The sequence below is a fragment of the Endozoicomonas acroporae genome (assembly GCF_002864045.1).
Classification (GTDB): domain Bacteria; phylum Pseudomonadota; class Gammaproteobacteria; order Pseudomonadales; family Endozoicomonadaceae; genus Endozoicomonas; species Endozoicomonas acroporae.
Window position 1 is genome coordinate 1 of the sequence record NZ_PJPV01000045.1, and the last position, 53,823, is coordinate 53,823.

Consider the following 53,823-nt stretch of genomic DNA (forward strand, 5'->3'; position numbering starts at 1 on the left):
AGTTTCAGCCTGTTGCACTTATTGTATTACTCCAGCCAGACTCTGTCAACCTTGTTGGCTTTGGTACTTTTGAACAACGCAGCCGTGCAGCCCGTACCGGTAAAAATCCTCAAACCGGTGAAACCATCCAGATTAAGGCCAGTAAGACGGTTGCTTTCAAGCCAGGTAAAGCCCTGAAAGAAGCCGTAAACTGATTAGACAGATCTCTCAGTTGCAATTGATGGCGTTGGCCAGAAAATACGGATACTGGTATTACCCTCTTCATCAATACTATTTGCACAACCTTTCAGAAAGCATTTTTCCATTGCCAGCTTTTTCAAGTTGCTCCATGGGGAAGTGTTTTCTTTTTATGTGCCTCTATAGAGTTCGGGACTGAAGTAATGAAGTTCAAATTGTTGTTATGGGCACTAGGTTTCATGATGAAACGTGCCAGTCGAAAGAACCCCTCATTTCAAAAGACGCTGGAAGGCCAGGACCTGACCTTTCAGCTCAGCAGTAAGGATGGTGTAGCCCGTCATTATATTGTCAAAGACAAACAGGTTTACCCGGTTGCCGGAACAACGAATGAGCCAACATTTGAACTTTCTTTCTCCAGTGCCGCTAAAGGGTTTGAAATCCTGACGGCGAAAAATACCCGGGAAGCCTTTATGCTTGGTGTTCAGGAGCAGAATATCGTGGCAACCGGTGATCTCAGTAAAGTGATGTGGTTTCAAACCATGACCAGAGCCATGAAGGGGTAGTGAATACTATCCGCTTCACGCCTTTCTATCGGATGCCGGGTAAATAACTGATGGCAGGATACGTAGCAGACATAAACTTTGGTTAATCGTATTTTAAGTGGTTGACAGTCCACCCAGTGATCTCTAATATGCGCCGCATCGCTGAGATGTTGAACGGTGGTGGCAAGGCCCAGGTGGCGGAATTGGTAGACGCGCTAGCTTCAGGTGCTGGTGTGTGTTTGACGGTTCGTTGTTTTGTTTTCAGACTTTTGTCCTTGGAAAACAAAGGTTTGCAGGTTTGTTAAGGTAGATGACATATGTCGTTTCCTAAAATAAATCCTAAAACCTCTGGCTAAAAAATCGCCTTGTTTTTTGCGCCAAAGTGCAATAAAGTTCAGCAACATTTTTGACGATGCCCAGGTGGCGGAATTGGTAGACGCGCTGGCTTCAGGTGCCAGTGACTGCAAGGTCGTGGAAGTTCGAGTCTTCTCCTGGGCACCAAACATCGTTAAAAAGTAGTAAATTGTCGTATATGCCCAGGTGGCGGAATTGGTAGACGCGCCAGCTTCAGGTGCTGGTAACTGTATGGTTGTGGAAGTTCGAGTCTTCTCCTGGGCACCAATTCTCAAAGACATGTCGTGTAATTGACGGCAAAAAAAAACCGGACAGCTGCCCGGTGATATCTTCTCTCATCTCTCTTCCCTTTTGTTATCTCGTACCCTGTACTTCCTGGGTTTTTCGGATATAGATTTTCTTCGCTTCCAGTGTTTTATGGCCGGAGACCAGTCCTTCATGATCAGAGACGCCCTTTGCCTTGAGGTCGTGGAAGTGCCATTTCTCGTCAATGAGCCCTTCATCCACCGCACGGTTGATCAGTTTCTGCCACTGGCTGTCCAGCGTGTTTTTATGCATCTTTTGCCCCGGTGACATTTGAATGCCTTTTTTGGCAGGGACGTTGGGTGCTCCAAACACATACTCAAATTTTTCACCGTTGTTGTAATCATCAAGGGTTTTCAGGGCTTTTCTCAGTCGTGGTGTCCAGAGAGTGATTTCATCCAGTGAGCCTTTGACCTGTTTCAGCTGTATGCCTTTTTCCAGCAGCTGGTCCCGCTTCATATTGATCAGCTCGGAACGTCTTGCCCGGCAGATGTAGGCAAACTCCATCATGGCTTTCCAGAAGGGATTGGCCAGATAGTAAACGCAGGCGTAGTCTTCATCGCTGACGTACACATCTTGCCGGTTTGGTCTTGGCAGTGCTTCGCAATCCAGCGATGGGTTAGGTGGTACCCCTTCAAGATGGCTTCTTCCCCAGCTCCATGCACTGGAGATCAGTTTGCGGGCATTGGCGACGGCGCCCGGTTTGTCGGAAAATTTTTCATAGAACCGGTTCAATGATGGTGGTGTGATCAGCGCCAGCGGTACTTTACCGAAAGTGCCATACCCTTCCACGGGGAAGTTTTTCACCTTGGGGGTGTACAGCCTTTTGTTGTACTGCCAATCCTTGCTCTGGCTTTTGAGTTTTCGTGACTCCAGATATTCATCCAGCAGCCAGCCCAGCGTCTGGTCAGAGCTTTTTTCCAGGTTCTCAATGGCCATGTAGAGTTTGGACATGGCCATGGTTTCCGGGCCCAGAACGATTTCAGCACCGTATACATTCTTTTGGCCAACCCGGCCATGGTAAGGCTTATAAATGAAACGCCCTTTGCTTCGGTAAACGCCATCCGGCAATTGAGCATTCTCTTTATTGCGTGGTCTTCCCATCAATACATCTCCTACAGGAATTTGAGTGGTTGTTTTTTTGGTTGTTGTATCTCTGTGCCGATCAATGGCTGGTTAATGGCGGCATAGGTGGTGACCACTTCGCCATTACGTCCGTAGTAAAACGGTATCCGGTTTTGGACCATCCATTTGACCAGTGCCGCCTTTTGCTTAATGCCTGACCACGCCATCAGGTCAGGCTGGGAAATAAGCGCATCCATATCGCCGACCCGGTTTAAAAGAATTTCAAAATGTCGTAACCGAGAACCGGTTGGGCATTACTGGTGGTCAGTCGCTTACTGTTTCGGTTGTGGAACAAGGTTTCCGTCGGGTCGTACATCAGGCCGAACTGCCAGCCTTTATCGGTAAGCAGGTACTTGCCTCTTTTGCCCTGACCGATCCATTTGATAAGCCGGTGCTTTTCCAGTACCTCCACCACATGCTGACGGCTGCGACCAATAAACTCGCCCAGCTCTACCAGAGAGAAGTAATCATCCAGTTCGTAGCGGTTGCGTTTGCGCTTTTGTTTTCTTTGCGCAGGCTTGTCATCGCTGTCAGATCCAACCACCGCAGGATCAGCATAGCGGCAATCCTGATCGATCGATTCAGTTTTGGATTCATCGGGGAGAGCCGGTTGCAAGCGATCCAGTACGGTCTGATACCACTTCACCTGTTTTACTGGTGCACCGTTGTTATGGGCTTTGACGGTATCAAGGATTTCACAGAGTGGCTGACCCTGATCGGTGGGTACCCAAAGGCTATCGATTTTGATTTGAAGTCCTGCCGCTTCCAGTAACTTGTTCACCTGACGGGGATCATGTGGTGGTTCCATCATCTGCCCGAGCTGGGTTGGCGTAAACGTCATGGCTTGGACAGGTGCCACCAGTTGTTTCTGGCCCATGGCTTCCAGCGGTGAAAAGTTGATCTGGCTTTTCACCAGTCGGTCTGCTGCCAGCATGGCCTGATTGCCTTCAAGGCCGTATTCCTTAACAAAGGATATGGCTTTCAGGCTGGTGTCCATATTGATTTCCAGCAGTTGATGGCGATCAAGCTCTGGTGGTTCCTGGGCAAGCGGGGGGACAAGGGGGGTAGATTGCCCGGATTCCAGTTCATACCATCGATTGATAACCGCCGCCCGACGCTTAACATCGTATCCGGTGATCAGCACTTCGAACTCAAACCTGGGTAGCCGATATTCGGTGTATTCCTGCTTGTTCTGCGGGTTGACGTAGGTATGCTCAAATTTGAGCGTACCCACTCCAAGCTTGCTCAGCATGACTTCAATGTCTCTTTTGACATTTTTATGCTCCTTGTCCAGTGCCTTCGCAATTTCCCGGCTGGACATAACCATTTCTGTTCTGGTCACTGCACTGTCCGGAATAAATCCATACTGGCTGGAAGAGGGCTTGATGGGGGTATGGGTGGTGTTCATATTGATTCCTTTCATGCTCTTGCCATTTTGATGGAGAGTGGTTGCGGCCATTTTCAATTCCCTTTTCTGGTTATGGTCTTGTTATGGTGTTTCAGTGGATGGCACTGCTCTTTACGACAGGGTCCTGATTGATATCCCTTATTCGTTGCAGGATCAGCCCAGTGACCAGCATCGACTGATCCCGCGCCTGGGGGCTGTGAATACCTACGGTGATGGCCACAATCAGGGTGGTCATTTCAATCAGTACGGTTTCTGCATTCAGCTGCAGGCCTTCCATTTCGTCACCGATCCGGTCCGCCAGCATGACTTTTCTTGCCAGTTCCTTTTCCTCCTGTTCCGAGCTGAGACCAGCGGTCTGCTTCTGTTTTATCTCTATGGCCAGGGCCAGATCATCGGGTGTGAGTGGGCTCATTCCGGCTTTCATTAACACAAGCTCCTTTAAAATGGGATGGAGTCGTCGTAGGAGTCATATTGTTGTGTCTGCATGGGCTGGGGAGCATGAGCACCATCCCGGGCATTGGCGTACTGGTTCTGATGTGTGCCTGGTTGTGACTGATAGTTCTGAGGCTGTGCCTGCTGAGCATTGGGGTTCTTTTCCAGAAATAGCAGCTTGCCGTTGTACCCGCTGTACACGACTTCGGTCTGATAGCGATCCTGACCATTCTGGTCCTGCCATTTACGGGTCTGGAGTTGACCTTCGATCATGACTCTGTGGCCTTTGGCCAGATACTGAGCGGCCAGTTCAGCAGGTTTGCCGTACAGTACTACCCGGTGCCATTCGGTGCGGGTCTGTTTCTGGCCATCTTTTTTCCAGCTCTCTTCCGTGGCGATGGAGAGAATGGTGACGGCATTGCCATTGGCGGTGGCTTTGCAGTCCGGGTCTTTACCCAGCCTGCCAATAAGGGTGACGCGGTTCAGGGATGCGGCCATCAGGCGGTCTCCTTTTCTTCTGGTTTTAGAGAGAGTTGTTGAGCTGGGGTGATTAGTGCGGCACGACGGATGATCAGTTCGATGCGGTATTCGTTGCCGTGGTGGTCAAAGCGATAGCAGTCCAGTGAGCCTTTTCCAAGCCACTTTTCCATGGCGTAGATATCGTCGGTCAGGATCTCTTCGGTGACCTCTCCATCGGTGTAAAGCAGGTCCGGTTGGTCTTCGGCGTTTTCAGGTTCTGTTACCGGTTCGGGTTCTTTGTCAGCTACCTTCTGCCTGGCTTCCTGATTCAGCCGCAGTTCAATAATGGCCATCAGGTCGGACTGCTCTTTATGAAGAAGCACATCCAGATCCGGAAACAGGTAGTCCTTATCAGCTGCCATTTTTCGGTATATCGCCAGATTGTTTTTTACGTCCTGTGCCTGCTGCTTCTGTTCGATCCGAGCCTGTGCCAGCCGGTCATTTACCGCAGACTGCATGCTGGATACGTTCTTTTTACCCTTGATCACCTCCTGAAAATCAGCAGGTGTAACCACTGCAGCGATCCAGCCGGGAGTAAGTTCGGTATTAATCACCTGACGTTCTTTTTCCAGGGTGGTGACGGCTTTCAGTACGATGCTGTCTTTGATGTGCTGCTTCTGATGCTTGACCTGCTTATCCAGAGACTTGCGTTTAGTAGCCATGGCCTCGGTCAGGTGGTCGATGCGGGTGAAGAGACGGGCGATATCCGGTACCTGGGCAAGTGCAGTCTCTTTGCCGTCCTTCAGCTTTGTTTCCGTCTTTTTGAAAAACTTCACCGCCGATTCGGCATCAGCAAAATCCTGATCGGTAACCAGTGCCGATTTGACGGAATCAATGCGTTTGAAGATCTGTTCTTCCAAAAGGTGCAAGTTGGAGTCGATAACAGAACCATCCAGCTGTACCACCAGAGCGGTGGTGTCCTGAATGACTTCTCCTTCCAGTACCTGTGATGGTGTTTTCGGCTCGAAATTTTTCAGATCTTCCTGAAACTGCTTCCATCCAGCGATCAGAGCTTCACGACGATAGTCCTGGGATTCGTAGTAAACATGGTGCAGGTTGGCAGAGGTACCATCAGAGCAAACAAACAGAACCCGTTCGGCACCACTGACCAATAGTTGTTGTTCCAACTGCCAGTAATAGGCAGGTTCAATACCTTCTCCTTCGATCTGGGCAACCAGCTTTTCATTCCAGAGCTTGTGCTCAAAGACCAGGTCTTCCACCATGGTCAGCCCGTCGAAGCTGGCCAGCAGAGGTAAACCGTCAATGATGGTGACGCCGGTGGCTGGGAACAGATCCGCTCCGACTATTTTCTCTGCCAACGGTCGGGCTTCTGCTTCGGCACGATGCCCGGCATCGAATTTCTTCTGCTGAAATTCGTTTACCTCCGGTGTGCTGCCGGTTTTCTTCTGGTGTAGCAGCTGGTCACGGGACAGAAAGGGACTGTCGCCCATCATGGCCGGTGCCTCGCTGGCGGTGAAATAGTTCTGGCGCAGGGCGAGCCATTCAGGCGTCCCCTGTTGGATATCGAGAATTTCCATTTAGTGACCTCTGGGTTGGATGGCTTTCAGTTGTTGTACTTGTTGTGGGGTGGCTGGGGCTTTGGAATTGATTTTTCGGATAATCCGATCTGCACTCTGTTGGCCGGACTCAATGGATGCCCGCCATTCTGGTAACAGACGCTGGAAGTCTTCATCGGAGTAATGGTTGTGAACCGGTGACTGGGTCGAGTCATTCATATCGGGCACATAACCATCGGTATCATCATCGGTGCAGGCCACGCCAAGAATCCCGACCAGAGTCTGTCGCTTCAGATAAGTCACGGTAGAACCGATCTGTTGCAGAGGGCTTTTTTTACCGGTGTTATCCATAGGACCAGTGGCCGTGTTACAGATGGTGTGGCCGGATACATGGGTCAGATTGCAGGTGATGGTGATGTTTGGCCCATTCTGCTGTTGCTCAAACCAGTAGCTCAGTCCGTAGCGGTGAAGAACCGGCTGAACCGCAGCAACCACATCATCAATGGAGGCGTAGGAGTACTCCATGCGACCGCCATTATTGGTGTTAAAGGCAGCGGTCTTGTTCTTTTTAACCACTGGCATCTCTTGCTGAAAGCGGGAAAAGGCTTCATTGAATTGCTGTCGTGCAACAATGGTCTGGCTCTGTTCGTACAGGTTCATTACCCGTTCCAGCGTGTCGATGCTGGCATTCTGGTCAATGGCCGACTGCATGATCTGGCCCACTTCAGACAGGGCAGGTGTAGGCTTATCCACAGGCAACACGTCAGCAGATTCCATCAGTTCGGTCTTCTTTTTAGCTGGCATGGCGAAGGGCCTCGTCCCGGTGAATACGGTTTCTGACGGCCAGCACCTGGTCGGCAATTTCCATCCGGAAACTCTTTTCCAATGCACTGGATAATGTGCGGTGCAGTTCGCACCAGGCGCGGAAATCAACGATAACGGCATCTGCCGTTTTCGGGTCTTTACGCCATGCGGTAATTTCATCCCGGATGACCCGATAGATCTGGAGCACCGTCATATCCGGCGTGATATTGCTGGCGATCTGGTCCTTCAGGATGCAGACCTTGCCGTAGTCGTAGGTGTACTGGTTGATGTTCAGCCAGTCGCTGATACCCGTGACGACGGGTTCTTCCAGTCGGTTGATTTGGGTTTGATTAGCCACGGCAATAACCTCTTTTGCTGGCGTAGTTAATGACATCCCAGCCGGAGAGCCGGGAGTGTTCGTCGTTGCAGTCATGCACCAGCTGTTTCACGGCCAGCCAGCGGTAGCCCTGCATCGGGTGAAATTCTTCCAGGGTAAGAAAGGTCAGGAAGTTGCTTGGGGTCAGAACGCCAAAACCGGCAATGATGATGTGCTTGTGATCTTCGATCTGTGCCTGAATGTGGGTTTCAATCCGTTCCAGTTCGGACTCGATGGTCTCTTCGAGGGCTTCCCTGTCGTCAATGGCATTGAGGTGCCGGTTGAGATCGCGGGTAACTGCGTCCATTTTGGCTCCATTGTTGTTGTTAATACTTAAGTAACAAAAGTTATAATATAAAAATATTAAGACTAACAAATGTTAGTTGATTGTATTTTTATATAGAAAATATCAAGTCGATAAAATCTGATAATTGATTTTCTCGAAGAGGCTGTAGTGTTCAGGCTTAAAACCAGGGTTGGATGATATGGAATTTGTCGATAATTGGTTGGATACGCTTCCGGCATCTTTAACAAATGAGTTGAAACCATTCACAAAAATAGATGGTCAGTCAGTGCTGATTAACACCGTTCCTGCCGGCAAAGGTCGGCCACGGTTTACCCGTCGGGGACGGTGCTATACCCCAGAGGCAACAAAAAAGGCAGAGCAGCAGGCGCACTATTCAGGACAACAGCAGAGGCAGGGAGCGTTGATGAAAGGTCAGATCGGCGTGCTGGTGCTGGCTGTATTTCCGGTACCGGTGAGTTGGTCAAAGAAGAAGCGCTCTGCAGCCCTGGCCGGAGAGATCCGGCCTGCGGTAAAGCCCGACTTTGACAATGTGGCGAAGCTGTATTGCGATGCCTTGAATGGTATTGTCTGGGAGGATGACAAGCAGATTGTCGATGGCCGCTGCATTAAGGTTTATGGGCAGCAGCCAGGCGTTTTGGTGTTGAGCTGGCAGTTATAGCGGGCAACTGAATCCCACGGCAGTTCCCTTGTATATGTCCATAACATCACCGGTGTAGGATATTTTCAATTCAGAATAGTGTGGATTAATCATTTTAAAAATATGCTGGTTGGCGTTAATCCGTTGCCAGACTCTCAGCAGCATCTGACCGTCGATGTCTATCAGCAGTATTTTACCGGGTACCGGCTTGCACTCCTGGTCAATTTGAATGGTGCTGCCATTGGGAATCAGAGTTTTTTCCGCATTCCCCGGGTCTATCATTGAGTCATTGTCCAGCCGGATCAGGAAACTTTCGCTATCCGACTCAATAATCCGAATGCCTGAGTCTTTCTTGATGGCTTTCTGCTTATTTTCAATCTCCTGATAAAAGGCGTCTATATCATCAAGGCTGATAACGGGCAGGGCGTTGGGATTGGGTTCTTCTTCCCCGGTATCCAGCCAGTAAACACTGACACCCAGTGCCTTGGCGATGGCGATTTTGCTTTCCAGTTTGGGATTGCGTGTCTGGTTCATCCACATACTGTACAGCGCCGAGCTGCAGCCAATCTCCCGGGCAATTTTAGCGTCCGACAGATTCAGCTCCCTGGTTTTTTGCTTAACGCGCTCAGTCCAGTGCATTGACACGTTTTCCACCATTCTCGTTATTCCATGATTTGGTAGCAATGTATCACAGAAGCCGTCTTGCCAATCACTGCCGTTGTTAAAGCTGCTTATTTGATTGTTTACAAGGTTGAATAAAAATGGTTATTCTCATCCGCATAGCTAACATAAGTTAGTTTACGTATCCATAATAATCACAAAAGGATGTTTGATAATGAGCATGCCTAACAGCAATCCTCGGCCAAACTACGACCAGTCCCGCAAAGTATCCAGCCTTGACCAACCCCAAATGGATTTTCTCACTGTAATGGGAGGTGCGGCATGAACGAAGACCGCATGAGCCAGGACAGCCTGAGCCAGGACAGCATGGATGAAGAGAGCTTGCCGCTCCATTGGTATGAGATTCCCTGGCCAATCCGTGGTCATCACCCGCACTTTGAAATGCCTCATGATCTCTATGACGAACTGGTGCAAACCTACCCCTGCATCAATGTAGAGCAGGAGCTGATCAATGCTTATGCCTACATGAAGGACCGTTTCCCCGGGTGCAGTGAAGGGCGGTTTACTCGGTTCATCACCAACTGGATGGAGAAAAATGAACAGGTAAAGCGGAAGACCAATCGGTGGTTTGGCCGCAGAGCTGCTGATGGAGGTTGTGTATGAAGGACTTTGGCAAGGTCTCTGGGCAGTTCTGGATCAGTGATGATATTCAGTCATTGTCAGATAAAGCCAAACTGCTGGCGCTTTACCTGTTGACCACCGGTCACGGGAACCTGATTGGTATCTTCAGGATGCCAAAAGGCTATATCGCGGCAGACCTTAACTGGGAAGAGCCGAGCGTCGAGCGAGCGATTGCCGAGCTAACGGCGAGCGGTTTCCTGTTGGCCTCTGACCAGTGCCAGTACATTTGCATTCCGCAGTTCATGGAACACAATCCTGTGGACAATATCACCCAGATTGATGCCCGCCTGAAGCTGCTGGTCAAACTGCCACAGATACTGCTGGAAGAATTGCCCGGAGTGATACCCGTTATCGAAAGGGCGGTTGCCAAAGCCAGTGATTACAAGGGCTCGAAGCAAACCAAAGCGTTGTTGGAAAGTGCTCGGAAGATGCTCGGCAACTGCTCGGAAGAATCTCGCCTAGAGAATAAGAGAAATAGAGAAATAGAGAATAAGAGAAATCTTTACAAGACATATGTCCGATCTGACGATCGCACGACCCCCAGGATGGGGGAAGTGCCATCAAGTGCCGGGAGCACGACTGGTGCGACCTCCAGGATGGGGGAAGTGCCATCAAGTGCCGGGAGCACGACTGGTGCGACTGCGAAAAATGCCAAATCGGGCAAGGCTGATTTCTCTGAATCCTTCGAAGAGTGGTGGAGCCAGTATCCGAAACGGGAAGGTGACAAGGGCAATAAAACCAAAACCTTTGGCCACTACAAAACCCGGCTGCGGGAAGGACACTCCTGTGACGACCTGTTGGCCAACATCCTGAACTACGCCCGTTACTGTGACGAAACCGGAGCAACGGGTACCCAGTACGTGAAGACCACCACGACCTACCTGAACAACCCCGATAACGCCAGCAATCCATGGATGGTGAACTATGAAGCCCGGCAGCGAAATTCTGGAAAACTCAGCCTGGTTGAACAGGTCGAACAGGCCAACGCCCATATCCTCCAACCCGAAAGAACGGGCAACTTCAGCGGAGGGAATATCTACGACGTTGAGCCGGAAAGATCTGGTGACGCTGTTTTCGACCATGACGGCGCTGTTCGGCCAGAAGTGGACCAGTGCCTACGGTCTGGCTGACCGCAACGGCGAGTGGCAGAGAACGCTGGACGGGTTACACCCTGCCCAGCTGGAAATTGGTCTCAACCGTGTACGACTGGCCGGTGGCGAATGGCCACCGACAGCGCCGGAGTTTCGCAAGCTCTGCCTGCCACTGCCGGAAGAATTGGGCTTGCCAACGCTGGCGAAAGCCTGGCAGGAAGCCAATGAGTATTCTGGTCAACCCAGTCACCACGGCTGGAGCCATCGGGCGGTTTATCTTGCCGGACGTGAGGCGGGTTGGCATGAGCTGAGAACCGCCGGGAATGCCGAGGAGTGCCGTAACGTGAAGTGCAAGTTTGGGGCGGCCTATCAGGAGCTGGTTAACCGTGAATGCCAAGGGCTTCCGTTGGAAGATCAGCTTGCCATCGAACACCAGTTTGATCCGGCCATCCACTCGAATCAGCTGTTCAGGGGGAGCATGGCCGAACAGGGCATTGACCCGCTGGATGGGCAGGGTGCGCGGCAGAAACTGATGAGCATGTTCTCTTGAACGGGCTCAGGGATGGCGAATACCTGGCCTTTGCGGAGGCGGTCTGATGGCGGAGCTGGCATTGCAGAAAGTGGGAACGCAGGTGCTGGTGCCAGTATCCGACGATGACCAGCTATTCGTTCAGCAGCTGAAGACCGGGCAGGTGATTCGGGCAGAGTTTCGTAAAGCCCGTAACCCGCATTTTCACCGCAAGTTCTTTGCCCTGCTGAAGCTGGGTTTTGATTACTTTGAGCCTCAGCCATACCGGATGGAAGGGGCTGACCAGTGGTTTACTCCTGAGAAAAACTTTGATGAGTTCCGTCGCTGGGTGACCGTGAAGGCCGGATTTTATGACGTGATCGGGTACCCGGACGGTGGTGTCCGCGTTCGTGCCAGAAGCCTGAAATTCTCAAGTATGAGCCAGGAAAATTTTGAGCTGTTGTACTCCACAGCAGTGGATGTGTTGCTCCAGTACGTGCTTCATCCAGCGCGGGGTTGGAGTCGGCCCAAGGTGGAAGCACTGGTGGAAAGGTTTATCAACTTTGCGTAGGGAGGAAGGGAATCCATGAGATACCTGTCGTTATTTTCCGGGATTGAAGCAGCGACGGTCGCCTGGCATCCATTGGGGTGGACGCCGGTGGGTTTTGCCGAGATCGAATCGTTCCCCTGTGCCGTACTGGAACACCACTACCCCGATATACCCAACCTTGGCAGCGTGACCGAGATCACCGAAGCCATGATCAAGCAACTCGGCCCTATTGATCTGGTGGTGTTTGGCAGCCCTTGTCAGGATCTATCGGTGGCTGGCAAACGAAAAGGATTTGATGGTGAACGATCAGGACTCTTCTTCGCAGCAATACAGATTATTCGGTGGGCCAGAAAACACGGCAACTGCCGCTTCGCCCTGTGGGAAAACGTACCCGGCGCCTTCAGCAGTAACCAGGGCAAGGACTTTGCTGAAGTACTGCGATTACTTACTGGCACTGACCAGTCATGCCCCGAGCAGCCTGGCCCAAAAAAGTGGCGGTACGCTGGAGTTTCATTCGGTAAGGAAGGGCTTGTTGAATGGCGGGTGTGTGATGCTCAATTTTATGGAGTACCCCAACGTCGTCGAAGGGTCTTTGCTCTGGCAGATTTTGGAGACTGGACCCGTCGGGAACCGGTTCTATTTGAGTCCGAGAGCCTGCTCCGGGATTCTGAACCGGGCACAGAAGCGTGGGAAGAGCCTGCCTCCCCCGCTGGAAAAAGCATTAAGGCAAGTGGCCTCACGGGCAGCCTGAGTGCCTACGATATGACCGCCTTTGGTCAGTACGGCCCTGGTAAAACATCCTCGACGTTAAAGCAGAGAGATTACAAGGTTGCTACGGATCTGGTGGTGTTTGAGCCCGGTGCCATGTCACGGCTGGGTGGCCACTGGTCATCAGAATTATCACCCTGCCTTCGTGCCCATATGGGTGATAACCATCCGACCATCGCCTTCAATCCAAAAGATGATCCGGTTCACTCCAACACTGTCGCAATGACCTTACAGGCTCAGGGTAACGGATTGAGTGCCGCAGTGGCGATACCGATTCATGATCAGGCCACCCGCCATTCCGGTAAGCGCGGCGAACATCAGGACGGAAAAGGCAATGGTCTGGGTATCGGTCAGTCTGGCGATCCGATGAACACGCTAACAGCTGGAGATAAACACTCAGTTGCCAGTAGCTCCGGGGGCGAAGCCGAGTTAGCCATACGACGATTAACTCCGGTGGAGTGTGAACGATTACAGGGTTTTCCTGATGGGTATAGTGCCATCCCGTGGAAAAATAAACCGGCAGAAGAGTGCCCGGATGGCCCAAGGTACAAGGCTCTGGGTAACTCTATGGCGGTACCGGTTATGCGCTGGATCGGAAATCGTATCCAGACCGCCCTGCGTTAGGAGACCATCATGTACTTTGCCCTGGAGCCAGCCCTGATGCGGATCTTCGGAACACCGGAACTGATGATGAAAACCGCGAGCTGGCAGCAGGATATCAACGCCGGTTATCGAAAGACAGCGGTTGCTCCAAAGCATCGCAGCACCAGAGATGAACGACTGGGTGATGATGGTATCCGAAAGGGAGACCTGCGGGAAAGAATGCAGCCAGAACTCTTTGCCATTCTGACGATTCGCTATGACGATAATCAGGCGAACCGTTCCAGTGCATGGCTACGGGTAACTCACCTTTTCAGGAGTGATGAACGGTTACCCAAAGCGATCCGAAAGAATCCGGTGATGCTTTCTCTCTATCTGATGTGGCTATTGCAGCACCCTGATATGCAGCAGAAGAAAGGCAAAGTAGAGATTACCGCAAAAAGCCGTAAGACACTTTATCGCTGGCGTATTGCCTGTGAAGCCGTGTGCAACGAATGGATCAGGTTGGCAGAGGATCATGCAGAGGAGTTACTGGAAGAAGCAGGTGCTATCAAATATGAAAACTGAGGCCTTGACTAAAAATGACCCACAAAGTACGGTAAAAGCTCAGGCTGGGAAAGTTCCCGATCATTCACTTCCCCGTCGCTTGAATCCTTCAAAGAAACCCGGCCCTCATTGCCGGGTTTTCTTTTTTTTATCCCTCCAAACTGAACCACTATAAAAAAGGGGCTTCATGTTTCACTTTTCCGCTTCGTCCAGGCGACATTTGTCGACTTGTGATGAGCGGCTTCAGCGTGTCTTCAGGAAAGTAATTGAGCATTACGATTGCACGATTATTTGTGGTCACCGGGGCAAAGCTGCCCAGATGCTGGCGTTTGAAAATGGTCAGTCGCAGTTGCAATGGCCAGACAGTAACCACAATCAGCTGCCCAGCAAGGCGGTGGATGTAATGGCTTATCCCTTGGACTGGTTTGATTATCAGCGATCCGCGCACTTTGCCGGGTATGTGTTGGGGGTTGCTGAGGGTATGGGCATCAAGCTGCGCTGGGGTGGTGACTGGGATCGGGATGGTCAGTTAAAGGATCATCGGTTTAGGGATTACCCACACTTTGAGCTGGTGGACGATGATTAACCTGAATCCAATGGCAGGAATAGCCAAAGAGCTGATGGGTGGTCTGGATGGTTTGTTTACATCTGATGAAGAGCGAGCCAAAGCTGAACTGTCTTTGAATCGCCAGCTGCAACAGCCTCATATTCTCCAGGCATTGGCCAATATCGAAGAAGCCAAACATCCCTCCGTCTTTGTCTCCGGTTGGCGACCCGCTCTTGGTTGGCTCTGTGTGTTTATTCTTGCCTGGACCTGGATTGTTCGTGATGTGGTGATCATCGGACTGATGCTTGTTGATAAGTCTGAAGTGGTCCAACAGTTACCCATAGCAGACACCAGTACGGTGATTACTCTGTTGCTCTGTCTACTCGGATTGGGTGGTGCCCGAACCATTGAGAAACTCAAGGGTGTTGCAAGGAGATAGTCATGGGTGATGAAGACCGCTTCAATCGCATTGAGCAAAAGCTGGACGGCATCACCCAGATCCTGCAGACCCTGGCCAAACACGATGAGCGGATGGTCAACCTGGCGCTGCGGGAAAAGCGCAGTGAGGAACGGCTGGACACCATTGAGAAAGCCGTACTCAAAAACTCGACCATCAGCAGTGTGATTCAATGGATCGCTGCCACCACTACCGCAGGCATCATAGCCTTTGCTATCAAACAGTTATTCTAACCATGGCCAACCACAGCAAATACAAACCGGAAATGTGTGATCAGGTGAAGGAGCTGATGAGCACCGGTTTAAGTCGCAAGGCTACCGCTACGGAAATGGGGATCAGCTATAACACGTTTCTGTCATACATGGACAAGTATGAGGAATTTGCTGAGGCCGTGGCTCAGGCAGATGTTTTGGCAGAGGTATTCTGGGAAGAGAAATACATGCAGGGAGCATTGGGGCTTAACAAGGATGTTTCGCCAGCCATGTTGATTATGTATATGAAAAACCGTTACCACTGGCGGGATCGCCATGAGCAGACAGTGGTAGCGGAAAAGATACCGACGCTGGACGAATGGCTGGAAGAAAAGGACGGGTAAAGCCAGCCCGGGAGAGGCTGCTCACCGAGTTTACGTTCTATGCAAGCAAGTGCCTGAAGATTCGCACCAAGAATGCCAAGGTAATTCCCTTTCGGCTAAACAAGGCTCAGCTCTACCTGGACAGTCGGATTGAGGATCAGAGACAGCGTACCGGTAAGGTAAGAATCGTGGTACTCAAAGGCAGACAACAGGGCTGCTCTACCTATACTGAAGGCCGGTTTTACTGGCTGGTGAGCAATCGCAAGGGATTACGGGCTTATATCCTGACCCATGAAGCGGATGCCACCGCCAACCTGTTTGATATGGTGCAGCGGTATCACGAAAATCAGCCACCGTTTACCCAGAGGGAACTGAAAAACAAAAGCTCCAAGTTACTGGAATTTTTCCATGACTCCGGGTATCGGGTTGGTACCGCTGGCAATAAGGGAGCTGGACGTTCATCCACAGCACAACTGTTCCACGGATCAGAAGTCGCCTTCTGGCCCAATGCGGATGAACATCTGGCCGGTGTATTACAGGCAGTACCCAATGAACACAATACCGAAGTTATTCTGGAGAGCACTGCTAACGGCGTCGGTGGTGTGTTTTATGATTATGTTATGGACGCTGATGCTGGTCGCGGTGATTTTGAACTGGTGTTTATCCCCTGGTTCTGGCAGGACGAATACCGTGCCCAAGTCCCCGCCGAGTTCACGACAGATGCCGACGAACGATACCTGAAACAGACTTATGATCTGGATGATGGGCAGCTGCAGTGGCGTCGCCAGAAAATCTATGAGCTGAAGTCGGAAGACAAGTTCAAACAGGAATACCCCTGCAATATTCAGGAAGCTTTTCTGTTCTCTGGTCGGCCTGTCTTTGATCCCAAGCATACCGAAGCGGCTAAACAGGAATGCTATTCGCCCAAATGGCAGTGTGAACTGACACCTAATGGTTTAAACCGGAAGAAACCGGGATTACTGAACATCTGGTACCCAGTGGAGGGGAGTCAGCAGTATGTCATCGGTTGCGATGTTGCTGAAGGATTAGCTCCCATCAATGACAAACACAAGCACGGTGATTATTCATCCATCGACGTATTGGATCGTTCTGGCTATCAGGTGGCACACTGGTCTGGCCATGTGGCACCGGATGATCTGGGCAAGATGCTTAATCATTTGGGGCGTTATTACAACAATGCCTTGATCGGTGTGGAAAGAAATAACCACGGTCTGACTACGATCACCAAGCTGAAAGATCTGAAGTATCCCAACCTCTATATGGAAACCACCGTGGATCAGCGTACCCAGAAACGCACCAAGCGGATCGGCTGGCTGACCACGACCAAATCAAAACCGTTAATGATTGATCACCTGGCGGCATTGCTCAGGGATGGTGATGCGGGGATCTGCAGTGTAGATACGGTAAAGGAGTGCCAGACCTACGTCATTGAAGATAACGGTGCTACCAACGCCCAGGAAGGTTGTTTTGATGATCGGGTGGTCAGCTATGCCATCGCTCAACAAATGGTGCTGAAGTTGCCCCGCAGGAAAATCAATATCAATGAGCTGAAATATCGCTCTCCAGGGAAATCGGCTTACTGATGGAACGGACAATCATTCTTTTTACTCAGCAGGTGGTGGGTAGCTGGCCAGCCATTATGGCCGGTCATCGTTTTGAGTGGCAGCGACGCAGAGGCAAGAAGGTCAGGTAATGGAACACGGACTGGTGATGGTCGCTACCCCGGATGAGGTGACTCAGACGGAGCTGGACAACGAGCGTCGTGAACTAGCGGTTCGTGATGCTTTTGCATCGGATCTCTACAGTCGTTGGCAAGGCTATCGGGAAGCAAGGCGGGAAGTGGAAGATGAGTGGCTGGATGCGCTGCGGGCAGTAAAGGGTGAATACGGTCCCGAGCAAGAAAAGGTGATGGAACAGCAGCAGGCCTTGAGCCGGGTGTTTATCAAGATCACTGCTACCAAAGTCAATGCTGCCTACTCCCGACTTATTGATCTGCTGTTTCAGAATGTGGATTCCTTTTGGGATATTGTTCCCAGTCCACTGTCTGATATTCCTGCCTCCATTAAGCAGCAGATTCGGATGATGGCTATTCAGGAACTATTGCCATATCGACTTGATCCCCGAACCCGAAACCAACTTATCCAGGAACGTAACGATGAGATGGAACGGGAGCTGCTGGCAGAAGCATTGGAGAAGGCCAATACCGCAGCCATGAAAATGAAGCGGTTGATCAAGGATTATCTGATCAATGCCAATGCACTCACCGAAATCAAAAAGATGGTTCGTGAACAGGTGACCCTTGGAACTGGCTGTATCAAGGTAGCAACCCTGAATATCCGGAACCATGAGAAGTGGGAAAGTGAAGGTGATGAATGGAAACTCAATGAGCATCAGAGCATTGAGCCGGATATTGAATGGGCCAGTGTCTTTGATTTGTTCCCCGACCCCTACTCCCATGATCCCGGCAAGCCGAACGATCTGTTTCGCCGTCATGTGCTGACCAAACATGAGTTTCGGGAGTTGGCAGGTAGTCCCGGTTTTGAGACTGATACCATTCACGCCATTCTGATGGAGTCTCCCCAGGGTAATCATGTTCCTGAAGATTACGAACGGGAACTGCGTAATATCAACAATAACGATGAGCAATATGTTACGCCTCAGCGCTTTGATGTGCTGGAGTACTGGGGGCCGGTGGATGGCCATCAGCTGATGGAGTATGGCGTTACCGATATTGATGAACAGGCAGAGTACCAGGCCAATATCTGGATCTGCGATGGCCGGATGATTATGGCCAGACTGAACCCGCTGAAGCCGGAAGCGATCCCCTACAAGTTTGTTCCTTATGAAAGTGTGCTGCACCGATTCTGGGGCATCGGTATCCCCTACATGATGAACGACAGTCAGGATGTGATGAACTCCACCGGCAGAGCCCTGTTGGATAATGCAGCCCTGACCGCTGGCCCCATGTTCCAGATGGATGTAAGCAAATTTCCGGAAGGCATGAGCCTGGAGGATGCCAAGAAAATCTACCCCTACCGACTCTGGTTCTATGACGGTGAAGCCGGTGAAGGACCAATGATTCAGGCAATCAATATTCAAAGTAACCAGAAGGATCTGTCCGGCATCTTTGAAATGTTTCGAAGATTTGCGGATGAAGAAACATCGCTCCCCAGTTATACCCATGGTGAACAGACTCAGAGCCTGAACAAAACCGCCAGCGGTATGAGCATGCTGATGACTGCTGCCAATGTGGCCCTGAAAAGCGTGGTAAAAAATATAGACGACTACGCAACTGTTCCGCTGATTGACAGCTTGTTTAATTTCGCCATGCGCTGGAGTGACAGCGAAGATGCCAAGCGGGGCGATTTGGATGTGGTGGCCATGGGCAGTGCCGCGTTAGTGGCCAAAGAGCTGCAGTCAGAGCGGATGATGAGTGCCCTGAACGTCAGCATGAATCCGGTGCTGGGTCCCATGACCGATCACCGCTATCTGTATAACGAATACCTGAAATCTCTGGATATTGATCCGGACAAAGCCCTGAGACCCGAGGAAGAACTCTATGCCCAATCCCATGCACCTGAAGCCGCAGGAGGCGGAAGCCGTTCTGACGGTGAGCAATCGTCCGGAGTACGAAGTGGTGGAGGAGTATCTTCTGCGCCGACGCAAGTTGCTGCTGGAGAAACTGGCAACGTGCCAGGATTCAACCAACTTGCGCGTCCTGCAGGGTAGAGTGCAGGAGTTGGATGACATTATCGCCTTGCAGCTCAGGGCAGCGACGTATTTGAAACAGCAGTAAAAACTAATCCGCTTCGGCGGTTTTTTTATGCCCAGGGATGGGCGGTATGCTGGTAACGCATGGAGCGGTTACCGGTGAATGCCTGAAATATGTGGATAAGCCCAGGCCCCACAAGATCAGGTTAAACCAAATGTGGACAAGCCTCAGCGCCCCACAGGGAGAGTGAAGATGGCAATCGATGCCGAACAGTTGGATCAGGAAACTGACGCCGAACTTGCAGCCCTTATGGGTCTAAATACGGAAGCCCCTGCCGCTTTTGCACAACAAGAGAACGAGCAGGACAAGCAGACCGACCAGAACCCGCCCGCTGATAAGTTACCCCCGCCACCTGCACCGGAGCCGGAAGCGACTGACGAAGAGTCAGAGCCACCTGCCCCCACATCTCGTGAAGAGAGCGGTGAAGACTGGCAGGACAAGTACACCAAAGCGGAAGAGTCCCGCAAGAATGCCCATGCCCTGATGACCCGGGCGACGCAAAAAGCCGCTGATCTGGAGCGCAGCAATACGGAGCTTCAGCAACAGATGGCTTTGCTGCAAGCCAAAGTGGATCTGCTCAGTCAGCAGAGTCTGAGTCAGCCGAACCAACCCAATAGCGAACCAGAGTCGTCTGATCAGTTTCAGGAACTCCGTAAGGACTACCAGGAACTGGATCCGGTGTTTAACAAGCTGGATGAGTCGGAACAGCTCAACCGGAAACTGGAGCAGCGGCTGGCGGTTATTGAGAAGGCACGGCAGGAGCAGGAGGCCGATCAGGCTCGACAGGCATTCTGGAGCAAGTTGCGCAGTCTTCATCCCGATGTGGAACAAATCTCTGCCAGTGAGGACTTTAAAGGCTGGTTTGCACGACAAACGGCTGATGTACAGGAACTGAGTCGTGTCAGCCCATTGGGAGCGGCGCAGGTAATGAGTCTCTATAAAGAGGCTGCCGGTCTGAATAAGCCAGCGCCAAAACCAGCACCCGATCCAGCGCAAAAAATACAGCAGGCAAAACAGATGAGCGAGCCGCCAGTGCGGTCCCGTTCGAAACCGACCACTCAGGGTCGCCAACCCGCTATGACACTGGAACAGATAGCGGCTATGCCGCAGAAAGAGTTTGATGCCAACGAGGAAAAACTCGATGAGGTTCTGGCCCAGTGGATTAAGCAGGGAGGTCGGCTCTAACCGTTTCTCGAAAGAGATTCAAAGGATCTGAATCATGGCAACGACCACGTTTCCAACGGGGGCTATGGCAAATGCCCTGTCCGTTATTTATTCCAAAAAGCTCAACGCGAAGTTCTATAAACGAACCGTGTTGTCGGCTATCTGCAACACCAACTGGGAGGGTGAGATCCAGTCGGAAGGCTCCAAGGTAGTGATCCGTACCCGCCCCGATATTACGGTAGCGGATTATGACCGTGCCGTGGGGGTTGAGTATCAGGATCTGGAACCACCCAAGGTGGAAATGCCCATCGACAAGACCAAGTACTACGCCTTTATTGATGACTATATCCAGAGTGTCCAGTCCAATATCGAGCTGATCAACGAGTCTTCTGCTGATGCAGCAGAAAACGTGAAGATCGCGGTAGACGGCGATGTACTTGGGAATATCTATACCGATGTCCATCCAGATAACAAGATCGACGGCGGTGGTACCAGCGTGGTTGTGGATAAGTCCAATGTGCTGGATTACATCGTCGATATGGGCACCCTGCTGGACGAGAAGAACATTCCCGAGTCCGGCCGCTGGCTGGTACTGCCACCCTGGGTGTGCGGGATGATCAAGAAGTCTGAGCTGAAGGATGCGTCACTGGCCGGGGATGGTACCTCCATCATGCGTAACGGAAGGCTGGGCATCATTGACCGCTTCACGCTTTACTGCAGCAACAACCTGGCCACCGCTTCAGGCATTACCCAGTGCATGGCGGGTGTGAAGGACTTTGCCGGGTTTGCATCGCAGTTTATCAAGCATGAGAGCCTGACCCTGGAGAAGCACTTCGGCATGGGGCACCGTGGCCTGCAGGTGTATGGCTACAAGGTACTGAAGCCCGATGCTGGTGTGCTGCTGGCAGCCAAACGCTCTTAAATTCATGCTTTTATTTTTGCCACGGAGACACGGAGGCACAGAGGAAAAGCCTTTCTTTTCTCCGTGTCTCTGTGCCTCCGTGGCTAATAAACCAAAAGGATATTGAACTATGGCTTTTGATCTGCAAACCTGCCGCAGCAAGGACGAACTGGAGTCCTTTACCCGGCAGATGTTTAACGTGGAGCTGGACAAGCGCAAAAAGCTGGATGATTTAAAAGACGAAGTTCGCTTACTGATGAATGGTGGTGATCCGCTGGTAAAACCGGAAGAGCCAGAGGAAGCTACGTCTTCACCTATGGCGGGCAGGAAGCCTTTGCAATTTGTGCTGAACAAGAACACCAATAGCGTCTTTATCTACAACCCCAGGCTGAAGAAACGGATGGGCGTGGATCTGGAGTTCTGTGACCAGCAAGGTAACCGGCTGTAGGTTATGAAGGTTACCGACATTATCCAGCGGGTTCGCAACTTGCTTCAGGACAATACCACCGTTCCCAGGTGGAGCAATAACGACCTGCTGGATGCCTATAACGAAGCACTGCTGGCCGTGGTGCAGAACCGGCCTGACGTGAACTCGCAGTTACTGACTTTCACCTGTCAGGCACAGGCCGTGCAGTCGCTGCCGCCTGGCATCTACCGACTGCTGGATATTGTGGATAACCCGGACACTGGCAGAACGGTGATTGCGACCACCCGCAACAGTCTGGACAGCCTGCTACCCAACTGGACCACGGCCACCGGCATGGAAGTGGAGCAATTTGTCTACGACCAAAAAAGCCCCGCTGTCTTTTATATCTACCCGGTACCACCAGCGGATCATCAACTGAACCTGTTGGTTAGTCAGGCTCCTGCTCGAATAGTGATTACGGATTTTGACACCGATACCCAACTATTCAGCCTCGACGAGCTGTGGCTTAACCCGGTGATCAACTACATGTTGTTCAGGGCTTTCAGCATGGATATGGAAACGGAAGCCAATATGCAGCAGGCCCAGAGTTACCTGGCCATGTTTGCTAATGACCTGGGGCTGAAGTGGAACGTGGATCAAATGTTTCGGCAGATGCTTCAGGGCAAGGTGAAGGGATAAATGGAACTGGACGCCTATCTTTCCCGAATCAGGCCTTATGCCAAGGGCTGCCCGGACCAGGTCATCAAAAACTATCTGATCATCACCCTGCGGGATATTTGTCATCGGGCGAACCTGTGGCGCCACAGTGACAAGCTGTTTATGGTCAAGGGCATCAAACAATATTCCCTGACTGCACCCACGGGAACCGAGATTGCCACGGTGCAGAACATCCAGCGGGAGGACGGTACCCGACTGGAAAGCCGTGATCTGCTCCCCCCGCATATTTCCAACGGAACGCCTTACTACTACCGGCACTTTGAGACAACGACACTGACCGTTGCGCCAATCCCGGATAAGAATGAGATGCACGATATTGAACTGACCCTGATGCCTGCCTTTGATGCCGTGGAAGTACCTGACGATCTGGGCCAGTTGACATTGGAGTTTGCCTGCTGGGGCGTACTGGCTGATCTGCAAATGATGCCTGACGAGCCCTGGACCAATCCACAACTGTCAGAAGTGAACCGGCAAAAGTACGAACGGGAGCTGAATAAAAAGCGCATTCGTGGACTGGTGGGTGCCAGTGGTGGTGAACAGTCGGTGACCCGCAGGAGATTTGTCTGATGCCATTGCCCACATCCACAGATCTTCCACCTATCCTTCGGGGCGACAGCTTCACTATTCCGGTCGCGTTTACTGATGCTAACGACCAGCCAGCTGACCTGTCGGGCTGGACATTAATTTTCACCCTGAAGTTTCACCGGATGCAGCCTGACAGTGAAGCGGTATTGCAAAAACGACAGATCATTGCCGGTTCTGAGGCAATAGTTATTGTCACGCCGACGGATACCAATGAGCTGACACCCTATCGCTACGAATACGATATCCAGCTTTCCACTCCAGACGGTACCGGTGTCAGAACCTTTATGATGGGTACCATAACCCTCACCTCTGGAGTCACCCACGCCATTTCTTAAAGATTCACCACAATACCCACAGGGCACAAGAGGCACAAAGAACACAAAGAAAAGCTGTTTCTTGTCTTTTCCTTTGTGCCCTTTGCCGTGAAAAATATTTTGCTTAACCATTTTTCATCCCTGAGGGTGGCGCAAAATATTTTCACGCGCCATGGGCATTTGTGTCTTTGCCATGAAAGAAAATTGCCACGGAGGCACAGAGCACGGAGAACAGAAAAACGCTTTTCCTCCGTGTCTCCGTGACTCTGTGGCTAAAGCTTTCATGACAGAGGGTGACAAACCATCGTCATGAACATTTTTGGTTCAAACCAAACAGGACAAGGATATGTCAGACCCGAAACTGGCGGATATCAAGGTATCCCTGATCGGTGAGGCCGATCTGATTGTGGCTCAGCGTCAGGCCGTAGCCGAAGACAAGATAGCCATTGAGCAGATGAAGGCTGATATTGAAAACATGCAGTCTGATGTGGACAACGACCAGAGTGATGTAGCGACGCGCCATACAGATATCGTCGCCAAACATGGGGAGGTTGAAGCGGATCGGTTAGAGGTATCCACCAACCGACAAGATGTAGAAGACCGGCAGACCGATATCATCAATCGCCAGACCGATGTGATCAGTCGACAGTCAGATATCACCGCCAAACACAATACCGTGCTGAACACTGCCGGGGCGGTGGCAAAAGATAAAGTCCGGGTGGCCAGTGACAAGGTGGACGTTGGCAATACTGTCACTGCATTCAATACTACCGTCGCTAATGCCCTGCAATCACTCACTGATGAAGGCAACCAGCAAAACACCAGAGTTATCGCCACCGGAGAAAGCCAGGAACGGCGGGTGATTGATGCTGGCGATACCGAACGGGGTGACGTTGTCCAGGAAGGTATAAACCAGCGAAACCTGATTAGCACAGAGAGCACCAACCAGCAGACGCTTATCGCCAACAAAGGTACTGAACAATCTGACCGTGTAAAAGCTGAAGGCGATGGTCAGGTACTGCGGGTTCAAACGGAAGGAAATAACCAGATCAGTCGGGTCATTGTAGAAGGCAATAATCAAACCGCCCGAGCCACCACCGAGGCGGATCGTTCATCCAGTCAAGCCAACCTTGCCCAAACCCATCGGAATTACGTTGAAGATTTTGCCGGTCGTTTTGGTAATGTGGATCAGGCCATTACCGATGCCACCGCTCATGCAGCCCGTGCCAATACCGAAGCCAACCGCTCCAAGTCGGAAGCGAATCGTTCAACAGATAATAACGCACTGGCAGAAAGCCATGCTGACCGGGCGGATGCTGCCGCCAGTCGAGCGGATGAAATTGCAGGGTTGAAAACGGTAAGGGATGCCCTGGTTGCCTCTTCGCTTCCGGCACCGGATTTTCATCTACCACTGACTTCTGATTTACAGATCCGTGAAGGTTTCGGCCCCGCAGATCAGCTGGATATTTCTCCAGCCCGGGATGGCAGCCAGCTGATCAACCTGCCTACCCGCTCAGCGTCGTTCCATCGCAACGGCATTAAGTGGTATACCAATAAATCCGGTGTGCTTACCAAAGCCGAGATTAACGAACCTGCCTTTGAGCAGGAGGGTATTCTGATTGAAGGCAGTAGCACCAATATTGTCCCCCGCAGCAATCATTTCTCATCTCACTGGGTAAAGTATCCCGATGGTTCGACCACCGTGATTACCGACAACGCCGAAACTGGCCCCGATAATATTGAAAACTCAGCCGCACAGCTGGATTTTGTTGGTAACAGCGCCTGGCTGCTGACATACAACCTGAGCGGATTCGATCAGACAAAAGCCCATACCGCATCTATCTGGATGAAAGGCAGTGTCGGCGGCGAACAGATCAAGATCGATTTTAAAAATCAGGCGTCAGTAGGCCAGCAGGGAGCGACTTTTAATCTCACTACCCAGTGGCAGCGCTACCAGGTCAGTTCCGTTGATCCCGGTGATGGTAATCACAATATTCAGGGCTTTCAGGTCCGTAAAAACGACGGTGTCCCCGGCACCATTTTTATTTATGGCGTCCAGCTGGAAGCACTGCCATTCGCCACTTCCTATATTCCTACCGATGGCAGTGTTGCAAGCCGGGAACAGGATTATCTGAACATTCCCCGTGCAAACAATCTTGTGCACAGCTCCCGCACCCCCATGAGCTGGAGTATCGATTTCAACACTCTGGGGGAAATACCCGGTGCGACCAACTACCTGATTTTTTGCAATGGCTATAACCCAGATTACGATGTCTCTGGCTGGGCGCTGGTGGTGTGGCCCCGCTCCGGTTCTTATGATGGTCTGCGGGTACGTCAGGGCATTGATATAATTATGCCTGCGGTGACGGATACCCAAATGCATCGGCTGGTCAGTTCAGGAGAGGAACAAAAACTGATCGTCTATCTGGATGGACAGCAGATTGGCTCAGGGAATCAGGGGAATCTTACCCGTATCTATAACTCCAATGATGTAGCCTTGGGTCGTGCCGGAGAGCAGTGTCTCAATGGTCATATCCGGGATTTCAGAATCTGGCACCGGGCGTTAACCCCTGAGCAGGTCAGCGTGCTGGGGTAAGCCATGAAAATCGACATCACTTCTTTTACCGGAGAAGTCCCCTGGCTGGACAGCCACTTGCTGGAAGATACGCAGGCAGAGGCGGCGGTGGATTGTCGTTTAACCAATGGCAGTCTGAGAGCCTATCGTGCGCCGCTGGTTGAGCAGGTACTGAACGATACCCCGCAGTCTGTTTACCTGTATCGCAACGAAGGTAACCGCTATTGGTTTGACTGGACGGAAGATGTGGATGTGATCCGTTCCCCAGTGGCTGACGATCCCAACAATCGAGTGTATTTCACTGGCACCGTCAAGGGGCCAAGATACACCGATAACGGCCTGGCCCTGAGTGGTGGCAGTGACTATCCGGTCAATGACCATCAGCTTGGACTGCCAGAGCCGGACGTGGCCCCCGTGGTGACGCTCAGTGGTACACCGCTGGACGATGCTGAAGCAGTGGATGCCGAAACCCGTTTCTACACCTACACCTGGGTGGACGAAAACGGACGGGAAGGACCGCCATCGCTGCCCTCCGGTGAGATTGTGGTGAAACCCGGTGAAACGGTGGACATTACCGTGGGCTCAGGTCCCGGTGCCGTGGACCTGAACATTACCCATTACCGGATTTACACCAGTACCCAGATCGGCGTGTATCAGCTTTGCACCCAGATCAACAACGCCGGAACGGTGGCCACCGATACCCCCGTAGGTGTCACCACTGTGGTGGATCAAACGCCGTTGGACCAACGGGGAGGTATCCTGAAAACCATCGGCTGGATAGCACCACCCATCAACCTGCAAGGCATGGTGGTGCTGCCCGGTGGTGTGGCAGCGGGATTCTCCGGCAAGGAGCTGATGTTCAGTGAGCCTTACCATTTGTACGCCTGGCCAGCGGCCTACCGGCTGGCGGTGGAGTATGACATTCAGTCACTGGCGGTGGCCGCCAACAGTGTGCAATGTACAACAATATAATTGCACCTTCGTCGATGTTATTGCACGATTATAGGAGGCATTATGACGATAATAAAAACAATGGACTCAACGATTACACGGACGACCTACTGTTACTCATATCACCGCATCTCAACTCGTAACCAGTTAAAAGGTGGCGGTATTAAACGCCAGATAGAAGACAGTTCCAGATTCTGCGAAGCACAGAACTGGGTGATGGATACGACCTTCAAACTCACCGATATCGGCACCTCTGCCTACCATGGTAAAAACCTTGATGATCGTGCTGCACTTGGGAGCTTTCTCAAAGCGGCGGATGATGGCCTCGTTAAACGTCCTGCTGTCCTTCTGGTGGAAAGTCTGGATCGATTAAGCCGGGCAAATATCATGGATGCTCTGGAACTGTTTATTCGTATATTGAATGCCGGTATTTCTATCTGCACTTACCACGACCGGATGATATACAGCAAGGAAAGTATTCAGGCCAATTTCGGCCCACTACTTATTTCTATTACCATTATGTGCCGGGCTCATGAAGAAAGTGAGACAAAATCAAAACGAGTTAAAAGAAGCTGGATTCAGATGCGTGAGAAAATCCGGAATGGGGGCATTGGCAGCAAAAAAATATATCCAAAATGGATATCAACAGAGAGTGGGAGGCCAGAAATCATTGAAAGCGAAGCTAAAATAATTCGAGAAATTTTTGATCTTTGTGTCAATCACAATATGAGCTATACAGATATTATTGTCGAAATGAGAAAACGACACAATAACAATATTAATTTAAGGAGTTATCAGCTCAATCGCCTTTTTCGTCATAAAAATGTTCTTGGAATATACTGTACTACTGGCGCTCAAGCAGGAGAGGAAATTAAGGCATATCCTGCCATTATCAGCGAGGATATGTACTATAAAGCCAAAGCTCTAATTAAAGAGCGGATTTCAGTCCGGGTTGGTCAACCAACGAAGTATGAAATTAATTTTTTTAAAACCAAACTATCCTGTGGAGATTGCGGTTACGCAATTACATCCAATAGGGCAAACAGGTCGACCTCTTACCTTTGCAGAGAAAAACTTAAAACAAAGACTGCCTGCAAACAAAGTTCAAAGATAACGGCTAAAAAATTTCAACCCGTCCTTTTGTACGCCATCTCACTGATCGACAAAGACGATATGCTGGAAAGTGCTGCTAACAGTAAGAAGGCCAAGCTCTCCAAGGCAATCAATACTAAACAGGCTGAGCTAGAAGATAAGCAAACTCGTATGGATAACCTTGCTGATCTGGTTGCAGCCGGGTCCAAAAAAGGAGTTCAGATGGTGGTTCAGCTTGAGGGCGAAGTTGATACTATCCTGCAAGATATAGCAACAATGCAAGACCAGCTGGATATGCTTAATTCGCCCACTATGGCCGCAAGCATTGATCACGCAAACGAGTTTGGCAGGAAATTTATTCTTGGGCAGGCCACCAAGGAAGATCAGGAGCCATTCGTTCAAGCACTTGGAAATATAGTGGAAAAGATAGTAATTCATTCTCCTGAGAAAGAAGGCCAGAGAACCATTGCCATTATTAAACTGCTTTCAGGTATAGATATAAGGGTTGTAGTAGAAAAGGATTATTCCGCAGATATTTTCAAGGGGAAAAAACGTATCGGCCGCTTTACACCGAAGGGGTAGTCACCCCTTCCGGTTAGCCTTAATCCATTGATCAACAAGGGAGTTAAGTACACTCCCTTCTTTTTTCCCCTTTTCCTTCACCAGTTGGATAAATTCATCAACCTTCTGGTTCGAAATCACAAAACCATAAGCGATAGAGTCATCACGAATACATTGTTGAATAAGGTCCATATCCTTATCATTCTGTTCATCATTTGTCATATCCCTATTCCCTAAAAATCAATATCCGTATCAAAGACATCAAAATGATCAGCGTTGAATCCCTCTGGTTTTGGGCGACCTGCCGGGTTGTCATTCCATTCGCTTGGTGTGCCTGCTTTTACCGTAAAGTCATAAGCCCTTACCCGCTGCCAGCGCCCGTCTTGAATAACTTCTATACGACAAGGTTCTTTCATATCCCGAACCACATTAATCCGGTTCAGTGCATCGTCGGTGAATTCTGGGCAGGGTTCATGGTTAAAGCGTTTCACCCACCAGATCACGGCTTTCTGTCGTGCATAACCGCCATATTCAAAGCAGACCCATTCACGGATTGTTTCCAGGCCGCAGCGATAAGAGACCTGCATCGAGGGTGGTTTGCCTGTTTTCTCATGAAGGGTGTAAATGATTTCATCCACATCAAACCATTCCGGTTCAATCTGGTTCGCCAACAGTGCGGCGCTGGATGCTTCTGCTTCATGCTTTTCCCGTTCCGGGAATTCATAGTGGCAGGCAGGGCAGATTTGCAGGCCTGCAAGAATCAGTTCAAAGCATTCCGGGCATTCCTTAACCGGCGGTTCTCCGGAGCCTTTACCTGCTTTTATATGGTCAACAGTGATGCGGTCAATCGGTCCATGGCGTTCAACGTTGCCGCCATAATCCAGTACCAGGCAATCCGTCTTTCCAGTCTCAGGGCTGATGCGAAGGCCTCGTCCTAAAATCTGAACATACAGTCCGGGAGATTTAGTGGCTCGAAGCAGAGCAATCATATCGGTCAGAGGGGCATCAAAACCGGTGGTCAGGACGCCTTGGCTGGTAAGCGCTTTTATCTTTCCTGCTTTATAGTTTGCCAGAATCCGAGTCCGGTCATCTTTTGGGGTTTCTCCGGTGAGGCATTCGGCCTCAACACCCTCAGCTACCAGTAATTCTTTGACCTGTTCAGCATGTGCCACACTGACGCAGAAGATCAGCCATGCTTTCCGCTCCTGACCGTACTGAATGATTTCTGTCACCGCTTTTTCGGTGACATCGTTTTTGTTGACTGCGGCTTCCATATCACTGGTGCGATAATCGCCCTGCCGGGTTCTGACGCCAGTAAGATCAATTTTCTTTTTTCCAGCTTTGGAACGCAGAGGCGATAGAAAACCATCGTCAATTAATCGCTGAATGTCGGTCTCGTAGACAATCTCATCAAACAGGGGCTGCTTTCCTTCCGTCAGTAAACCCTGTTTCATGCGGTAGGGAGTGGCCGTAAAACCAATAATTTTCAGTGCAGGATTCATGTCCCGAAGACCAGCAATCAGTCGAGAGTACATCGTTTCTGAGCTTTCACTATTGAGCAGATGGCATTCATCAATAACGAGTAAATCACAATGACCTAATTCCTCAGCCCGTTTATGAACACTCTGGATGCTGGCAAACAGTATCTGAGCATCAGTATTGCGGGAATTCATAGAGGCCGAGTAAATACCCGTCGGAGCCTCCGGCCACTGGGCAACAATCTTTTCATGGTTCTGTTCAATGATCTCTTTCACATGGGAAAGAACCAGGAACCGCTGATCTGGCCATTTATTCAGAACCCCGTGGATAAAGTCAGCAATAATCACAGACTTGCCACCACCGGTACTGACGCAAACCAGCGGGTTGCCATTGGCGGCGCTGAAATACTGATAGATGGCATCAATAGCCTCCCGCTGATACCAGCGGAGCTCAAAAGCCACGATCAAAACCCTTCATCTGGTTAATGATCTGATTGGCTACGCGCTCAGTCGCTTTGCGGTCAGTGGTTGTTGGTATCCCGTCGCTTGTCTTCCTCACCTGAAGCATTTTATCCGCAATGCTGTAGGCAAAATTTACGGCTGGCTCAATGGCCGTGCCCCGGTTGCAGGTAAACTCCCCCATCAGCGCAGCAATGGCAAACAGATCCCTGAGTTGGATAGATTGGCTTTTAAACTGTTCTAACTGGTTTTCCAGGTTGTTGATGGTTTCATCGCAAGCCGCTTGAGCGTATTGATCAAAAGAAGCGGTATCTTCGATCAGATAATGAGAGACCTGCGGGTAGAAATTGCCTTGCTGGTAGTCTGTTATGCACAGCCCACTGTCCCCATTGAGACCAACCAGGTCAATCTGGTCTTCTGCAGGTGGATTGCTTACAGGTATGAAGCGATAGCGTTTGGAATGATCCATTGCTCATTTTCCTTCTCATTGATTATTTTCAATCGTTCCATCGAACTGGGTTTTCAGCCCTGCCAGCTTTTCATCCGTCAGCAGGCGTTTGTCTTCTACTGCCTGAATTTCCCGGGAGGAAAACTGCCCTTTATCCGTACCGGTAACAAACTCTTCGCCGGTAGACTTCAGGCGATAGCGTATCCAGTACTCACCGCTATCAGTGGGCTCGGCAAATTGCTCTAACAGGTAGGGGTTATAGAGGTGGAGTTCACAGCCGGACTTCTGAACAGATTCCGGAATATCCATATCATGACGGGCGCAGTGCCACTCACCTTCCTCAATTGGAGTGCTGTGCATACAGGTACGACAATTAACCGCAGGGGCTTCCTGACCATGGCAGATGGCCTGGTGGTCACAGAATTTGCAAAGGTACCAGCTGGGGTCTTCGGTGATTTTGCACAGCGGACGGTCACTGGCAATAATGCCCTCGGCCTTTTGTAACGTTGCCTTACCAATTACCGGGTCAAGACGAACCCGTTCACCATACAGCTCATCCGTATTCTTATTCACAGCTATATAGAAGGCTCTGGTCAGTTGGGGATTGGCCAGATACATATAGACCTGCATCTGAATAAAGTGCTCTGGCTTGGCTTCCTGCACTCCCTTCTTAACCAGGTTATTGAAGGATTTTTCATTGTGGGTTTTCATCTCGATCAGGTGCCAGGTTTTGGGGGCTTCGATAAAGCCCAGACCCACACCATCAAATGAACCACCAAAATGGCCGTTGCAGGCTGAGACTCTGAACTGTTTGCCGGTGGCAGGATCGGTTTCAAATACCTTTATTCCGATACTGCGCAGATCAGATACGAATCGTTCCTCTGCCAGATGACCAGTTTGAAAGAGTCGCAGCAGTTGGCCACCATGCTTTACATCAGAACACCAGCGAAAGGTATACCAGAGTGCCCGGTCACAGGGGCGACCAATAATTGAACCGCCCAGATGCGCCCGCATTACACCACCCTGGTTGTCCTCATAATGCCGGATAATCGCTTTGATGGTCGTTTTGTTGGATTCGGGGATTTTCACAATGATTCGCCTTCCCTGGCTCTGAGCCTATTTCTGCTTTCTGTTTAACCGTCTGGCAATTCGCTGGGCTTTGCGCTTTCGCTTTCTCTCTGTTTTGGAGGGTCGTCGTTTGGTGAATCGGGCTTTATCCAGCTTTCGGGCGGAGGTGCCCGTTGAATTGAAAAACATAACTTTCTTTCCTGGATGAAGGGGGCAAGCCCCCTTGATGAATGGCTATTTTTGTCCCCACGGTGGCGCAGCGTACTGAGTGGCTGGATGGGCTGCTTGTTGGGCTGGCGCAGGGTTGTGGGCTGGTGTCTGCTGCTGAGGTGCAGGGGCATTCTGCATGGGCTGACCACCCACATTGATCCATTTTTTTACTTCATTTTTAGGGCCATAACCCGGATCATTCTTGACCACCACCCGAATCCGAACCACCTGATTCAATAGTTGATCCGTGTCGCTGATCATTGGCTGACCAATGGCGTGAGCAATTCGGCTGAGTTCTTTCCTGCCGATTTCCTCTGCCCTGGGGCTCCGGTTTTCAATGTTGTGTTGTGACCAGAGTTTCCGGCTCTCATGCGGTCCTTCCATAATGGTGTAGGTCAGTTTCACCATACGACCGCCAGTTTTAGTGTTTTCCAGCGATGATTCGGTGATCATGGTCAGGTACTCACCAGCCGGTAGCGGCTCAAATTCATCGGTGGGATCGTAGTCACCGGCGTTAAAACCTAACTGTGCCATGGGCAATCTCCTTATTTATTGGCTTGGGTTATTGGTCAGTGCGTCACTAAAGGCCTGCCAGTTCAACGGCAGCTCTGGCGGCAGCCCGTAACGGTTTTTAGCAACAAAGCTCGGACGAGCTTCGGTATAGAGATAACGTTGGCCGGTGCTGATGCCACGGGCTTTCACCTTATTGAAACCGGCTTCTTCTTTCTCAATGACGGTTTTGTAATCCGCAAACAACACGCAATCCACCGACTCCATGATCAGCTCACTGGCGCGTTTGTGAAGCTTGATCTGGTAGCGGTCATAACTGTCGGTCATTGGACTTTCAAACCGCTTGATTTCGGAATGGGCGATCAGGATAAAAGCCATGCCTTTGTCATTGCGCAGGGCAAACAGCGCATTCAACAGCTGTCGCCATAAATCCAGGGCGAACATAAAGCCTTTGCCGTAACCAAAATCTTCAACCGATTCGTAACGCTCACCTTTCGGACCAACATAGTGTTGGCAAAGGTGAATCCATAACAAGTTCTCAAGGTGATCCAGGCTATCGAGAACCACGGTTTGGTATTTATGATCACTGCTATACAAAGCGTGAAGGGCATCCAGAACATCCTGGAAGCTTTTCATCAACGGGAACGCATCCACTTCCAGCTTGCCAAGCCCATCCTCGGTGCAAATAAAAATAGGGTTGGGCGCCCCGGCTGCCAGAGAGGTTTTCCCCACGCCAGATGAACCATGGATGACCAGTGCTGGGGCTTTAAAACCCAGTGAGCGGCTGATGGAGTTGAGTGTAATCGCCATTACTTGTCCTCCAGCCGTTCATACTTCACGGCCACTTTTTTGGGTTTGGTGGTGATGGCTTCTGCGACAATGGTGTAGTGAGCCGGATCAAGCAGCTGCAAGCTCTTCAACTGTTTGATGTTCAGTTCTACTTTGGTGCGAACAAGCCCTGCTGACAGTGATTGCGGGATACGCTTTTTGACGTCTTCCCACTTTTTCTGATCAAGGGTTCTGGTGAACCCTGCAGACGTTGTTACCTTGTAGTAGTCACCTTTGATGGACTGGCTTCCCTCATCTTTTACGCCCACCATATCGCACAACTTCTGTTCAATATCGAGGCGGTGATTCCTGGCATGCTCTTCGGATTTTTTAGCCCGCTCTAACTCGTAGGCGAGTTTGTCCAGCCGTGAAGCATCATTGCTTTCGGTCATAGCAATTCCTTTTGTTGTGGTTTTGGGGTGGGTCAGCCGTTAACTGGCCTGTTTATCCTCTGATTCCAGAAGCTCTTGCAGCTCAGGGACTCGATGCAATTCGGGGTATCCCTGGTTCCCGGATGTATCAATGAGGATGCCATTGGTGGTAAACAGCGCAGGGATCTGCTTGTCCGGAAGGTTGTCTTTTAATTCTGAGAGAAGATCAATGAGCAGGTTGCGGGTCTTTTCCAGGTCATTCCGTAATTTTGCGGCACGGAGATCAAGGGCTTGAGCTTCCTGCTCCATGGTTAATACATCGTTGGCGGTTACTCCTATTACCGTTTTCTGATCAGCAAGTGTCATTGTCGCTTACCGTTTAGAGTTATTGTTCAATCAGTAAGCATTAGACTGCCAACAGCAAAAACCGCTGTCAACGAAAAAATAAACTTTCCTAATATTTTTTGTTTTTTGTATTTCGCTAAGGAAGGCAAAAACAGCCAATAGCCTGTCCGATGTAGTTATCTCTTAACACCGAAAGGGACTGAAACCGGGGGTTGTTGAACACCAGCATAGACTGGCAGTTGAGTTCTTCATAAGTCCCCAGGACGGGTCCCTGATCCTGAAAAAGGCACACCTTACCTGCTTCAGCTGACAACTTCGGATCAATAAACACCAGAGAACCATTGGGGTAGCTGGTACACGGCATGCCATGGTTATCCATTGATGAGCCGGTCACGGTCAGGCAGAAAGCCTGCTCACTGCAATCCACCGGACAATTGCGCCAGGCCACATCATCCGGGGCTATCCGGTTAACCACCCAATCGGCAATATCCCCATCGGTCAAATGCGGCAGTGCCCTGCCAATACTCACTGTTGGCTCGACAGCACCTTTACCGGAGATAATGTAATGGGGATCAACATTGAGAACCGTGGCAATTTCATACTGCATTTTCAGGACATTTTTATCGGTAAAACTGACGTTGTCCCCGAGCCAGATGGACACGGTGGGCTTTGTCACGCCCAGTTTTGCCGCCAGCTGAGTCTGTGTCATTTTTCTCTTCTTCAGGAGAACTTTTACCCTATCCTTCCAGCTCGTCATTGCCATCTTCCTTATCTGTCCTGCCCCAATTATCAGGAAATAGTGAAAGTGAGTAAACCAACAAGCCTACTCCAATACAGAAAACACTAAACATATTTGATTAAATAAGTTTATCGCGATAATAATTTAAGTCCCGACCATGAAGCCCAACACTAAACAAGGAGGTTGCGCCAATGGATAAGCCTACGCCGGGAGAAATTATCAGGACTTATCGGGAATGTCGCGGTATGACACTGACCAGTTTGAGCAGAGTGCTGTACTGCTCCAAGTCTGAACTGTCTCTGTTTGAGAACAACCGAAAGCCCATCGGCAAACTCAGAAGACTGCTCTGGTCAACCATTATCCCGGAATGGACACCGGATATGCTCACCCACAAAGGGCAAAAGCCCTGCAATGACTGGCAATAACAATAACCACTCACAGGACAGCATGACATGGAAGCCAATTTGCCGGACACCGCCACACAAGCCTGGAAACTGAATGAAGCAGGACTTTCAATTGTCCCGCTCGGTTCACCTTTTGAAGAACCGCCCAATTGGTTTGTAGAAGGGCGCTGCTCAGGGGATGTCAAGAAAGCAAAAATGGAATGGCCAAAAGCACCGCGGTTTCGCTGGAAACAATATCAGGAAGAAGCCCCTGATGACAGCGCGATCGATAACTGGACAAGGCTCTACCCGCATACCAATTGGGCCATCATTACCGGGTACAGGGTTGTGGTAGTGGATGCGGACAGTACAGAAGCGGTGCAGTTTATTGAAGAAGGTACCATTACCCGGACTCCCCTTCGCGCAAAAACCAGTAAGGGAATGCACTTCTACTATCAGGTTAACCCGGACTTTCCTATTCACAACTCCGTTCGCAAAAACAAGATCGATTTGCGGGGAATCGGTGGTTATGTGGTTGCACCGGGCAGCACCCATGCCGACGGAACGCTCTATCAGTGGGAAACCGTTGGGTATATGGACATCTCTGACTTTCACGACCTGCCTATGCTGACGCCTGATGATATTGCCGCCATCAATGGTTTCAATGGTCAGTCCATTGAAGATAAAACGGTGGGTGACCTGGGTTTCTCCACCGATCAATACCCTCTACCGCACGACGGAAGCAATCTGGCAGAAGGACAAGGTCGGAATAATGCAGCCGCCAGTATGGCAGGACAGCTGATCCGGCAGAATTATTCTCTCAGAGAAGTAAAAGCCATTCTGGATCAGTGGAACCAGTCTAATAATCCACCACTGTCTGATGCTGAGTTGAATACCACCATAGCCAGTATCTCCAAAACACACACCAATAATAATCCCGGTTCATCCATTCTTATTGAGCCTCTGCCCGTTACTAAACCTGAGTTTGCCTTCAGCCATGTGAAAGAGCTGGTTAAGGGAGTCAAGCCGATCAACTGGCTTATCAAGGGTTTTCTGGAAATGGACAGTCTGTCGTTGATGTTTGGTGAACCTGCCTGCGGTAAATCGTTCTCTGCCATTGATCTGGCCTGCTGCGTGGCCACAGGGAAGGATTGGCATGGTAAGCAGGTTAAGCGTTCGGGGCCGGTCTTTTATATCGCCGGGGAAGGATTTAATGGTCTCTCCCGTCGCCTAATGGCATGGCAGGTATCCCACGGCTACAACCTGCGAAATGCACCGATCTACATCAGCCAGTGTGCCGCCTCTCTCACAGACCTGGGCAATGCCCGTCTGGTCAGTGCCAGTATTGAGGAAATTGTGGAAGAAACTGGTGGTGTGATTCCTTCAATGATTGTTATTGATACCCTGGCCAGAAATTTTGGTCCAGCTGACGAGAATGCCACTAGGGAGATGAATACCTTCATCAACCACATCGACCAGCTGCTCCGGGCGAAATACCAGTGCAACGTATTGATTGTCCACCACACCGGCGTGGGATCGAAAGATCGTGCTCGTGGCAATAGTGCCCTCAAAGGTGCACTGGATGCTGAGTATGCAGTGGTGAAATCAGACGACGAGATCACAATTACCGCCAAAAAGATGAAGGACGCAGATGAACCAGACCCCATCAAATTTCTGTTTCACCCTGTCCGGTTGCCTTTCGTGGATGAAGAAGGTGAGCCTCAATACAGCTGTATTTTGAAAGAGTACGACCCCTCCCAGCTGCAAAGCTTGAAGGTAAAAAAAGGGCTTGAAACAGTCCTTGGAGAACGGCAGAGAAAAATTCTGGAAACATTGAATCGGCTGACCGGCAGTGCCCAGGAAAATCTGCGTAAGGACGGGCGTGATCCTTCACTGGCAAAAATTGAATTAAGAAACCTGAAAGACGACTGCTATGAGCAGGGTTTTATTGGCTCCAAGCACTGGCGCAGAACGATTAATGCCCTGGTCGAGCGTGATTTATTAACGGTGGAAGAACCCTTTGTTCTTGTCTCTGAAAAGGGACAGGAGGCACTCAATAATGAGTAATTATTTTGATTATTTTTTGATCAGAAAAGAGCCCCCCTACCCATTTTTTTCTTTTCTGATTTTAAAGAGCCCCTCTATCCCCCTGAACCCCTTTATTTTCAAGAGTTTCGGGCGAGTTGATGCCTTTAGCCGACGCACCCCACCCCACCCACTCTCTCTATAGAGAGTGGTGGACAAGGGGGGGCAAGGGAAGCATGGCAAAAGCGAGGGTTAGGGAGCCTTATTGGAAGGGATATTTTAAGGACAAGTAATTATGAAAATAGTGATAGGAATAGATCCGGGACTGACGGGAGGTATAGCGGTTCTGGAGAGTGAGAGTAAGGAGTTAATCAAAGTCGTAGATATGCCCATTATTCCCGAGGGAAGCAAGAAAAAAGTAAGCGGTCATGGCTTGATGAAAATATTTGGTGGCTATACCCGGCATCAGGTGGAGATGGTCTATCTGGAAAAGGTGGGAGCAAGGCCAGGACAGGGCGTGGTCTCCATGTTTAACTTTGGCCGTTCGTATGGTGCTGTAGAAGCTGCAGTCAGCTTAATGGGTTTTCCCCTTACCTATGTAACTCCCCAACGCTGGAAACGCTCTGCTGGACTTATGGGAGCTCACAAGGATGCATCGAGAGGAAAAGTGTTAGACCTCTACCCGGAGGCTGACGTTCATCGAAAAAAAGACAATGGACGTGCTGATGCTGTGCTCATTGCCCGATATGGAGAATCGGTATGAAATTCTACTCAGCAAGACAGGCTATTCACGATGCCTATGCTATTCATCTGACCAGCAAGGGTTTTGAAGTTAACCCCTTGGCATTTCAGGCTGGTAGTCAATCGAGCAAGTTGGACAACAACCTGTTGATCTGCAATACCGTAGAAGCTGGCAAAGTGATTGCGGCAGTAGAAAAACTTGATGAGCCATTTCGTTCCTGGGCAAAGTGGGCCTATGGACCAAGAACTGAGCACTTGCTACCTGAGCAAAGACGGTTCTTTCAGTGGTTGGAGCAGGATGTTACAGAGAGGCTGGCGGAGAGTGAGCGGGATTATCGGGAGGTGACACAACAGAGGATCAGGGATGTGGTGGCCTATACCGTTCTGGATTATCGAAGCTTTGTAACCACCGGTCAGCATTTTTACCCAGTTAGTCAGATTATTAAAAAATGCCGAATTCATAAACAAAACTGGAAGCGTGACTTTTCACTTTGGAATGCCCTTTACTGGGATCAATGTGATCATTTTTTTGACAGCGAAACACTGAGGAATATTGCCAAATCTATTGCATTGCTAGAGTAGAGGTAAGTAGTTGGATTTGATTTAACCAACTGCTGAGCTTTAATGATTTGCTAAAATAGATTTGCAAGTTTTTTTGTCTGCACGAAGGAGCATGGTTATGGAGTACTGTCCTTTTTGTGATGAAGCACTGGATAAAATTTCAAGAAAGCTTAAAAGATTAGAGAATCAAAATAAAAAGCTTCGATCTCAGATTGAAGAATTGAGTGAAGATGATGAACTACATACAGAATATTTTGTTGGTAGTAAATCAAGAAGCACCTTTCATAGACCGGATTGTGTTTGGGTAGAGAACCTTCTCTGCTCAAACAGACTTGTCGAGTTTTACTCTCACGAAGAAGCAGTTGATGCTGGTTACAAGCCTTGTAAATCCTGTAGAGCTTAATAACTGGGGAAGTAATGATATGAGTAATATCATTGATTTTAACAAAGAAAACAAATGGATGGGGCGAGGCTCAGAAGAATTATTGATGGAGGATATCCGTAATGCTGAAGCAAACTTCCTAATAATTGCTTGCAGGGATCATAACCCGAGTAATATGTTTGGTGGTGACTCTAAGATGTGGCTCGAAGAAAATAAAGGGCGTTTTCCAAAAGCAGGTAGATACAAAGTTTGCTTTTCTTGCCCTGAATCACAGGGAAAGCCAGATTATTTCGGACTGGAAGAAGATACATTAAAAATCATTCACATTTCCCGCTTGTAGTCTCAAGTGTGAAAAATCTTAACGTCATGGAGTTGCCAATGATTACTGAATAAGGCATAGTTATTCAACATGCAGAGCCTCACCCAGAAATGGTGTGGGGTTTTTTTATTGCCCCAATTTTTTCCCTGTGCAGGACGCACCATGACTGACCTCTCCGACCGTCTGGATCGCATTGATGTGAAGCTGGACAAACTGAGCGAGGCAGTATCCCAGCTTGCTCGCATTGAAGAACGTATTTCTCATCAGAACGACAACATGAATCAGCTGGATTCTAGGCTGAGTGAGATGGAAGCCCGGATCAGGGCCTTGGAGCTTCAGGGTAGCTCTCGTGGTGTTCTGCTGGCCGGTATTGAACGACTCGGCTGGTTGGTCGTGTCTGCACTGATTGGCCTGGTTGCCTTCTTCTTCAGGAAATGAAGCGATGATTCCAAGGACGGAAACCAATTACATCGTGATCCATTGTTCAGCTACCCGGGCAGATCAGGAAGTCACCGCAGACGATATCCGACGCTGGCATGTGGAAGACAATGGTTGGTCAGATATCGGGTATCACTGGATCATTGAGCGAAGTGGCAAGATTCAGCATGGCAGAGATGCTCAGGTTCAGGGTGCTCATGTTCGAGGTCATAACCATGAGTCCATGGGTATCTGTCTGGTGGGTGGAATAGCTGAAAATGGTGATCCTGAAGACAACTTCACTTCTCAACAATGGTTGATGCTGGAAATGCTGGTTGAATCCCTGCTGCTGCGTTATCCAGAGGCTCAAGTGGTTGGTCATTACTATTTCACTCCCTACAAAACCTGCCCAAACTTTGTGGTTGAGCACTGGTTGGAGACCATCGAATGAGCTGGACTGCTGCAATTCCTCTACTGGGTAAGGTGATTGAGCGCATCATTCCGGATCCTGACAAAGCTGCCCAGGCGAAAAAACAACTGGTGGATATGGCGGTTAAAGGTGAGCTGGATGAACTGGCTCAGCGTGCGGGGGTTATCAAGGCAGAGGCTCAAGGTGATGGTTGGCTACAACGATCCTGGCGTCCCATCGTGATGCTGGTATTTACTGCCCTGATTGTTGCCAGGTGGTTGGGCTGGTCAGCACCGGATTTGTCAGAAGCGGTCGAACTCAAGCTGTTCTCTATCGTTCAGATTGGCCTTGGTGGTTACATTGCCAGCCGGGGCATTGAGAAGGTGGCGGACAAGATAAGGCGCTAAGGATGGCAGCGAAAAAGTACAAAATGGTGGATCGAAAGGTCAGCGATTTGATCCCGTATGTAAACAACTCCCGGGTTCACGATGAAGAGCAGATTATCCAGATTTGTTCGTCTATCAAGGAGTTTGGCTTTACCAATCCTGTGTTGATTGACGAAGAAAACGGGATTATTGCTGGCCATGGACGTTTGATGGCAGCAAAGAAATTGAACCTGAAAACCGTTCCCTGCATTGTGTTGGCGGGACTATCGGAAGCCCAGAAGAAGGCCTACGTCATAGCGGATAATTCCATAGCCCTGAATAGCTCATGGGATATGGACGTACTATCCCGCGAAGTGGAAGCCCTGCAAGCAGAAGACTTTGATCTGAATCTACTCGGGTTTAAGGATGACTTTATGGTCAGCCTGTTCGATGATCCTGCCCCTGAACCGGAACAGAAACCCAATGGTGAGGAATACACCGAAATCTTCAATATCCTGGTGGAGTGTGACAACGAAGCCCATCAGCAGGAAATCTACGACGAACTGACACAGAAGGGACTGAAATGCCGAGTTCAAAGTTTGTAGTGGAGTCCGCTATCAAGCCTTCCTTTCGCACTGAGAAGGTCAAGGGGATGTTTGATATTGATATGCAGTCGGTGAAGAAGGAGTTCGACGTAGATATTCCCATTGAGGACAAGCCCTGGAATATCGGCCTGATTGTTGGTGCCAGTGGTTCTGGCAAGACGACCATTGCCAGAGAAGTATTCAAGGACTTTGAACTATTCTGCGGTTACCAGTGGTCAGACCGCTCCGTAGTGGACGATTTCAGCGAAGACCTGAGTGCCAAGCAGATTACGGAATCATTGAGCAAGGTAGGGTTTTCTTCTCCCCCGGACTGGTTGAAGCCGTTTTCTGTGCTCTCCAATGGCCAGAAGATGCGGGCAGAACTTGCCAGGCTGATCCTGGAATCCGATAAGCCGGTCATCTACGACGAGTTCACTTCGGTAGTGGATCGTCAGGTGGCCAAGATCGGCAGTGCCGCTATCCAGAAGTTTATCCGTAAAGAGGATAAGCAGTTTATTGCAGTCAGCTGTCATTACGATATTGTCGAATGGCTGCAACCGGATTGGGTTTACGACTGCAACAAGCATATCTTCAAACGGAGGCGTCTTCGACGACCTGAAATCCGTATCGATGTCCGCAAAGCCGACCAGTCAGAGTGGCCATTATTTAGGCCATTTCACTATCTGAGCAGTGTTCACAACCGGTCAGCCCATAAATACATTGCTGAGATCAATGGTGAGCCTGTAGGCTGGTGCAGCGTCTTACACTTTCCTCACCCGAGCAACAAGAAGCTGAAACGACTGCACAGAACGGTGGTATTGCCCGATTATCAGGGACTGGGGATTGGCTTTCAGTTGCGCTGCTATATCTGCGAGTTGTACCGGAAACAGGGCTACAAGGTGAATACCGTTACCACGTCGCCTGCCTTAATCCATGCCATGAATAAATCGGACCGTTGGATTATGACCCGTAAACCGGGGCGGGTGGGTATGCCTGCCCAGTCAATCCTGAGCAAGCATTCGTTCGATCGGTTGACCTGTTCATTCCAATACGTGGGCAATGAATGAACATTCAATAGGATCAATTCTACGTCGATTTGGCGGGTTGTTCGATATTTTCGATAGGTTATATGATCAATATTCAAACGTCGTGTGGTGACGATTTACCGGTGTTTGGTGATGATCCGATAGTGCATGAATAATCATCAAACTCAAAAAAAGCAGGCATCGTTGCCTGCTTTGTGAGGAATTGAATCCGGGATTAAATGCGGAATGTCTCCTCGTCCTTTTTGCCTCCGTTTTTAAAGCATTCGGACAGGTCATCAACTGCAGATTTCAAGGCACTGATAATGGCGGTGGATTGAGCATCGGTGTACTCATATTTGTCATCGTTGGCCAATGATGAAATAGATTTCAATACCCGCAGGGCTTTGGGTACACGAATGTTTGCCAGTTCAGCAAATTTTTCAGAATCGGACTTTTTGCTTTTCTTGTCAGTGTTTTTATTAGCCATGGTTTTATCTCCTTTTGCGTTCTTCTTATCAACAGTTTTAGCAGTGGTTTTAGCGGTGTTTTTATGAGTAGTCATGATGTATCTCCTTCGTTTTGTTTAATGTTTTTACACTTTAACTATGGGTGAACTGCCGTATATCTCAAACTTTATTCTGCTGTTTAAATCTCTCTATACGGTTGATATAACAATGCTTTTCCCCGTAGGTAATGGCTTTCAAACTGTCAAATTACAAACAACGTGGGTCCCTGCAATGTTTAGTTTTTTGCGGGTGCGAGGGGGCGCGGATTTGCGTTAGTGACAGGTCTGAAAACGAGGTATACCCTTGGTATACTTTTTGGCATTAACCAGCTGAAAACTAATAAGAAAATCCAGTTTCAAAAATGGTGCAGCAGGTATACTTTTTATTCAAACCAGTGCCGTCCTTGGCGGTTGCGTTACTGTCGCTTTTCAAGCCATTGCTGAATCGTTAATTCTCTGGGAAGGCGCTGCTGAAGCCAGTCATCAATCAGCTGCTCTACCAGTTTTCTGAACTGTTTTTCATCCGGGAAATCCCACGGCTCAAATTCCTGGTTCTGCTCACACAAGGCAATCCAGAGTTGTGCAGCCAGCGTTTCAGAGATTTCATAATCAAACACGCCGGGAAAGCCTTCCTCATCATTTTTGGAATGTTCGATCTCGCTGATGATCTGGCTATAACGGCAAAGGTTATGAATCAGCTCCAGTTCTCCATCACCAAATAACTCAGCCGGTGTTCGGGCCTGGTCGCTTAATCGGTCAATAACGCCAGTACAGAAATAGTAATGGGTGATCAATTGGGCTTCATTATTCATGGTTTTTCTCCGTTATTAATAGTCGATGGCCAGCATGATGGTCAGCACCCGAACGGTATTGTTTAAATCCGAGGCATCTTCCGAACCGTGTTCCATATCCGGGGCGTAATAATCAAACTTGGCAATGATCCATTCATCTTCAAACTTGAATCGGAAACAATCGTGTTCGCCATAGGGATCATTCTGCTCATTGAAGTGGTTAAATTCGGAAACGGCTTTCAACAAACCGACTTTGTTCTCAATGGTGTTTTGCAGGTTGGCGGTCATCACTATTTCAAACCGGCAGTTGATCAGGGCAAGACTGTTCTTCACTTCCAGATTCACCAGTGACTGTCGCACGGCATCATTTAACGTGGCAATTTCATTCATAACTACATCCTTTATTGATTCATTTTTTGTTGTCGCAGTAGCTCTATAGGGGATGGCCACGATAAGTCGAGAAAATTTAAGACAAATGTCCATATTGAATGAGATGGCTGTAGGTATGACTTCCCATGGCGCTGATTTCACAAGCGGAATTTGCCAGGCAGCAGGGCTTTACCAAAGGCTATGTCACCAAGCTGATCAAAAAGGGCATTGTGAAACTGAAAAATGGCAAGGTGGATTCGGTGCAGGCTGAGCAGGCCATGAAAGCCAATAGTGACCCGGTGACGTTGATCCGTTCCGATCAATCCACCGATCTTGCACCGACACAACCGGGAGCCGTTGACTTTGTCACTGCCCGCACCATGCGGGAGGCGTTCAAGGCCAAGATGGCCAAGCTGGAGTATGAAGAAAAAAGCGGTACCCTGACCGATGCAGCCAAGGTAAAACAGGATGCTTTCAAGGCAGGCCGGATTATTCGAGATGAACTGCTGGCCATTCCTGATCGAATGGCGGATGTGCTGGCGGCGGAGGATGATCCCCGGGAAGTGGGGAAAATACTTCAGGAAGAGCTGGAAACGATACTGAATAAGCTATCAAACCATTAGTTACCAGATTTGTTCGGACAAGGTATTTGTCCCTTCCATTGAAGCAGGCTGGCTAACTTCTCTTTCAGAGGCATGTCGGCAAAATGGTGGTTGATGGTCTTGCAACATACGACCTTGTTTTCCACGGTATCTTTTCCTCCAAGGCTCTTGGGTATTACATGGTCAATGCTGGCATCAGCTGGTTTCAAGGTACATCCACAATAAAAGCAGTTATTGCCCTGTAACCATAAAAGACGCTGTAGCTGTGACTTGGCCATTGATCATCACCTTTTTGTTCTTATGTCATCACCATACATCATAGGCTTTTTTGCGGGCTTGAAACCAGACACCCGCCTGACCGTTTCCGAATGGGCTGACCAAAAACGGATTCTTCCGGCAAAAGCCACCAAAGAAGCAGGACGCTGGCGAACTTCCCGCACACCATATCTGAAAGAAATTATGGATTGTCTGTCACCATCGTCGTCTGTGGAACAGGTGGTGTTTATGAAAGGTGCCCAGGTGGGTGGCACCGAATGCGGCAATAACTGGCTTGGTTATGTGATTGACCATACGCCGGGTCCGATGATGTATGTGCTTCCCACGCTGGATATGGCCAAGCGGACATCGAAGCAGCGGATTGCTCCGATGATCGACGAAATGCCGGATCTTCAGGAGAAGGTTAAAGACCCGAGAAGCCGGGACAGTGGCAATACCCTGCTGACCAAGGAGTTCCCCAATGGTGTGCTGATCTTTACTGGAGCCAATTCAGCTGCAGGCCTGCGCTCGATGCCTGCCCGTTTTCTGTTTATGGATGAGGTGGATGCCTACGACGATGATGTGGATGGCGAAGGCAGTCCCATCAATCTGGCCATCAAGCGAACGGCCACCTTCAGCCGTAACCGAAAAATCCTGATGGTCAGCACACCCAATATTGCAGAAACCAGCAAGATTGAAGCGGCTTATGAGAGCAGTGATAAACGACGCTATCTGGTCCCCTGCAATAGCTGTGGACACTACCAACCAATCGTCTGGGCTCAGATCATTTTTGATAACCATGACCCGGCAACCACCCGGTTTGAGTGTGTGCAGTGTGGTCATAAGCACTATGAAAAAGACAAACCGAAACTGCTTACTAATGGCCATTGGCAAGCTGAAACTGAAAAGAGCAATAAGGTCGCTGGATTCCACCTGAGTTCGCTTTACAGCCCTAATGGCTGGTACAGCTGGCAAAATGCAGTAGAGGATTTCCTCGCCGCCAAGAGTAATCCGGTACAGTTCAAGGACTGGACCAATACTGTGCTTGGCGAGACTTGGACGGAACAAGGTGAGACTGTTGAGCATAGTTTGCTCTACCAGCGACGGGAACATTATCCGGCAGAGGTGCCCTGGTGGGTGGAGATACTGACGGTTGGTTGTGATGTCCAGGATGACCGCTTTGAGTTTGAAGTAACCGGCTGGGGTTCTGGTGAGGAAAGCTGGTCAATTGATTATGTCCGTTTATACGGTGACTTATCCCGACAAGGTATCTGGGATGCTCTGGCCGATATGCTCCATAAAACCTACACCCGTCAGGATGGCACCAAAATAAATGTGGCTCAGGTCTGCATAGACTCTGGTGGCCACTACACCGATGAAGTGTATGCCTTCTGTCGTAAGCAGGGAGCCGATTGGGCGATTCCGGTTAAGGGTTCCTCTCAGGCTGGCAAACCTATCGCTACATTTCCCAAAACCAAAAACAAGAAAGGGGTCTACCTGACACTGGTCGGCACCGATACCGCCAAGGAGTTGGTCTATCAACGCTACCGGGTATTGGAGCCTGGACAAGGCTACTGCCACTGGCCGATCAAGGACTGCTTTGATGAAGATTATTTCAAGCAGGCCACCGCAGAAGAAAAGATCAAGAAATACCGGCTCGGTGTCCCTTACTTTACCTGGGATGCCAAGAACCGCCGGAATGAGGCGTTGGATTGCCGGGTATACTCACTGGCCGCGATCCGTATTCTTCAGCAGCACCGGGGCATTAATCTGGAGCTACTCACCAAAGGCCGACCAGCACCAGAAGATACGCCTGATCCTGAATTGGAAGAAACCAGCAACAAGCCAAAAACACTCCGTCGTTCATCCCGCAGTTCCTACCTTCAGAGATAACTTCCATGATTACCGAGACAGAATACCAGGCTCTGAAACGGGCAGTGCTGCTGCGTGAGACCCGTACTGTGGAATTTGAAGGTCGACGGGTGGAGTACAGCAGCTTTGCTGAGATGGAAAGGCGGCTGCAGGCCATCGAACGGGAACTGGTCAAGCAGCAGAAACGCCCGAAGCAGTATGGCATCTATTCATCCAAGGGAGTTTGAGCATGGGATTGCTCACCAACCTGTTTCGTCGTTTCAAAAACTCAGCTTATACCGCTGCGGGTATGGGGCGACGAACCAAAAGCTGGTATGCACCGGGGCTTTCCCCGAATACCGCACTCACTGCTGATCTCTCCAAGCTGATTAACCGTTCCCGGGCCGCCATCCGCAATGATCCCTGGGCCAGCAGTGGTTTGGAAAAGCTGGTGAGCAATGTGATTGGCCGTGGCATTACGCCCAAATCACTGGTGAACGACGATGGTTTACGGGAACAGCTGCAAAACTTGTTTCTGCAATGGTCCGATGAATCGGATGCCGATGGTCTGCTGAGTTTCACCGGTCAGCAATCGCTGATTACCCGCGCCATGTTTGAAGGTGGCGAGTGCTTTGTCAGGCTACGTCCCCGCAGACTGGAAGATGGTTTATCCGTTCCCCTGCAGCTGCAAGTGCTGGAATCCGAGTTTGTCCCCATCAGTTATAACGAGACGCTGAATAATGGCCATGTGATTAAGTCGGGGATTGAGTTCGATAAGCTGGGCAAGCGGGTCGCTTATTACTTTCACCGGGAGCATCCCGCCGAGTTTGCTTTTGACAGCACCAGACTGGTGCGGGTGAAGGCCGACAATGTTCTGCATATATTTGAAGCCCTGCGACCCGGTCAGTTGCGCGGCCAGCCACTACTGACTCAGGTATTAGTCAGACTCTATCATCTAGATAAGTTTGATGATGCCACTCTATTACGGCAGGAGATCGCTAACCTGTTTACCGGCTTTATCAAGAAGCCCTCTCCCGAACAAGACCCTATTGATCCTTTGACCGGCAAGCCGTTGGTCTTTGGCGACAATGGTCTACCCATGGTGGCCATGGAACCAGGAACCATGCAAGAGCTGGCACCGGGTGAAGAGGTCGAGTTCAATAATCCACCGGGTACTACCGCAGACTACCCCAATTTTATGAAACAGCAGCTGATGGCCATTGCTGCCGGGATTGGACTGCCTTATGAACTGCTGTCGGGTGATATGGCGGGAGTCAGTGACCGGGCACTGCGCCTGATCATCAATGAGTTCCGCCGCCGCATTCAACAAATTCAGCACAACCAGATTATCTTTCAGTTCTGTCGACCGGTCTGGAACCGCTGGCTGGATATGGCGGTGCTTAATGGTTCGGTAGCCATTCCGGACTATGGCAATCAACCAAGAGCCTATCGCCGGGTGAAGTGGATCGCCCATGGCTGGCCCTATATGCATCCGGTTCAGGATATGCAGGCGCAGAAAATGGCCGTGCGCTCAGGCTTCAAATCCCGCTCAGAGGTGGTCAGCGAATTGGGTTATGACAGCGAGCAGATGGATGGTGAAATCGCCGCCGATAATCGCCGGGCAGATAGCCACTCACTGAGGTACGACAGCGATGGCCGTGATCCGGAAAACAGCAAATCTACCAATCAACCAGAAAAGGATGACAGGGATGAGTCATAACCGACAGTGGTACACCTTTAAAAATGAAGCCAACCAGACACCAGAGCTGTTTATCTTTGATGATATTGATGACTGGTACGGCGTTTCGGCACAGAGCGTAGTGGACCAGATCCGCAACCTTGATGCTACGGATATCAATGTCCGCCTGAACAGCCGCGGCGGCATGGTGTTTGAAGGCATTGCCATCTATAACGCCCTGCGCCTGCATAAAGCCAATATCCATGTCACCATCGAAGGGCTGGCGGCCAGTATTGCCAGTGTTATTGCCATGGCTGGTGATACGGTCACCATCGCTGAAAATGCCATGATGATGATCCATAACCCCTATGGCTGGGCACAGGGTGATGCCGAAGCCATGCGCAAAACCGCCGATATTATGGATAAGATCGCGGACAGTATTGCTGTGTCGTACACCGGCAGAACCGGCAAGAGCCTTGAGGATATGAAGGCACTGATGGAGTCTGAATCCTGGTTCACCGCCAAAGAAGCGCTGGACATGGGCCTGGTGGATCAGATTGATGAACCGGTGAAGGCCGCTGCACGCTTTGATCTCTCCATGTTCCGTAATACACCGGATGGCTATGGACGTATCAAGCAAGCTAAAAACCCGGCAGAGCCAACTCCGCCGCAGAATCAGACGATGGAGCCGCAACCTCAAATTGATTCTGTGGCTATTGCTGATCTTTGTCGTCAGGCTGGTTATGCAGAAAAAACCGCTGCAATTCTTAAAGCGGCACTGTCGGAAGATGAGGTCAAGGTTCGACTCGCCAGCTATGACCAGATTAAGAACCTCTGCCAGACAGCAGGCTTCCCGGATAAGGCAGCGGATTTTATAAAAAACGACTGTTCGGTATCCGAGGTGCAGAATAGCCTCCTGGCATTACTGACCTCTGAAGATGAACCCATCAATAATGCCCTGACGCCCAAACAGCAAGGCCTGAAACCCACCACTTCTGCCATTGATACGCAAGCGATCTACAGTCGGCGTAATCGCGCTTAACCCCTGTTTAATAATATCCCCCAACCAAAAGGACTTTACCCATGAGTGTAAAAACGGAATCGGTCTATACCGGTGAATTTCTGGTGTCTGAAGGCAATAACGGCATCAGCCGTGAGCAGGTGCCATTCGCTGCGAACCTGACGATGGAGCCTGGTACTGTGGTCGCCAGAGCTTCTGATAATGGTATCTACAGCCCTCTTGACCCTGCCGCCGCAGATGGCACTGAATCCGCAGTAGGCATTCTCTACGCTGGCAAGGTGACCGATGCCTCTGGTGGTGACGGTGTGATTATCGCCCGTCTGGCAGAAGTGGTGAACAGTTTGCTGATCTGGCCTGCTGGTATTTCTGACGAGCAAAAGGCGACTGCCGAAGAGCAACTGGCCGGGCTGGATATTATCTTGCGCAGCGAATAACCCTTCCTGATTTTTACCTCTGTAACCCATTCTTAACAAACTTCCGTTATCAAGGAGCGATAACATGCTGGATATTTTTAATGACGATGCGTTCAGCCTTACCAGCCTGACCGCCACCATCAATGAGATGGACTACAAGCCGGGTCGTCTTGGGCAACTGGGCCTCTTTCAGGAGAGCGGCATCAATACCACAACCGTCGTGGTAGAGAGCATTAACGGAGAACTCCGCTTGTTGCCCTCTACCGAGCGTGGTGCACCCGCCACTCAGGCCATTGGCGATAAACGTCAGTTGCGCAGCTTTGTGGTGCCCCATATTCCCCATGACAGCACTATCCTTGCCGCTGAAGTGCAGAATGTCCGTCAGTTTGGCAGTGAAGACGCCATGCAGGGAGTACAGGCTGTCGTGAACCAGCGGTTGCAAAAGATGAATGCTAACCATGAGGTGACACTGGAATTTCTGCGCATGGGGGCGCTCAAAGGTGAAATCCTGGATGGCGATGGCAGCACCATACTCTACAACCTGTTTGATGAGTTCGGTGTTACTCAGCAAACCCATGACTTCAAGTTCAGCAGCACGACCACTGACGTTCGAGCCCAGGGTGTCAAAGCCCGTCGTCTGGTGGATGATGCGTTGGGAGCACTGCCCTACAGCGGCCTTCATGCATTCTGTGGCTCTGATTTCTTTGATGGTCTGGTTGGCCACAAATCAGTAAAAGAAGCCTACCAGCGTTGGCAGGACGGTGAAGCCCTGCGTACCGATCCCAAGGGCCGGTTCCGTTTTGCGGATATTGATTGGGAAGAGTACCGAGGCTCAGTGGGTGGCAATGACTTTGTTGCTGCCAATGAAGCTTATCTCTACCCAACCGGTGCGGATATCTTCAGGACCTGGTTTGCGCCGGCAGATTTTGTGGAAACGGTGAACACCATCGGCCTGCCACGCTATGCCAAGCAGAAGGTGATGGATTTTGAGAAGGGCGTGATTGTTCATACCCAGTCGAACCCACTGCCAATCAACCTACGACCACGGGCAGTGATCAAACTGACCATGAGCTAACCCACAAGCAAGGAGACTGCTCCAATGGATGAAGCTTTCAAAGTGATGGATCACACCATTCTTTCAACCTTTGGGCAGTCGGTTTTACTGACACTTTCGGATCAGTCATCGCTGGAAACCCGGGGCATTATCAATAAAGAACTGGTAGAGCTTGGCAAGTTTGAGGCTGTCCAGGGTGAAATCACCGTTCTCTATGTGGATAGTGTTATCCGACTGAAGCGTGGCGATACCGTGTTGGCCAATGGTCAGGTTTATGAAGTCGACCGAAAACTGAAAGACGATGGCTATTTAGCCAAATGGAATATCTATGCTCATTGAACAGGAAGTCAGCGGCGATATTGAAGAACTCACCGCCCTGTTCAAACAGTCCCCGGAAAAAACAGAACAAGCCATTCAAAGAACCCTGTCCAAACTGAGTCGCTGGGCTGAACGGCAAGTGCTGCGTGATATGTCCCGACGCATAAAAGTATCACAAAAACGGCTGAAGGAGCTGAACCGGATCAAGGTAAGGCTTAATAAAAGCTACGGCAGAAAAGAGCGTTACCTGACCATCTGGATCGGCATTAATGAAGTAGGCGCCCATCGTCTGGGTAACCCAAGACAAACCCACCGAGGTGTCCGGGTAGGCAGTCACAGTTTTTGGGAAAACAGTTTTTTGATGCAGCCGGTCAATGCTTCCCGAGAACTGATCTTTGAGCGAAAGGATAACTGGCAACACCGTTACCAAAAGTCCAAACGCTCAGGCCGGTGGATGTGGATGGGCTTGCCGCTGGAAAAGAAAACCGTCCGGATCGATAGGGAAGCTGAAACCTCACTGGCAAAAATCAGCCCACTGCTGGTGAACCGGTTTACCGATCTGCTACACCAGGAACTCAACTATGCCTTTAACATCGAATCCTGAACGACAGATTATAGAAAAGCTGATTACCCATCTGAAGCAGGTTTCTGAAAACACGCTCCTTGGCTATTCAGCCACCGGCCAGGAACAGGATTTAGACCTTCCGGCCATCCTGGTGCAGCTGGAATCCATTAATGAAGAGCAACGCCAGGGCCAACGGGCAAAGTACCGGATGACGTTCAATATCAGTGCCGTGGCCAAAACCAATAAAGACACCACTTACACCCTGTTGGACTTAACCCGCTCCATTCGGGCGTTATTTACTGCCGGTCAACGCTTCACCCCGGAAGCCCGACATATCAGCTTCAGTGAAACCCAGTTCGATATTGCCCCAAGCAATGCCCACCTGTCGTTTGCAGACCTGCAACTGCAGATCGAAGTCATCCTTTAATCCCACCTTCCTGTTAAGGAGATAACCCATGTCTACAATGGATCGTAGCTTTATCGGTGCCGGAAGCATCTACATCAAACCCGCTGATGATTCCGCGCCCCTGCTGCCGGTTGGCAACGTCAGCCAGTTTCGATTCAGTTTCGAGGAAGATAAAAAGGAGCTGAAAAACTATCTCGGTGGTGGTGGTAATCGCAATACCATCAGTCGGATATCATCTATCTCGGCCAGCCTCACGGCACACGACTTTACCGCTACCAACCTGTCGATGGCACTGCGTGGTTCTGTGGCAGCCGGTTCAACGACAGCGGTCACAGATGAACTTCATACCAGCTTTGGCGTTGCTGACGAGCTTATCCCGTTTGACAAGCTTCCCGATCTGTCGCAGTCAGTTACGATTAAAGACAGTCTGGATACTGTACTGACTGCCGGGGATGATTATGAATTGACCAAGTCCGGTATCAAGGTCATTGGCGGTGGTGGCATTGATAACCTGGGGGTGAAAGTGAGCTATACCCCACTGGCCACCAATATGGTTCAGGCCCTCATTGAATCGGGCAAAGAGTTTGTCCTGTTTATGGAAGGGCTCAACGATGCACAGGATGGCAAGCCATTTAATATCCGGGTGCATCGGGTAAAGTTTTCCCCTGTTCAGAATCTTGATTTTATTTCTGACGACTTTGCCGCTATCGCACTGGAACTGGATGTACTGGCAGACAGTACCATTGAGGGCTCCGGCCTGAGTACCTTTATGCAGATCGATCTGGCGCAGTAACCCACCGTTTGCTTCCTGCAATTCAGCCCCTGACTCCTAAAAAGAGCAGGGGCTTTTTTGATAAAAGACTATGGCCAATATTAAACAATCCGCGATTCGCTTAGTCCTGAAAGCCAAGGATTTACTATCCAGGGACGTGAATAAATCCTCGGCTTCCCTGGATGCCTTTCGGCAAGAGGCGAATAAGCTGAAAGGCCAATTAGAGGAACTGGAAAACCAGAATAAGCTCCTTTCGTCTTTTAAAAAGCAGACCAAGGCCACCCACGATGCTGGTCGTGCATTCCGTGAGGCTGAAGATAAGGTGGCCAGGCTTGGCCGGGAAATGGGCAAGACCGGCAAGCCCACCAAGGCCATGCAAACGGCCATGACAAAAGCCCGCAAAGACGTTAAGAAGGCCAATACCGAATATAACCGCCAACGGGAGACACTGGCCAAGCTTCGGGGCTCAATGTCCTCTGCTGGATTATCGACCAAAAACCTGAAGCAGCAGCAGGCCAGGCTTGAGCAGCAGCTAAACGACACCCGGGCCGCCTTCAAACGGGCGGATGAAAGCGCCAGGCAGACAGCCAGATCCCTGCGTAACAGCAACCTGAAAAAAACTGCCAGGGATGCCAAGGCGGCCAGCATCTCCATTGGCCAGCTTTCCCGGCGTTTCTTGGGGCTGGCAGCGGCAGCGGGTGGACTCTATACCTTAAAGCGAAGCATTGAAGGGGTATTACAGACAGGCGACCAGTTTGAGCGTTTGGCCGTGCAGATGGAGGCGATTACCGGATCGTCTGAAGAAGCCCAAAAGGCCATGCAGTGGATTAAGGATTTTACCCGGAATACGCCCTATCAACTGGAAGAAGTATCGGAAGCCTTTGTTCGGCTCAAAGCTTTTGGCCTTGATCCTATGGATGGCACCATGCAGGCTTTGGTGGATCAAGCCTCCAAGCTTGGCGGCGGTATGGATCGGCTTAACGGGATCTCCCTGGCAGTCGGTCAGGCATGGGCAAAGCAAAAGCTCCAGGG

The 53,823-nt window shown here is 50.2% G+C and carries 71 protein-coding genes and 2 tRNA genes (1 of these 73 only partly in view); 49 read left to right on the plus strand and 24 right to left on the minus strand.

Annotated features, from left to right (window positions below; translation table 11 throughout):
• The 4 genes from CX664_RS07070 to CX664_RS07085 form a co-directional block, all read left to right on the plus strand.
• Positions 1-194: HU family DNA-binding protein (locus tag CX664_RS07070; protein ID WP_145999878.1), on the plus strand; the 194-nt coding region annotated here is incomplete at its 5' end.
• A gap of 222 nt (positions 195-416) precedes the next feature.
• Positions 417-740: a helicase gene (locus tag CX664_RS07075; protein WP_206679367.1), complete on the plus strand. Its 324-nt coding sequence runs from the start codon at positions 417-419 to the stop codon at positions 738-740.
• A 393-nt stretch (positions 741-1,133) separates the two neighbouring features.
• Positions 1,134-1,220 (plus strand) — tRNA-Leu (locus CX664_RS07080).
• Between the two features lie 33 nt (positions 1,221-1,253).
• Positions 1,254-1,340 (plus strand) — tRNA-Leu (locus CX664_RS07085).
• 87 nt (positions 1,341-1,427) lie between these two features.
• Here the strand turns inward: CX664_RS07085 and CX664_RS07090 are convergent.
• The 9 genes from CX664_RS07090 to CX664_RS07125 are packed head-to-tail and all read right to left on the minus strand — an operon-like array spanning position 1,428 to position 7,864.
• A complete protein-coding gene (locus tag CX664_RS07090; RefSeq protein WP_101746060.1) occupies positions 1,428-2,480 on the minus strand; it encodes a tyrosine-type recombinase/integrase in 1,053 nt (350 codons plus the stop codon).
• An 11-nt stretch (positions 2,481-2,491) separates the two neighbouring features.
• Positions 2,492-2,698, minus strand: coding sequence for a DUF4224 domain-containing protein (locus CX664_RS07095; protein WP_101746061.1), 207 nt, complete (start codon positions 2,696-2,698; stop codon positions 2,492-2,494).
• A 14-nt stretch (positions 2,699-2,712) separates the two neighbouring features.
• The gene (locus CX664_RS07100) at positions 2,713-3,960 is read right to left on the minus strand and encodes a Rha family transcriptional regulator (protein ID WP_101746062.1); all 1,248 of its coding nucleotides are present in this window, start codon (positions 3,958-3,960) and stop codon (positions 2,713-2,715) included.
• Between the two features lie 40 nt (positions 3,961-4,000).
• The gene (locus CX664_RS07105) at positions 4,001-4,321 is read right to left on the minus strand and encodes a hypothetical protein (RefSeq protein ID WP_145999879.1); all 321 of its coding nucleotides are present in this window, start codon (positions 4,319-4,321) and stop codon (positions 4,001-4,003) included.
• Between the two features lie 26 nt (positions 4,322-4,347).
• A complete protein-coding gene (locus tag CX664_RS07110) occupies positions 4,348-4,839 on the minus strand; it encodes a single-stranded DNA-binding protein (RefSeq protein ID WP_101746064.1) in 492 nt (163 codons plus the stop codon).
• The gene (locus CX664_RS07115) at positions 4,839-6,398 is read right to left on the minus strand and encodes a YqaJ viral recombinase family protein (protein ID WP_101746065.1); all 1,560 of its coding nucleotides are present in this window, start codon (positions 6,396-6,398) and stop codon (positions 4,839-4,841) included. Before CX664_RS07115 ends, CX664_RS07110 begins: the two co-directional genes overlap by 1 nt.
• Positions 6,399-7,181, minus strand: a complete 783-nt coding sequence (locus CX664_RS07120; RefSeq protein ID WP_180966406.1) for an ERF family protein — start codon at positions 7,179-7,181, stop codon at positions 6,399-6,401. It abuts the gene before it with no gap.
• Positions 7,171-7,575, minus strand: coding sequence for a hypothetical protein (locus CX664_RS26265; protein WP_180966407.1), 405 nt, complete (start codon positions 7,573-7,575; stop codon positions 7,171-7,173). The genes CX664_RS07120 and CX664_RS26265 overlap by 11 nt, the downstream gene beginning before the upstream one ends.
• Positions 7,532-7,864 (minus strand): hypothetical protein, encoded by a 333-nt coding sequence (locus CX664_RS07125; protein WP_101746067.1) that lies wholly within the window; start codon positions 7,862-7,864, stop codon positions 7,532-7,534. Before CX664_RS07125 ends, CX664_RS26265 begins: the two co-directional genes overlap by 44 nt.
• Before the next feature lie 178 nt (positions 7,865-8,042).
• On the opposite strand from CX664_RS07125, the gene CX664_RS07130 reads away from it, so the two are divergent.
• The gene (locus CX664_RS07130; RefSeq protein WP_101746068.1) at positions 8,043-8,522 is read left to right on the plus strand and encodes a RusA family crossover junction endodeoxyribonuclease; all 480 of its coding nucleotides are present in this window, start codon (positions 8,043-8,045) and stop codon (positions 8,520-8,522) included.
• Here CX664_RS07130 and CX664_RS07135 read toward each other — a convergent pair.
• The gene (locus CX664_RS07135; protein ID WP_101746069.1) at positions 8,517-9,158 is read right to left on the minus strand and encodes a LexA family transcriptional regulator; all 642 of its coding nucleotides are present in this window, start codon (positions 9,156-9,158) and stop codon (positions 8,517-8,519) included. The genes CX664_RS07130 and CX664_RS07135 overlap by 6 nt on opposite strands.
• Positions 9,159-9,443: 285 nt before the next feature.
• Here CX664_RS07135 and CX664_RS07140 point away from each other — a divergent pair, with 285 nt between their 5' ends.
• The 21 genes from CX664_RS07140 to CX664_RS07240 all read left to right on the plus strand — a co-directional run bounded on the left by CX664_RS07140 (position 9,444) and on the right by CX664_RS07240 (position 28,545).
• The gene (locus CX664_RS07140) at positions 9,444-9,785 is read left to right on the plus strand and encodes a hypothetical protein (protein WP_101746070.1); all 342 of its coding nucleotides are present in this window, start codon (positions 9,444-9,446) and stop codon (positions 9,783-9,785) included.
• Positions 9,782-10,933 carry a hypothetical protein gene (locus CX664_RS07145; RefSeq protein ID WP_101746071.1) on the plus strand — a complete coding sequence of 384 codons (1,152 nt, stop codon included), beginning with the start codon at positions 9,782-9,784 and terminating at the stop codon, positions 10,931-10,933. The genes CX664_RS07140 and CX664_RS07145 overlap by 4 nt, the downstream gene beginning before the upstream one ends.
• Positions 10,866-11,444 carry a hypothetical protein gene (locus CX664_RS07150; RefSeq protein ID WP_145999880.1) on the plus strand — a complete coding sequence of 193 codons (579 nt, stop codon included), beginning with the start codon at positions 10,866-10,868 and terminating at the stop codon, positions 11,442-11,444. Before CX664_RS07145 ends, CX664_RS07150 begins: the two co-directional genes overlap by 68 nt.
• Before the next feature lie 46 nt (positions 11,445-11,490).
• Positions 11,491-11,973, plus strand: a complete 483-nt coding sequence (locus CX664_RS07155) for a DUF1367 family protein (protein ID WP_101746073.1) — start codon at positions 11,491-11,493, stop codon at positions 11,971-11,973.
• 15 nt (positions 11,974-11,988) lie between these two features.
• Complete coding sequence (locus CX664_RS07160) at positions 11,989-13,344, plus strand: DNA cytosine methyltransferase (protein ID WP_101746074.1); 1,356 nt, start codon at positions 11,989-11,991, stop codon at positions 13,342-13,344.
• A 9-nt stretch (positions 13,345-13,353) separates the two neighbouring features.
• Complete coding sequence (locus CX664_RS07165) at positions 13,354-13,887, plus strand: hypothetical protein (RefSeq protein WP_101746075.1); 534 nt, start codon at positions 13,354-13,356, stop codon at positions 13,885-13,887.
• A gap of 166 nt (positions 13,888-14,053) precedes the next feature.
• The gene (locus CX664_RS07170; RefSeq protein WP_101746076.1) at positions 14,054-14,452 is read left to right on the plus strand and encodes a M15 family metallopeptidase domain-containing protein; all 399 of its coding nucleotides are present in this window, start codon (positions 14,054-14,056) and stop codon (positions 14,450-14,452) included.
• Complete coding sequence (locus CX664_RS07175) at positions 14,445-14,852, plus strand: 3TM-type holin (protein ID WP_101746077.1); 408 nt, start codon at positions 14,445-14,447, stop codon at positions 14,850-14,852. The genes CX664_RS07170 and CX664_RS07175 overlap by 8 nt, the downstream gene beginning before the upstream one ends.
• Positions 14,853-14,854: 2 nt before the next feature.
• Entirely contained in the window at positions 14,855-15,103 is a 249-nt protein-coding gene (locus CX664_RS07180) for a hypothetical protein (RefSeq protein WP_101745988.1), read from the plus strand.
• A gap of 2 nt (positions 15,104-15,105) precedes the next feature.
• Positions 15,106-15,465: a hypothetical protein gene (locus tag CX664_RS07185; RefSeq protein ID WP_101746078.1), complete on the plus strand. Its 360-nt coding sequence runs from the start codon at positions 15,106-15,108 to the stop codon at positions 15,463-15,465.
• Complete coding sequence (locus CX664_RS07190; RefSeq protein WP_101746079.1) at positions 15,441-17,048, plus strand: terminase large subunit; 1,608 nt, start codon at positions 15,441-15,443, stop codon at positions 17,046-17,048. The genes CX664_RS07185 and CX664_RS07190 overlap by 25 nt, the downstream gene beginning before the upstream one ends.
• A gap of 109 nt (positions 17,049-17,157) precedes the next feature.
• Positions 17,158-19,194 (plus strand): portal protein, encoded by a 2,037-nt coding sequence (locus CX664_RS07195; protein ID WP_101746080.1) that lies wholly within the window; start codon positions 17,158-17,160, stop codon positions 19,192-19,194.
• Between the two features lie 235 nt (positions 19,195-19,429).
• Positions 19,430-20,422 (plus strand): hypothetical protein, encoded by a 993-nt coding sequence (locus CX664_RS07200; RefSeq protein ID WP_101746081.1) that lies wholly within the window; start codon positions 19,430-19,432, stop codon positions 20,420-20,422.
• A gap of 34 nt (positions 20,423-20,456) precedes the next feature.
• Positions 20,457-21,323, plus strand: a complete 867-nt coding sequence (locus CX664_RS07205) for a hypothetical protein (protein WP_101746082.1) — start codon at positions 20,457-20,459, stop codon at positions 21,321-21,323.
• 109 nt (positions 21,324-21,432) lie between these two features.
• Complete coding sequence (locus tag CX664_RS07210; protein WP_101746083.1) at positions 21,433-21,750, plus strand: hypothetical protein; 318 nt, start codon at positions 21,433-21,435, stop codon at positions 21,748-21,750.
• A 3-nt stretch (positions 21,751-21,753) separates the two neighbouring features.
• The gene (locus CX664_RS07215) at positions 21,754-22,407 is read left to right on the plus strand and encodes a phage adaptor protein (RefSeq protein WP_101746084.1); all 654 of its coding nucleotides are present in this window, start codon (positions 21,754-21,756) and stop codon (positions 22,405-22,407) included.
• A complete protein-coding gene (locus tag CX664_RS07220) occupies positions 22,408-23,013 on the plus strand; it encodes a hypothetical protein (protein ID WP_101746085.1) in 606 nt (201 codons plus the stop codon).
• Entirely contained in the window at positions 23,013-23,366 is a 354-nt protein-coding gene (locus CX664_RS07225; RefSeq protein WP_101746086.1) for a hypothetical protein, read from the plus strand. Before CX664_RS07220 ends, CX664_RS07225 begins: the two co-directional genes overlap by 1 nt.
• Positions 23,367-23,691: 325 nt before the next feature.
• Positions 23,692-25,941, plus strand: a complete 2,250-nt coding sequence (locus CX664_RS07230; RefSeq protein WP_145999881.1) for a LamG domain-containing protein — start codon at positions 23,692-23,694, stop codon at positions 25,939-25,941.
• Between the two features lie 3 nt (positions 25,942-25,944).
• Complete coding sequence (locus CX664_RS07235) at positions 25,945-26,892, plus strand: hypothetical protein (RefSeq protein WP_101746088.1); 948 nt, start codon at positions 25,945-25,947, stop codon at positions 26,890-26,892.
• Between the two features lie 42 nt (positions 26,893-26,934).
• The gene (locus tag CX664_RS07240; protein WP_101746089.1) at positions 26,935-28,545 is read left to right on the plus strand and encodes a recombinase family protein; all 1,611 of its coding nucleotides are present in this window, start codon (positions 26,935-26,937) and stop codon (positions 28,543-28,545) included.
• On the opposite strand, the gene CX664_RS07245 is transcribed toward CX664_RS07240, so the two are convergent.
• From CX664_RS07245 to CX664_RS07285, 10 genes are all read right to left on the minus strand, one after another.
• Positions 28,546-28,746, minus strand: a complete 201-nt coding sequence (locus CX664_RS07245; protein ID WP_101746090.1) for a hypothetical protein — start codon at positions 28,744-28,746, stop codon at positions 28,546-28,548.
• A gap of 11 nt (positions 28,747-28,757) precedes the next feature.
• On the minus strand, positions 28,758-30,464 hold the full coding sequence (locus CX664_RS07250; RefSeq protein ID WP_101746091.1) for a DEAD/DEAH box helicase: 1,707 nt from the start codon (positions 30,462-30,464) through the stop codon (positions 28,758-28,760).
• Positions 30,454-30,930, minus strand: a complete 477-nt coding sequence (locus tag CX664_RS07255; protein ID WP_101746092.1) for a hypothetical protein — start codon at positions 30,928-30,930, stop codon at positions 30,454-30,456. Before CX664_RS07255 ends, CX664_RS07250 begins: the two co-directional genes overlap by 11 nt.
• Positions 30,931-30,945: 15 nt before the next feature.
• A complete protein-coding gene (locus CX664_RS07260) occupies positions 30,946-31,998 on the minus strand; it encodes a PD-(D/E)XK nuclease family protein (protein ID WP_101746093.1) in 1,053 nt (350 codons plus the stop codon).
• Between the two features lie 27 nt (positions 31,999-32,025).
• Entirely contained in the window at positions 32,026-32,166 is a 141-nt protein-coding gene (locus CX664_RS26270) for a hypothetical protein (protein WP_180966408.1), read from the minus strand.
• Between the two features lie 45 nt (positions 32,167-32,211).
• On the minus strand, positions 32,212-32,721 hold the full coding sequence (locus CX664_RS07265; protein ID WP_101746094.1) for a DUF669 domain-containing protein: 510 nt from the start codon (positions 32,719-32,721) through the stop codon (positions 32,212-32,214).
• A gap of 15 nt (positions 32,722-32,736) precedes the next feature.
• Positions 32,737-33,507, minus strand: a complete 771-nt coding sequence (locus CX664_RS07270) for an ATP-binding protein (protein WP_101746095.1) — start codon at positions 33,505-33,507, stop codon at positions 32,737-32,739.
• Positions 33,507-33,917 carry a DUF7173 family protein gene (locus CX664_RS07275; protein ID WP_101746096.1) on the minus strand — a complete coding sequence of 137 codons (411 nt, stop codon included), beginning with the start codon at positions 33,915-33,917 and terminating at the stop codon, positions 33,507-33,509. Before CX664_RS07275 ends, CX664_RS07270 begins: the two co-directional genes overlap by 1 nt.
• Positions 33,918-33,956: 39 nt before the next feature.
• The gene (locus tag CX664_RS07280) at positions 33,957-34,262 is read right to left on the minus strand and encodes a hypothetical protein (protein WP_101746097.1); all 306 of its coding nucleotides are present in this window, start codon (positions 34,260-34,262) and stop codon (positions 33,957-33,959) included.
• 115 nt (positions 34,263-34,377) lie between these two features.
• On the minus strand, positions 34,378-35,004 hold the full coding sequence (locus tag CX664_RS07285) for a S24 family peptidase (protein WP_145999882.1): 627 nt from the start codon (positions 35,002-35,004) through the stop codon (positions 34,378-34,380).
• A 167-nt stretch (positions 35,005-35,171) separates the two neighbouring features.
• Here CX664_RS07285 and CX664_RS07290 point away from each other — a divergent pair, with 167 nt between their 5' ends.
• From CX664_RS07290 to CX664_RS07340, 11 genes are all read left to right on the plus strand, one after another.
• Positions 35,172-35,405, plus strand: coding sequence for a helix-turn-helix domain-containing protein (locus CX664_RS07290; RefSeq protein WP_101746099.1), 234 nt, complete (start codon positions 35,172-35,174; stop codon positions 35,403-35,405).
• A 27-nt stretch (positions 35,406-35,432) separates the two neighbouring features.
• Positions 35,433-37,430, plus strand: a complete 1,998-nt coding sequence (locus CX664_RS07295; RefSeq protein WP_101746100.1) for an AAA family ATPase — start codon at positions 35,433-35,435, stop codon at positions 37,428-37,430.
• Between the two features lie 253 nt (positions 37,431-37,683).
• Positions 37,684-38,151, plus strand: coding sequence for a RuvC family protein (locus CX664_RS07300; RefSeq protein WP_101746101.1), 468 nt, complete (start codon positions 37,684-37,686; stop codon positions 38,149-38,151).
• Complete coding sequence (locus CX664_RS07305) at positions 38,148-38,711, plus strand: bacteriophage antitermination protein Q (protein WP_101746102.1); 564 nt, start codon at positions 38,148-38,150, stop codon at positions 38,709-38,711. Before CX664_RS07300 ends, CX664_RS07305 begins: the two co-directional genes overlap by 4 nt.
• Before the next feature lie 97 nt (positions 38,712-38,808).
• Complete coding sequence (locus CX664_RS07310; protein ID WP_180966410.1) at positions 38,809-39,093, plus strand: Ada metal-binding domain-containing protein; 285 nt, start codon at positions 38,809-38,811, stop codon at positions 39,091-39,093.
• Positions 39,056-39,412 carry a hypothetical protein gene (locus CX664_RS07315; protein ID WP_145999883.1) on the plus strand — a complete coding sequence of 119 codons (357 nt, stop codon included), beginning with the start codon at positions 39,056-39,058 and terminating at the stop codon, positions 39,410-39,412. Before CX664_RS07310 ends, CX664_RS07315 begins: the two co-directional genes overlap by 38 nt.
• A 141-nt stretch (positions 39,413-39,553) precedes the next feature.
• Positions 39,554-39,829: a hypothetical protein gene (locus CX664_RS07320; RefSeq protein ID WP_101746105.1), complete on the plus strand. Its 276-nt coding sequence runs from the start codon at positions 39,554-39,556 to the stop codon at positions 39,827-39,829.
• Positions 39,830-39,833: 4 nt separating this feature from the next.
• Positions 39,834-40,259: an N-acetylmuramoyl-L-alanine amidase gene (locus tag CX664_RS07325; RefSeq protein ID WP_244910633.1), complete on the plus strand. Its 426-nt coding sequence runs from the start codon at positions 39,834-39,836 to the stop codon at positions 40,257-40,259.
• Positions 40,256-40,624 (plus strand): 3TM-type holin, encoded by a 369-nt coding sequence (locus CX664_RS07330; RefSeq protein WP_101746106.1) that lies wholly within the window; start codon positions 40,256-40,258, stop codon positions 40,622-40,624. Before CX664_RS07325 ends, CX664_RS07330 begins: the two co-directional genes overlap by 4 nt.
• Positions 40,625-40,626: 2 nt before the next feature.
• Positions 40,627-41,187: a ParB/Srx family N-terminal domain-containing protein gene (locus CX664_RS07335; protein ID WP_101746107.1), complete on the plus strand. Its 561-nt coding sequence runs from the start codon at positions 40,627-40,629 to the stop codon at positions 41,185-41,187.
• Positions 41,166-42,233, plus strand: a complete 1,068-nt coding sequence (locus tag CX664_RS07340) for a GNAT family N-acetyltransferase (protein ID WP_101746108.1) — start codon at positions 41,166-41,168, stop codon at positions 42,231-42,233. The genes CX664_RS07335 and CX664_RS07340 overlap by 22 nt, the downstream gene beginning before the upstream one ends.
• 193 nt (positions 42,234-42,426) lie before the next feature.
• Here the strand turns inward: CX664_RS07340 and CX664_RS07345 are convergent, their stop codons facing one another.
• From CX664_RS07345 to CX664_RS07355, 3 genes are all read right to left on the minus strand, one after another.
• The gene (locus CX664_RS07345) at positions 42,427-42,753 is read right to left on the minus strand and encodes a hypothetical protein (RefSeq protein WP_101746109.1); all 327 of its coding nucleotides are present in this window, start codon (positions 42,751-42,753) and stop codon (positions 42,427-42,429) included.
• A gap of 359 nt (positions 42,754-43,112) precedes the next feature.
• Entirely contained in the window at positions 43,113-43,508 is a 396-nt protein-coding gene (locus CX664_RS07350) for a hypothetical protein (protein WP_101746110.1), read from the minus strand.
• A 15-nt stretch (positions 43,509-43,523) separates the two neighbouring features.
• Positions 43,524-43,877, minus strand: a complete 354-nt coding sequence (locus CX664_RS07355; protein WP_180966411.1) for a DUF3768 domain-containing protein — start codon at positions 43,875-43,877, stop codon at positions 43,524-43,526.
• 125 nt (positions 43,878-44,002) lie between these two features.
• Between CX664_RS07355 and CX664_RS07360 the strand changes: the two genes are divergently transcribed.
• Positions 44,003-44,479, plus strand: coding sequence for a hypothetical protein (locus CX664_RS07360; protein WP_101746112.1), 477 nt, complete (start codon positions 44,003-44,005; stop codon positions 44,477-44,479).
• On the opposite strand, the gene CX664_RS07365 is transcribed toward CX664_RS07360, so the two are convergent.
• On the minus strand, positions 44,476-44,736 hold the full coding sequence (locus CX664_RS07365; RefSeq protein WP_101746113.1) for an HNH endonuclease: 261 nt from the start codon (positions 44,734-44,736) through the stop codon (positions 44,476-44,478). The two genes, CX664_RS07360 and CX664_RS07365, sit on opposite strands and share 4 nt — an antisense overlap.
• A 58-nt stretch (positions 44,737-44,794) precedes the next feature.
• Here CX664_RS07365 and CX664_RS07370 point away from each other — a divergent pair, with 58 nt between their 5' ends.
• The 11 genes from CX664_RS07370 to CX664_RS07420 form a co-directional block, all read left to right on the plus strand.
• Positions 44,795-46,606, plus strand: a complete 1,812-nt coding sequence (locus tag CX664_RS07370) for a phage terminase large subunit family protein (protein WP_219622138.1) — start codon at positions 44,795-44,797, stop codon at positions 46,604-46,606.
• A gap of 5 nt (positions 46,607-46,611) precedes the next feature.
• Positions 46,612-46,812 carry a phage head-tail joining protein gene (locus tag CX664_RS07375; protein WP_101746114.1) on the plus strand — a complete coding sequence of 67 codons (201 nt, stop codon included), beginning with the start codon at positions 46,612-46,614 and terminating at the stop codon, positions 46,810-46,812.
• A 2-nt stretch (positions 46,813-46,814) separates the two neighbouring features.
• Positions 46,815-48,284 carry a phage portal protein gene (locus CX664_RS07380; RefSeq protein WP_101746115.1) on the plus strand — a complete coding sequence of 490 codons (1,470 nt, stop codon included), beginning with the start codon at positions 46,815-46,817 and terminating at the stop codon, positions 48,282-48,284.
• Entirely contained in the window at positions 48,274-49,284 is a 1,011-nt protein-coding gene (locus CX664_RS07385; RefSeq protein WP_180966413.1) for a head maturation protease, ClpP-related, read from the plus strand. The genes CX664_RS07380 and CX664_RS07385 overlap by 11 nt, the downstream gene beginning before the upstream one ends.
• Before the next feature lie 41 nt (positions 49,285-49,325).
• Complete coding sequence (locus CX664_RS07390; RefSeq protein ID WP_101746117.1) at positions 49,326-49,697, plus strand: head decoration protein; 372 nt, start codon at positions 49,326-49,328, stop codon at positions 49,695-49,697.
• A gap of 64 nt (positions 49,698-49,761) precedes the next feature.
• Positions 49,762-50,751, plus strand: coding sequence for a major capsid protein (locus CX664_RS07395; protein WP_101746118.1), 990 nt, complete (start codon positions 49,762-49,764; stop codon positions 50,749-50,751).
• 24 nt (positions 50,752-50,775) lie between these two features.
• A complete protein-coding gene (locus tag CX664_RS07400; RefSeq protein ID WP_101746119.1) occupies positions 50,776-51,069 on the plus strand; it encodes a head-tail joining protein in 294 nt (97 codons plus the stop codon).
• Positions 51,059-51,652 (plus strand): hypothetical protein, encoded by a 594-nt coding sequence (locus tag CX664_RS07405; RefSeq protein ID WP_101746120.1) that lies wholly within the window; start codon positions 51,059-51,061, stop codon positions 51,650-51,652. The genes CX664_RS07400 and CX664_RS07405 overlap by 11 nt, the downstream gene beginning before the upstream one ends.
• Positions 51,630-52,040, plus strand: coding sequence for a phage tail terminator family protein (locus CX664_RS07410; protein WP_101746121.1), 411 nt, complete (start codon positions 51,630-51,632; stop codon positions 52,038-52,040). Before CX664_RS07405 ends, CX664_RS07410 begins: the two co-directional genes overlap by 23 nt.
• 28 nt (positions 52,041-52,068) lie before the next feature.
• Positions 52,069-52,812 (plus strand): phage tail tube protein, encoded by a 744-nt coding sequence (locus tag CX664_RS07415; protein ID WP_145999884.1) that lies wholly within the window; start codon positions 52,069-52,071, stop codon positions 52,810-52,812.
• A 70-nt stretch (positions 52,813-52,882) separates the two neighbouring features.
• Positions 52,883-53,823, plus strand: partial view of a tape measure protein gene (locus CX664_RS07420; protein ID WP_101746123.1) — the 5' portion only. 2,059 nt of this gene lie beyond the right edge of the window; the window shows 941 of its 3,000 coding nt (coding positions 1-941); its start codon is at positions 52,883-52,885; its stop codon lies off the right edge, out of view.

Excerpts from the sequence above, each read along its gene's own strand:
- CX664_RS07270 (WP_101746095.1), bottom strand. The coding sequence starts at position 33,507 with ATGGCGATTACACTCAACTCCATCAGCCGCTCACTGGGTTTTAAAGCC.
- CX664_RS07325 (WP_244910633.1), top strand. The coding sequence starts at position 39,834 with ATGATTCCAAGGACGGAAACCAATTACATCGTGATCCATTGTTCAGCT.
- CX664_RS07240 (WP_101746089.1), top strand. The coding sequence starts at position 26,935 with ATGACGATAATAAAAACAATGGACTCAACGATTACACGGACGACCTAC.
- CX664_RS07200 (WP_101746081.1), top strand. The coding sequence starts at position 19,430 with ATGGCAATCGATGCCGAACAGTTGGATCAGGAAACTGACGCCGAACTT.
- CX664_RS07140 (WP_101746070.1), top strand. The coding sequence starts at position 9,444 with ATGAACGAAGACCGCATGAGCCAGGACAGCCTGAGCCAGGACAGCATG.
- CX664_RS07385 (WP_180966413.1), top strand. The coding sequence starts at position 48,274 with ATGAGTCATAACCGACAGTGGTACACCTTTAAAAATGAAGCCAACCAG.
- CX664_RS07365 (WP_101746113.1), bottom strand. The coding sequence starts at position 44,736 with ATGGCCAAGTCACAGCTACAGCGTCTTTTATGGTTACAGGGCAATAAC.
- CX664_RS07130 (WP_101746068.1), top strand. The coding sequence starts at position 8,043 with ATGGAATTTGTCGATAATTGGTTGGATACGCTTCCGGCATCTTTAACA.
- CX664_RS07105 (WP_145999879.1), bottom strand. The coding sequence starts at position 4,321 with ATGAGCCCACTCACACCCGATGATCTGGCCCTGGCCATAGAGATAAAA.
- CX664_RS07225 (WP_101746086.1), top strand. The coding sequence starts at position 23,013 with ATGCCATTGCCCACATCCACAGATCTTCCACCTATCCTTCGGGGCGAC.
- CX664_RS07175 (WP_101746077.1), top strand. The coding sequence starts at position 14,445 with ATGATTAACCTGAATCCAATGGCAGGAATAGCCAAAGAGCTGATGGGT.
- CX664_RS07275 (WP_101746096.1), bottom strand. The coding sequence starts at position 33,917 with ATGACCGAAAGCAATGATGCTTCACGGCTGGACAAACTCGCCTACGAG.
- CX664_RS07230 (WP_145999881.1), top strand. The coding sequence starts at position 23,692 with ATGTCAGACCCGAAACTGGCGGATATCAAGGTATCCCTGATCGGTGAG.
- CX664_RS07315 (WP_145999883.1), top strand. The coding sequence starts at position 39,056 with ATGCTGGTTACAAGCCTTGTAAATCCTGTAGAGCTTAATAACTGGGGA.
- CX664_RS07280 (WP_101746097.1), bottom strand. The coding sequence starts at position 34,262 with ATGACACTTGCTGATCAGAAAACGGTAATAGGAGTAACCGCCAACGAT.
- CX664_RS07215 (WP_101746084.1), top strand. The coding sequence starts at position 21,754 with ATGAAGGTTACCGACATTATCCAGCGGGTTCGCAACTTGCTTCAGGAC.
- CX664_RS07305 (WP_101746102.1), top strand. The coding sequence starts at position 38,148 with ATGAAATTCTACTCAGCAAGACAGGCTATTCACGATGCCTATGCTATT.
- CX664_RS07110 (WP_101746064.1), bottom strand. The coding sequence starts at position 4,839 with ATGGCCGCATCCCTGAACCGCGTCACCCTTATTGGCAGGCTGGGTAAA.
- CX664_RS07345 (WP_101746109.1), bottom strand. The coding sequence starts at position 42,753 with ATGACTACTCATAAAAACACCGCTAAAACCACTGCTAAAACTGTTGAT.
- CX664_RS26265 (WP_180966407.1), bottom strand. The coding sequence starts at position 7,575 with ATGTCATTAACTACGCCAGCAAAAGAGGTTATTGCCGTGGCTAATCAA.
- CX664_RS07190 (WP_101746079.1), top strand. The coding sequence starts at position 15,441 with ATGGCTGGAAGAAAAGGACGGGTAAAGCCAGCCCGGGAGAGGCTGCTC.
- CX664_RS07265 (WP_101746094.1), bottom strand. The coding sequence starts at position 32,721 with ATGGCACAGTTAGGTTTTAACGCCGGTGACTACGATCCCACCGATGAA.
- CX664_RS07300 (WP_101746101.1), top strand. The coding sequence starts at position 37,684 with ATGAAAATAGTGATAGGAATAGATCCGGGACTGACGGGAGGTATAGCG.
- CX664_RS07390 (WP_101746117.1), top strand. The coding sequence starts at position 49,326 with ATGAGTGTAAAAACGGAATCGGTCTATACCGGTGAATTTCTGGTGTCT.
- CX664_RS07100 (WP_101746062.1), bottom strand. The coding sequence starts at position 3,960 with ATGGCCGCAACCACTCTCCATCAAAATGGCAAGAGCATGAAAGGAATC.
- CX664_RS07340 (WP_101746108.1), top strand. The coding sequence starts at position 41,166 with ATGCCGAGTTCAAAGTTTGTAGTGGAGTCCGCTATCAAGCCTTCCTTT.
- CX664_RS07290 (WP_101746099.1), top strand. The coding sequence starts at position 35,172 with ATGGATAAGCCTACGCCGGGAGAAATTATCAGGACTTATCGGGAATGT.
- CX664_RS07120 (WP_180966406.1), bottom strand. The coding sequence starts at position 7,181 with ATGCCAGCTAAAAAGAAGACCGAACTGATGGAATCTGCTGACGTGTTG.
- CX664_RS07090 (WP_101746060.1), bottom strand. The coding sequence starts at position 2,480 with ATGGGAAGACCACGCAATAAAGAGAATGCTCAATTGCCGGATGGCGTT.
- CX664_RS07415 (WP_145999884.1), top strand. The coding sequence starts at position 52,069 with ATGTCTACAATGGATCGTAGCTTTATCGGTGCCGGAAGCATCTACATC.
- CX664_RS07210 (WP_101746083.1), top strand. The coding sequence starts at position 21,433 with ATGGCTTTTGATCTGCAAACCTGCCGCAGCAAGGACGAACTGGAGTCC.
- CX664_RS07405 (WP_101746120.1), top strand. The coding sequence starts at position 51,059 with ATGCTCATTGAACAGGAAGTCAGCGGCGATATTGAAGAACTCACCGCC.
- CX664_RS07165 (WP_101746075.1), top strand. The coding sequence starts at position 13,354 with ATGTACTTTGCCCTGGAGCCAGCCCTGATGCGGATCTTCGGAACACCG.
- CX664_RS07350 (WP_101746110.1), bottom strand. The coding sequence starts at position 43,508 with ATGAATAATGAAGCCCAATTGATCACCCATTACTATTTCTGTACTGGC.
- CX664_RS07375 (WP_101746114.1), top strand. The coding sequence starts at position 46,612 with ATGATTACCGAGACAGAATACCAGGCTCTGAAACGGGCAGTGCTGCTG.
- CX664_RS07355 (WP_180966411.1), bottom strand. The coding sequence starts at position 43,877 with ATGAATGAAATTGCCACGTTAAATGATGCCGTGCGACAGTCACTGGTG.
- CX664_RS07170 (WP_101746076.1), top strand. The coding sequence starts at position 14,054 with ATGTTTCACTTTTCCGCTTCGTCCAGGCGACATTTGTCGACTTGTGAT.
- CX664_RS07145 (WP_101746071.1), top strand. The coding sequence starts at position 9,782 with ATGAAGGACTTTGGCAAGGTCTCTGGGCAGTTCTGGATCAGTGATGAT.
- CX664_RS07115 (WP_101746065.1), bottom strand. The coding sequence starts at position 6,398 with ATGGAAATTCTCGATATCCAACAGGGGACGCCTGAATGGCTCGCCCTG.
- CX664_RS07075 (WP_206679367.1), top strand. The coding sequence starts at position 417 with ATGATGAAACGTGCCAGTCGAAAGAACCCCTCATTTCAAAAGACGCTG.
- CX664_RS07155 (WP_101746073.1), top strand. The coding sequence starts at position 11,491 with ATGGCGGAGCTGGCATTGCAGAAAGTGGGAACGCAGGTGCTGGTGCCA.
- CX664_RS07235 (WP_101746088.1), top strand. The coding sequence starts at position 25,945 with ATGAAAATCGACATCACTTCTTTTACCGGAGAAGTCCCCTGGCTGGAC.
- CX664_RS07335 (WP_101746107.1), top strand. The coding sequence starts at position 40,627 with ATGGCAGCGAAAAAGTACAAAATGGTGGATCGAAAGGTCAGCGATTTG.
- CX664_RS07395 (WP_101746118.1), top strand. The coding sequence starts at position 49,762 with ATGCTGGATATTTTTAATGACGATGCGTTCAGCCTTACCAGCCTGACC.
- CX664_RS07135 (WP_101746069.1), bottom strand. The coding sequence starts at position 9,158 with ATGGTGGAAAACGTGTCAATGCACTGGACTGAGCGCGTTAAGCAAAAA.
- CX664_RS26270 (WP_180966408.1), bottom strand. The coding sequence starts at position 32,166 with ATGTTTTTCAATTCAACGGGCACCTCCGCCCGAAAGCTGGATAAAGCC.
- CX664_RS07095 (WP_101746061.1), bottom strand. The coding sequence starts at position 2,698 with ATGGATGCGCTTATTTCCCAGCCTGACCTGATGGCGTGGTCAGGCATT.
- CX664_RS07410 (WP_101746121.1), top strand. The coding sequence starts at position 51,630 with ATGCCTTTAACATCGAATCCTGAACGACAGATTATAGAAAAGCTGATT.
- CX664_RS07320 (WP_101746105.1), top strand. The coding sequence starts at position 39,554 with ATGACTGACCTCTCCGACCGTCTGGATCGCATTGATGTGAAGCTGGAC.
- CX664_RS07205 (WP_101746082.1), top strand. The coding sequence starts at position 20,457 with ATGGCAACGACCACGTTTCCAACGGGGGCTATGGCAAATGCCCTGTCC.
- CX664_RS07380 (WP_101746115.1), top strand. The coding sequence starts at position 46,815 with ATGGGATTGCTCACCAACCTGTTTCGTCGTTTCAAAAACTCAGCTTAT.
- CX664_RS07245 (WP_101746090.1), bottom strand. The coding sequence starts at position 28,746 with ATGACAAATGATGAACAGAATGATAAGGATATGGACCTTATTCAACAA.
- CX664_RS07160 (WP_101746074.1), top strand. The coding sequence starts at position 11,989 with ATGAGATACCTGTCGTTATTTTCCGGGATTGAAGCAGCGACGGTCGCC.
- CX664_RS07185 (WP_101746078.1), top strand. The coding sequence starts at position 15,106 with ATGGCCAACCACAGCAAATACAAACCGGAAATGTGTGATCAGGTGAAG.
- CX664_RS07310 (WP_180966410.1), top strand. The coding sequence starts at position 38,809 with ATGGAGTACTGTCCTTTTTGTGATGAAGCACTGGATAAAATTTCAAGA.
- CX664_RS07295 (WP_101746100.1), top strand. The coding sequence starts at position 35,433 with ATGGAAGCCAATTTGCCGGACACCGCCACACAAGCCTGGAAACTGAAT.
- CX664_RS07220 (WP_101746085.1), top strand. The coding sequence starts at position 22,408 with ATGGAACTGGACGCCTATCTTTCCCGAATCAGGCCTTATGCCAAGGGC.
- CX664_RS07255 (WP_101746092.1), bottom strand. The coding sequence starts at position 30,930 with ATGGATCATTCCAAACGCTATCGCTTCATACCTGTAAGCAATCCACCT.
- CX664_RS07400 (WP_101746119.1), top strand. The coding sequence starts at position 50,776 with ATGGATGAAGCTTTCAAAGTGATGGATCACACCATTCTTTCAACCTTT.
- CX664_RS07180 (WP_101745988.1), top strand. The coding sequence starts at position 14,855 with ATGGGTGATGAAGACCGCTTCAATCGCATTGAGCAAAAGCTGGACGGC.
- CX664_RS07125 (WP_101746067.1), bottom strand. The coding sequence starts at position 7,864 with ATGGACGCAGTTACCCGCGATCTCAACCGGCACCTCAATGCCATTGAC.
- CX664_RS07195 (WP_101746080.1), top strand. The coding sequence starts at position 17,158 with ATGGAACACGGACTGGTGATGGTCGCTACCCCGGATGAGGTGACTCAG.
- CX664_RS07285 (WP_145999882.1), bottom strand. The coding sequence starts at position 35,004 with ATGGCAATGACGAGCTGGAAGGATAGGGTAAAAGTTCTCCTGAAGAAG.
- CX664_RS07360 (WP_101746112.1), top strand. The coding sequence starts at position 44,003 with ATGGCGCTGATTTCACAAGCGGAATTTGCCAGGCAGCAGGGCTTTACC.
- CX664_RS07330 (WP_101746106.1), top strand. The coding sequence starts at position 40,256 with ATGAGCTGGACTGCTGCAATTCCTCTACTGGGTAAGGTGATTGAGCGC.